Source organism: Paraburkholderia metrosideri (assembly GCF_904848625.1).
GTDB lineage: Bacteria > Pseudomonadota > Gammaproteobacteria > Burkholderiales > Burkholderiaceae > Paraburkholderia > Paraburkholderia metrosideri.
In genome coordinates this window covers 115344-172029 of sequence record NZ_CAJHCP010000011.1, presented here as the reverse complement: position 1 = coordinate 172029, position 56686 = coordinate 115344, and the positions used below count along the sequence as shown (strand labels likewise).

Here is a 56686-nt window from a genome sequence, read left to right as displayed (position 1 = left end):
CGGGTGCGCTCAGCCCAGCAGAAGCGCCCCCTTCCTCATCCCCGCCAAGACCGCCTTCATCGGCGGTCAACGCGCTCTCCACGTGCGCGGGAAAGTACGCCTTGTCGCCCAGATGCCGGCCTCCGCGCACCATCGCAAGATTCACGCAGACGCGGCCGCCCAGCGCGACTACCGCCAGAATATCGACGTCGCTATCGCTGCCCACTTCGATCGCCTGCTGGTGCAGCACCGTCGACAGCGAACTCATCTGATTGCGCACAGCCGCCGCCTGCTCGAACTTCAACTCGCTCGCGAATGCGTGCATCTTCTGTTCGAGCTCTTTCATCACCTCGCCCTGACGGCCGAGCAGAAAACGCGAAGCATTGGACACATCGCGCGCGTAATCTTCCTCATTAATCGCGGCGACGCACGGCGCGGTGCAGCGGCCAATCTGATGCAGCAGACACGGCCGCGTGCGATTGTTGAACACCGAGTCTTCGCACGTGCGCAACTGGAACACCCGCTGCAGGATCTGGATGCTCTCGCGTACTGCCCACGCGCTCGGAAACGGTCCAAAGTACTGATTCTTCCGATCCACCGAGCCGCGGTAATAGGCCATGCGAGGAAACTTGTGCCCCGTCAGCTTCAGATAGGGATAAGACTTGTCGTCGCGAAACAGGATGTTGTACCGCGGCGCGAGCGCCTTGATCAGATTATTCTCAAGCAGCAGCGCTTCGGCCTCGGAGCGCGTGACAGTCGTCTCAATTCGCGCAATGCGCGTCACCATCATCGCGATGCGCGGCGACAGTTGCGTCTTCGTGAAGTAACTGGAAACGCGCTTCTTGAGATCGCGCGCTTTGCCCACGTAGAGCACCGCGCCGTGCGTATCGTAGTAACGATAGACACCGGGCAGATGCGGCAGTTGGGCGAGCACTTTTTTGGGCTCGAAGGCGTCGATGGCTTCGGGTTCGGTCATGCAGGATCGGTTGGGTGGGAACAGTCTCGCGAGGCCGGGCCCTGCGTGCCGCGTGCCTGACTCTGGCTGGCGCGCGCAATCGCGGACGAGGCTTTAGAATCGCCAGTTTAGAACATTCTGCAGGCGTTCGAAGCCGGTGCCGCGTCGAATCGGGCGCGGCCGGCTGCTTAAGCGTTCAGCCTCTTCAGCCAGCCACGCTAACCTTATAGGCAGCCTCGACAGGGTCATTGCTCGACCGCATGCCTCGTTTATCGCCTCGACTCGCGTGAACCGTACCGTGCCGCGTCAACCACGGCCGCCCCTTCGTCAACCGTTCGATCCGCACCTCAGGCCACCATGTCCTCAGCCTCTTCTGTCACCGAACCCGCCGCCGGCCAACCCGCCACGCCACTTGCGGCAATCTCCTGTGACATCTTCTGCGCAGTCATCGACAATTTCGGCGATATCGGCGTGTGCTGGCGTCTCGCACGCCAACTTGCAGACGAACACGGCTGGCAGGTGCGGGTGTTCGTCGACGATCTGCACGCGTTCCAGAAACTGTGCCCATCGCTCGCACTCGACCGCGCGCGTCAGACGATCGGCGCAATCGTCGTCGAACACTGGCACGAGCCGTCGCATGCCGGCGACACGGTCGAAGTGGCCGATGTCGTGATCGAAGCATTCGCCTGCGAACTGCCGTCCATCTACGTTGCCGCGATGGCCCAGTGCGAGCGCACGCCGGTATGGCTCAACCTCGAATATCTGAGTGCCGAGGACTGGGTCGCGGACTTTCATCTGCGTCCGTCGCCGCATCCGCGTTATCCGCTGACCAAGACGTTCTTTTTCCCGGGACTGGGCCCCGGCACGGGCGGCGTTCTGAAGGAACGGCAACTCGACGCGGCCCGCGCGGCCTTCGAGGCATCGCCGGACGCGCGGCAAGCGTGGTGGCTCAACGCCACCGGCCAGCCACCGCCTCCTGCCGAGGTCACCGTAATCTCGCTGTTCGCGTACGAAAACCTTGCCGTCGACAGCCTGCTCGAACAATGGCGCGACAGCGCCACGCCGGTCGTCCTGCTGGTCCCGGAAGGACGTATATCCGGCGCGATAGCGCGTTTCTTTGGCTTACCGTCGTTTGCCGCGGGCTCGCACGCCACGCTCGGCAGCCTCAGCGCGCACGCCCTCGCTTTCACCGAACAACCCGGCTACGACGCGTTGCTGTGGGCGAGCGACGTCAATTTCGTGCGCGGCGAAGATTCGTTCGTGCGCGCCCAGTGGGCCGCGAAGCCCTTCATCTGGCATATCTACCCGCAAGCCGACGACGCCCATCTGCCGAAGCTCGACGCCGCGCTCGCCCACTACGCCCGCAGCCTGCCCGACGACACACGCGCAGCACTGGCGCGCTTCTGGCACGCGTGGAACGGCGCAGGCCGTCCCGACTGGACCGAATTCCAGCGCCACTACCCGGCGCTAAAACTACGCGCAGCCGAATGGGCCGGCGAACTCACGCAAGTCGGCGACCTCGCGGGAAATCTGGCCTTGTTCGCAAAAACTCAGTTAAAATAAGCGGTTATCCAACGGCCGACGACGCAAGCGCGGCCCGATTGCAACAACGAACCTCCTCCCCGCGTGGTCAACGTCATTGGGTCGGGAGCATCGAAAAAGATGCCCTCCTGCCACCCACCGTCGAGGCCGTGGCGGAAATGTCAAAAAAGGGACGTATGGTGTGGATCGGCGCCACTCGCGATCACGCCCGCACCGGGTAAAAAGCAGGTAACGGATTGTCGAAGATCGGTGGGAATCACGAGGCTACGGCCCCGCCGCCGGTCATCGCAGCAACCGGCCACGCTTCTCACGCACTGGTATCAAACCGCACCGCAAACGGCGCGGCATCCAGTGAAAGAAGCGCCGAAGCCGCTTGCGCCGTATGCCGTTGAGCAAAAGTTGAAGCTACTCATTTCGTACAGGACAGTTTTTTATGAAGACCGCACAGGAACTCCGCACCGGCAACGTCGTGATGATCGGCGCTGACGCAATGGTCGTGCAAAAGGCCGAATACAACAAATCGGGCCGCAACTCCGCCGTCGTCAAGATGAAGTTCAAGAACCTGCTGACCGGCGCAGGCATGGAAAGCGTGTACAAGGCAGACGACAAGTTCGACGTCGTCGTGCTGGAACGCAAGGAAGTCACGTACTCGTACTTCGCTGACCCGATGTACGTGTTCATGGACGCTGACTACAACCAGTTCGAAGTCGAAGGCGAAATGATGGGCGACGCCCTTCACTACCTCGAAGACGGCATGGCTTGCGAAGTCGTGTTCTACAACGAGAAGGCGATCTCGGTCGAACTGCCGACCACGCTGGTTCGCGAAATCATTTACACGGAACCGGCTGTCAAGGGCGACACGTCGTCGGGTAAGGTTCTGAAGAACGCGAAGCTGAACACCGGTTTCGAACTGCAAGTGCCGCTCTTCTGCAGCATCGGCGACAAGATCGAAATCGACACGCGTACCCACGAGTACCGCAGCCGCGCATAATTTGCGCGTCAAAGCCCGCCAGATGAATCCAGCTTCCGCGCAACGCCGGAGCTGAGAAAGAAATCGGAAAAAAAGCGCCCAATTTGGGCGCTTTTTCTTTTCTGCGTCGCCGTGTATGGTGGAGGAAAACTTTACCGGCGCCTGTCTCGAATTTGCCCACCCATGTTCTCAAACTTCCCGTGACTCATCCGACAAACCCTTGATAACCCATAGCAAATCGCATTGGCACGATTCATGCTTGAATTGAAGAAACGCCGTATGGATTATTTTCTTCAACTTGGGAGAGAGAACCATGAATAACGACATCGCGGAAGGCAAGTGGAAACAGATGGTCGGTAAAGCGAAAACCGCATGGGGTGAGTTGACTGACGACGAGCTCACCAAGGCGGAAGGCCGCGCGGACAAACTCGCCGGATTGATCCAGGAACGATACGGCAAGAGCCGCGAAGAGGCGGAACTGGAAGTTCGCCGCTTTTTCGACAGTAACCGGGATTTCTGACAGACCGACTGAAGGAACTACCGAGGCGCGCCCATTCGACAGAAGATGTCGTATGAGAATTACAACATAGGCGCGCAGCTGTTAAACCCAGAAACCCAAGGACCAGAACTACGTGAGTCGAATCGCCATCGTCGCACCCGGCATGCTGCCTGCATGCCTGACGCCGTGCTTCCGCCTGCCGCCCAGCCATTGCCGGGTAGCTCGGGCAAACGCCGGCTCGCGACCCAGTGCCCGACCACACCGGCCAGCTATCGCACCCGGTTGCACGCCAGTCAGTAGAACGGCACTCCGGGTACTCCATCCATCTAGAAAATAGCGCTCGCCATGCCACACGCCCTGATTGTTGAAGACGATCCCAATAGCCTGTCAGGCCTGTCCGCCATCCTCGCGGCCGACGGGTTTTCCGTCGATACCGCGACCACGATTGCCGAGGCCCGCGCGGCGCTGACGCGATTTATCCCCGATGTCGTGCTGGTCGACTTGAATCTGCCGGACGGCAGCGGACTCGATCTGTTGCAGCACCTCCCCGCCCATCCGCCGGGCGGCGCATTGCCGGTGATCGTGATGACCGGCAATGCAACAGTCGAAAGCGCCATTGAAGGCCTGCGACACGGCATCTGGGACTACCTGCTCAAGCCGGTCAACATTCCTCGCCTGCGCAGCCTGCTTGCACGCATTCCGCGGCCGTACGAGTTGACCGAGGAAGTGCAGACCCTGCGCGCATCGCTGCGCCAGCTCGGCCGGTTCGGGTCCATGCTTGGCCGTAGCGGCACGATCCAGCACGTGTACGACACGATCGAACATATCGCGCCGACCGAGGCAGCCGTGCTGATTTCCGGCGAACCCGGCACCGGCAAGCAGATAGCAGCGCGCACGCTGCACGACATGAGCCGCCGCCGCAAAGGACCTTTCGTCACGCTGGATAGCCGTGGCGCGTCCAATGGCGGCGCGCAGCGTTCGCTCGAGAGTCTGTTGCTCGGCCACGAACGCGGCGCGTTCAACGGCGCCGAACATCGCGAACCCGGCCTGTTCGAACAGGCCAGCGGCGGCACGTTGTTTATCGACGAGATCGCCGAGTTGCCGCACGCGCAGCAGGAGGCGCTGCTGCGCGCGCTCGATTCGCAGACCTTCATGCGAGTCGGCGGCACCAACCAGGTGGCAACGGATTTCCGCCTCATCGCGTCGACCCGCAAGACGCCGCGCGCCGCCGTGGCGGACGGCAGTCTGATCGAAGATCTCGCGTTACGTCTCGAAGCGGCGGCCGTGACCTTGCCGCCGCTGCGTGAACGCGGCGAAGATCCGGCGCTGATCGCCCAGGCCGTGGTCGACGAATTGAATCGCGAAGCCGCCGCGCGTGGTGCGTCCGAGGGCGCGAAGCAGGTGGGACCCAACTTCCTGCGCGAATGTCTCGCGTACGAATGGCCAGGGAACGTGCGCGAATTGCAGGAACGTGTACGCCGTGCGTATCACGCTTCAGGTGACGTGCTGGAGTCGCTACGCGCCGACGACACCGGCTCGGCAAACGGTCGTGATCTGAACGGCAGCCGCGTGCAGGTCACGGTCGGCACCCCGCTCGCGGATGTCGAGGAAATGCTGATTCGTGCCACGCTCGATGCGGTTGGCGGCACGCGTCACCGGGCGGCGTCGCTGCTGGGGATCAGTCCGAAGACGCTGTACAACAAACTTCAACGGATGCGGCTGAACTGAGGTTGGGGTTCTGTTACTGAACAACTGAGCATCAACAAAAAAACGGCGCCTTGATCGAATCAAGGTGCCGTTTTTTTTGCTTCCCGACCATCCGAGTCAAACGTGCCTGCGCGTGCCTGCGCCTAAGCAAACACGCTGCGCAACAAGGACTGCGCTTCCAGATACTGCGGATCGGCAACCAGCTTGCTCCACTTCAATGCCTTGCTGCGTGGCCTCATCCGCTCGATGCGCCGCCGCGATTCCTTCGACTGCGTAAAGCGCAATGCCTCCAGCACCTTCTCCGCTTCGTCCGGCTGGTTGCAGATCAGCACCATGTCGCAACCTGCCTGCAGCGCGGCCGTCGCGCCTTCGGTCAGGGTGCCGCCCTGGCGGGCGGCTTCCATCGACAGATCGTCGCTGAAAATCGCGCCTTCGAAGCGCAGTTTCTTGCGCAGAATGTCCTGCAGCCAGATGCGCGAGAAGCCCGCCGGTTTCGAATCGACCTGCGGATAAACCACGTGCGCGGGCAGCACCGATCCCAGCGACAACCCGAGCCAGTCATACGGCGCCACGTCGTCGCGCAGGATCTCGTCGAGCGAGCGGTCGTCGACGGGCATGGCGACGTGCGAATCTGCGTGAGCGAAACCGTGCCCCGGGAAGTGCTTGCCGCAATTGCTCATGCCGGCCAGCGCGAGTCCGTGATTGAGGCTCTTTGCCAGCAAGGTCACCACGCGCGGATCGCGGTGAAACGACCGGTCTCCGATCACCTGCGATTGTCCGTAATTCAGATCGAGCACTGGCGTGAAGCTCATGTCGATCCCACACGCGCGCAATTCGGTCGCGAGGATATAGCCGACCGCCGTCGTCACCTTCGTCGCGTGCAGAACGTCGCGGTCCCACAGTGCGCCGAGCTTGCCCATCGACGGCAGCACCGTGAAGCCGTCGGTGCGAAAGCGTTGCACGCGGCCACCTTCATGATCGACGGCGATTAGCAGATCGTCGCGAATCGCGCGGATCGAATCGGTCAACGCGACCAGTTGCTCGCGGCTCTCGTAATGGCGCGCGAACAGGATCACACCACCGGTCATCGGATGGGCTAGGCGGCGCCTGTCGTCGTCGTTCAGCGTTTTGCCGACCACGTCGAGCATCACCGGTCCGGGAAAGGTTTTCATCGGATTCCGCTAGAAAAAAGCTCAGGACAAGAAGAGACGCGGCCAGCATGGGCCGCGTTCGGGGAATGTTTATTCGATGGCAGCAGAGGTGCCTGAAGCGTTCGGCAGATTCGGCGTTTCAGCGTCAGCGGCGGCCTGCCCGGTCTCCGTGATCACGAACGACACCGCGTAATCGCGCTCGTCGCTGATCGTCACGCGCGCTGTGATGCCGCGTGCGTCGAGCCATTCGGCCAGTTCGCCGGACGCGACCACCATCGGCTCGCCGCTCGGCTTGTTCAGCGTTTGCAGCGCACGCCAGGTCATCGGCCAATGCATGCCGAGGCCGATCGCTTTCGAAAACGCTTCTTTCGCCGAGAACCGCGTGGCGAGGAACGCGAGACCGCGCGCGGCGGAACGGGCCGTGCGCGCGTGATAGACACGCAGTTCGTCCGGACCGAGCACTTTCTCGGCGAAGCGGCCGTTGGTGCGCGTCATCACAGCGGCCACGCGGCTGACCTGAACGATGTCGGTACCGATGCCGTAGATCGCCATAAGAAGGGCGCCGGCTTACGCGCGTGCGCCGAGACGCGCGGCGACCATGATCGCCTTCATCTCGCGCACGGCGTTTTCCCAACCCGCGAAGATCGCATGTGCGACGATCGCATGGCCGATGTTCAATTCGACGATGCCTTCGATCGCGGCGATCTGCTGCACGTTGGTGTAGTGCAGGCCATGGCCCGCATTGACCTTGACGCCGAGCGTCGCGCCGAATTCGACCGCGCGCACGACGCGCTCGAATTCGCGTTGCTGCTCGGCGGGATCGTGGGCTTCCGCGTAACGGCCGGTGTGCAACTCGACCACCGGCGCACCGGCTTCGTGCGCGGCGCGGATCTGCGTCTCTTCCGGGTCGATGAACAGCGACACGCGCGAGTTGGCTTCGGCAAGCTGCTTGCAGGCGGCACGCACAGCTTCGAACTGGCCCGCGACGTCGAGGCCGCCTTCAGTGGTCAACTCCTGACGCTTTTCCGGCACGAGGCAAACATCGTGCGGCCGCACTTCACACGCAATGTCGAGCATCTCCTGCGTCACCGCGCATTCGAGGTTCATGCGCGTCTTCAGCAGCGGACGCAGCTTGCGCACGTCAGCGTCGACGATATGACGGCGGTCTTCACGCAGATGCAGCGTGATGACGTCCGCGCCGGCCTCTTCGGCCATCAAGGCTGCACGGATCGGATCGGGATAGGAGGTGCCGCGCGCGTTACGCAGCGTAGCGACGTGATCGATGTTCACGCCCAGGTCAATCACAGTCGGCGACGTAAGAAAGAAGCTCATAAGTTCTGCAAGTCGATCAGGATCTGGCGCGTCGCGAGCGGCGTGCCGCCAAGGTAGGTGTTGAGCAGAAAGCGCATCAGCGTTTTGCTTTGCGCCACGGTCTGCGCTCGATGGTAATCGTCCTGCTCCATATCGAGCAAGGTTTGTCCTGAGATCACCGGCCATTGCAACGGCCATTCGTCAGACGCTTCGCGCACGCCGCGCTCCGGATCGAACACGTAGCGGCCTTCGGCCACGACCGCTTTACGCGCGACGGTGCGATTGAGCGCCATCGCGTAGCCGGTTTCGCGCAGCAACACGCGCTCGAATGAACGCAGTACCTGCACGGGCGGTTCGTCGTGCGCGAGACGCGTCATCGTGACGACGTAGTGGTGAAAGAGTTGCGGATGCGGGTCTTCGCGCGCGCAGAACTTGACCAGCAGTTCGTTGACGTAGAAGCCGCAGAGCAGCGCGCCGCCAGTCAGAGGCAACATGCCGCCGACCCATTCGGCGCCCGTCAGCGTGCGCATTTCGGACTTGCCCGACCACGACAACGCGAGCGGCTGGAAGGTCTGCAACACGCCGCGCAGTGCGGAGTGCGGACGCTTCGCGCCCTTTGCGACGAGCGCTATACGGCCGTGATCGCGCGAGAGCACGTCGATGATCAGACTGGTCTCGCGATACGGATAGCTATGCAGAACGAACGCGGGTTGTTCCGCGATCCTGTACTCGGAAGCGGACGTGCGTGGCGCACGGCGCGTGGGTGATTTGCGCGCCTCGCCTTCGGCGGCGGGCGCGCTTTTGCTGGAAGTTTTTTTGGTGCTACGAACGGTTTTGGACGACGGCTCGCGAGCCGGCGCGGCCGGCTCCTGGTCGTCCGGGCTTGCGTCGGAATTCAGCGTCATCCACGCGTCATTCGTACCCATACGCACGGAGTCCGGCTTCGTTGTCGGCCCAACCGCTCTTCACCTTGATGAAGGTTTCCAGATACACGGGGCCGTCGAACAACCTTTCCATATCGAGACGCGCTTCGGTGCTGATCTGCTTCAACTTCGCGCCCTTCTGGCCGATGATCATCGCCTTGTGCGTGTCGCGTTCGACCATGATGGTCGCGAAAATGCGGCGCAGGCGGCCTTCGGTTTCGAACTTGTCGATCAGCACGGTACTCGTGTACGGCAGTTCGTCGCCAGTCCAGCGGAACACTTTCTCACGCAGGATTTCAGCGGCAAGGAAGCGCTCGCTGCGATCGGTCAGGTCGTCTTCGCCGTAGATCGGCGAGCCTTCCGGCAGGAACGGCTTGACGGTCGCCATCAGACGCTTGATGTCGTCGACATTTTTCGCCGACAGCGGCACGATTTCGCTGAACTTGTGCAGCGAACTGACCTGCTGCATGAACGGGAACAACGAAGCTTTATCCGACACGCGATCGAGCTTGTTGGCGATCAGCAGCGTCGGCACCGACGGCGGGATCAGGTCGAGCACTTTCTGATCGTCCGCGCCGAAACGGCCGGCTTCGATCACGAACAGGATCGCATCCACCGACGTCAGCGTAGACGTGACCGCGCGATTGAGCGAACGGTTCAGCGCGCCGCTGTGCTTGGTCTGGAAACCGGGGGTGTCGACGAAAATGTACTGCGCGTCTTCCAGCGTATGAATGCCGGTGATGCGGTGGCGCGTGGTCTGCGCCTTGCGCGACGTAATGCTGACTTTCTGGCCGACCAGCGCGTTCATCAGCGTGGACTTGCCGACGTTAGGGCGGCCGACGATCGCGACCATGCCGCAGCGAAAATCAGTGGGAGTGGGAGCGTTCATATTCGGGCTACGGCAAGTTCAGATCGACGCGCGGAAATGGCGCGCCGAGGGCAATCAATGGCCCGCGTCGGCGACGCGCGTTTGCACCGCGTCGGCTACGCCGGGTTCGTGTTCGGTAGGCGCCGGTGCGCCCGGCGTGGATACGGTTGCACCGGATATTGTGGCTTCGCGGCCACGCGGCTTGTCTGCGCCGCGTAACGACGCGGTTTCTGTCTTGCTCTCGGCCTTGGCTTCAACGGCCTTGTCGCCCGCGTGAGCGCTTGCCTTGTCCGCCTTGTCAGCTTTGTCGCCTTTCTCAGCTTTGTCCTGCCCGCTATATTCGACATGCGCGGCACGGATGACGGCCAATGGCGCGCCGGTGACAGTCAACGTGGGACGCTCGGCTGCACCGTCCTGGGTGGCGGCGGCACGCGGTTCACCACGCGTTGCGCTACGCTCACCGCGCTCGCTTTTGCGGTCGGGGGTGCGCAAATCCAGCGCTGCCTGCACGCCGGTGACGCCGGGTACGATCTCGGGTTCAGCATTCTTCGCTGCTCGGGCGCTCTTCGAGCGCTTCGGCTTGCCGACCAACGCGGGCGCCGCGGCCATCACGTCGTCGAGTGCCTTCTTCGCGGCGGCCTGCTCCGCCGCGCGGCGGCTTGCGCCCGAACCGGACACTTTCACGTCCAGCTTCGGCACCGTGCATTCGACTTCGAACTGTTGATTGTGCGCCGCACCATGGGTGGCGACCACCGTATAAGTTGGCAGCGCGATCTTGTGCCCTTGCAGATATTCCTGCAGCAAGGTCTTGGCGTCCTTGCCGAGCGTACGCGGGTCGATATGATCGAGAATCGGCACGTAGAGGCGCTTGATGACCGTCTGCGCGGCATCGAAGCCGCCGTCGAGGAACACCGCGCCCAGTACGGCTTCGAGCGTATCGGCGAGGATCGACGGCCGACGGAAACCGCCGCTGCGTAATTCGCCCTCACCCAGCCGCAAGCCTTCGGAAATATTGAGGGCCTGAGCGATTTCGTAAAGCGATTGCTGTTTGACCAGATTGGCACGGACGCGCGACAGGTCGCCTTCATCCAGTTTGCCGAAACGTTGGAACAAAAGCGCAGCCACCGCGCAATTAAGAACGGAATCGCCGAGGAACTCGAGCCGTTCGTTATGCGTGGAACTATGACTGCGGTGCGTTAAAGCCTGGCGCAACAATTCCGCATTGCGAAATTCGTAGCGCAAACGGCTTTCCAACGGAGATAGGGGCATGGGCAGAGTATAACGCGGGCGCCTGATCGGGCGAAAACGCCGGGCGGCTAGCGGAAAAAGCGTAGTGAAACGACGTTACCGCGAATTTTTAAAGTAGCGTGATAACACGCCGCGACTGACGAGACCGATGCTAGGGTCACCGCGCGGCGTGTGATGCAATGAATGCGCGACGACTCAGTGGAATGTGCCGATGCGCTTCAGATCGCTAAAGTTCATCCAGATGAAAAACGCGCGGCCGACGATATTGCGGTCCGGCGCAAAACCCCAGTAACGACTGTCCGCGCTGTTGTCGCGGTTGTCGCCCATCATGAAGTAATTGCCCGGCGGCACTTTGCAGATCACACCGCGTGCGTTGTACGTGCAGTTATCGCGATACGGATAATCTTCGGCGCCCACGATGAATGGCGGCACTGCAGGATTATTCAGAATGGCGTTCTTGCGGCCGTCGAGATCTTCCTCGAACTGCTTCGCATAGCCCATGCGTTCGTCGTCGAGATAATCGGGCAGCGGCGTTTCAGGTACCGGCTTGCCATTGATCGTGAGCTGCTTGTCCTGATACGCGACGACGTCACCCGGCAAACCGATCACGCGCTTGATGTAGTCGACCGATTCGTCTTTCGGGTAACGGAACACCACCACGTCGCCACGTTTGAGCGGGCTGCCTTCGGTGATCTTCGTATTCGTGATCGGCAGACGAATGCCGTATTCGAATTTATTGACGAGGATGAAGTCGCCCACCAGCAGCGTCGGCACCATCGAACCCGACGGAATCTTGAACGGCTCGACCACGAACGAACGCACCCCGAACACCACCAGGATCACCGGGAAAAAGCTCGCCGAATACTCGAGCCACCACGGTTGGCGCAGCTTGTCGTCACGCAGACGAGCCCGCGTTTGCGCTGCGTTTTCGTCGGCGAAACGCTCGCCGATACGTGCTTGCTGACGATCGAACTCGGCGACTGCGGCTTCCGCCGCGCGGCGCCGTTTAGGCAGGAAAACCAGTTTGTCCGCGACCCATGCGACGCCCGTCAAAATGACGAGCACAAAAAGAATCAGCGCAAAATTCATAGGGTTCCGTTATTCAACTTTTATTTGTCTTCGACACGCAGAATTGCGAGGAAAGCTTCTTGCGGAATCTCGACCGAGCCCACCTGCTTCATTCGCTTCTTGCCTGCCTTTTGCTTTTCCAGCAGCTTTTTCTTACGTGAAATATCGCCGCCGTAGCATTTTGCCAGCACGTTCTTACGCAACGCTTTAATGTTCTCGCGCGCGATAATGTTTGCACCGATGGTGGCCTGAATCGCGACGTCGTACATTTGCCGCGGAATCAGTTCGCGCATTTTCGCCGCCACTTCGCGGCCGCGATACTGGCTTTGCGAACGGTGCACGATGACCGACAGCGCGTCGACCTTGTCGCCGTTGATCAGCATGTCGACCTTCACGACATCGGCTGCGCGATATTCCTTGAACTCGTAATCCATCGACGCATAGCCACGCGAGATCGACTTCAGACGATCGAAGAAATCGAGCACGACTTCGCCCATCGGAATTTCGTACGTCAGTTGCACCTGACGGCCGTGATACTGCATGTTGATCTGGTTGCCGCGTTTTTGCGTACACAGCGTGATCACCGAGCCGACATAATCTTGCGGCATGTACAGATTCACGGTGACGATCGGCTCGCGCACTTCTTCAATCTTCGACGGCTCCGGCATCTTGGCCGGATTCTCGACCATCAGGATCGTACCGTCGCGTTGCAGGACTTCGTACACCACGGTCGGCGCCGTGGTGATCAGGTCCATGTCGAACTCGCGTTCGAGACGTTCCTGCACGATCTCCATGTGCAGCAGGCCAAGGAAGCCGCAACGGAAACCAAAGCCGAGCGCTTGCGAAACTTCCGGCTCGTATTGCAGCGATGCGTCGTTCAGCTTCAGCTTTTCCAGCGAGTCACGCAGCGCGTCGTACTGGTTGGCTTCAACTGGATAGAGACCGGCGAACACCTGCGGCTTCACTTCCTTGAAGCCAGGCAGCGGCTCCGTAGCCGGCCGATTGACCAACGTGACGGTGTCGCCCACCTTCGCGGCGGCCAATTCCTTGATGCCGGCGATGATGAAACCCACCTGCCCCGCCGACAACGACTCGAGATTCTTCGACTTTGGCGTGAACACGCCAACGTGCTCGACCGGATACTGAGCACCGGTCGCCATCATGCGGATCTTGTCTTTCGGACGCAGCGTGCCGTTGACGATACGCACGAGCATGACCACGCCGACATAATTGTCGAACCACGAGTCGATGATCAGCGCCTGCAACGGCGCTTCCGGATCGCCCTTCGGCGCCGGCACCTTCGCGATCAGCGCCTCGAGCACGTCTTCAACGCCAAGACCGGTCTTCGCGCTGCAATGTGTTGCGTCGGTGGCGTCGATGCCGATCACGTCTTCGATTTCGGCAATCGCGTTTTCGGGGTTTGCAGCCGGCAGGTCGATCTTGTTGAGCACCGGAATCACGTCGACGCCGAGTTCGATCGCCGTGTAGCAGTTGGCGACGGTTTGCGCCTCCACACCCTGACTCGCGTCGACGACCAGCAGCGCGCCTTCGCACGCGGACAGCGAGCGGCTGACTTCGTACGAGAAGTCGACGTGGCCCGGCGTGTCGATCATGTTCAGGTTGTAGACCTGCCCGTCACGGGCGCGATACGTCAATGCGGCGGTTTGTGCCTTGATGGTGATGCCGCGCTCGCGCTCGAGATCCATCGAGTCGAGCACCTGGGCTTCCATCTCGCGGTCGGACAAGCCACCGCAAATCTGGATGATGCGATCGGCGAGCGTCGACTTGCCATGGTCGATGTGCGCGATGATCGAGAAGTTACGAATATGATCCATTCAGTGCCGATCAAGCAAAAAAGGCGCGCTCGGACAATAGCGGAGCACGCCTTGTAAGTAGGTGAAAAACCTATCTATTTTAGCCGAAAAGGCCATCGCCCGGCGCATCTTGCGAAGACCGGGCGGAAAAGACGGCTCAGGAGAGGCGTGAAACCTGGTAAGAACGGCCGCGCTTGGGGGCCATCTGAAGCCCTGAGCAATCTCAGGGAGCCGCTGCAACTCGCGCGGCCAGTGCGCTGCGAACCCGCGCGACGTCGAGATGATAGTGACACAGTTCGACGCCATCGCAGACCAGAACCGGCACCAGTTCGTTGTAACGGGCTTCCAGCAATGGATCTGCGTCGACGTCGACCATTATCACCTGTGCGCCGAATTCGACCAGTAACGGTTCGAGCGCGGCGCGCATGTCTTCGCAGAGGTGGCACCACGCGCGCCGATAGAGCGTGAGCGGTGCCGTTTCTATCATTTCTGCGCGCTACGCGGACGGATTGGCACAAACTGCGTGTTATCGCCACGACGAACCAGCAGCGCAACCATCTTCTGCGGATCGAGATGCGAACTCAGCTCGTCGAACTGTTTCGCGCTCGTGATGTCCGTATCGCCCACTCGAAGAATGATGTCGCCCTTTTGCAGCCCGACGCGTGCTGCCTGACCGTCTGCTGCATCAATCTGCACGCCATTGTGGAGCTTCAGTGCTTTCATCTGATCGGCCGGGATGTCGCTGACCGCCACACCCAGCACGTTCGTCGCACGCTGCTTCGGTGCCTGCGGCTTCTGCTGATCTGCCTTGGCCGTCTTGTCCGGTTGCATTTCGGCGATCGTTACCGGCAAGTCGCGCGTCTGACCTTTACGCCAGATCGTGATCGTCGATTTCGTGCCCGGCTTCGTATCGCCGACCATGCGCGGCAGGTCCGTCGCCGTATCGACCGAATGGCCGTTGAACTTCAGGATGATGTCGCCGGGTTGCACGCCGGCCTTGTCCGCCGGCCCGCCCGGTTCGACGCTGCTGACCAGCGCGCCCTGCGCCTTCGGCAGACCGAGCGAATCGGCCACGTCTTTCGTGACTTCGCCGATCGCTACCGCGATGCGGCCACGCACGACCTTGCCCGAACTCTTCAGCTGATCGGCCACGCGCATAGCTTCGTCGATTGGAATCGCGAACGAAATGCCCATGAAACCGCCGGTCCGGCTGTAGATCTGCGAGTTGATGCCGATCACTTCACCCTGCATGTTAATCAGCGGACCGCCTGAATTGCCCGGATTAACCGCCACGTCAGTCTGAATAAACGGCAGATAGTCGCCCGTATCGCGCCCCTTCGCGCTGACGATACCGGCCGTCACCGTGTTCTCAAGCCCGAACGGCGAACCGATCGCGACGACCCACTCGCCGACGCGAACCTTATTGGAATCGCCAATCGTGATGGTCGGCAGATTGGCCGCGCTGATCTTCACCACGGCAACGTCAGTGCGGTCGTCCACGCCGATCAGCTTCGCCTTGAACTCGCGCTTGTCGGTCAGCGTGACGTAGATCGTGTCGGCGTCATCGACAACGTGTGCGTTGGTCATCACGTAACCGTCCGCCGACAGGATGAAGCCGGAGCCGACGCCACTGTTCTGTTCAGGATCACTGTTGTCCGGCGCGTCCTGGCTGCCGCCACTGCCGCCGTTGTCGCCATTGTCCCCGCCATGCGGCGCGCCGGGAGATTGCGGCGACTGCGGCAACGGAATGCCGAAGAAACGCCGGAAAAACTCGGACATATCGCCGTCGTCCATGCCCGGCGGCAAGCCGCCACGGGTCGTGCCGCTCGACACACGGGTGGTCGTGCGAATGTTGACGACGGCGGGGCCGACCTTGTCGACGAGGTCAGTGAAGTCAGGCAGGTTGGCAGCGGAAGCCGCCGACGCCGTATGCGGCACGAGCGGCAAACACGCCGCTACCATGGCGGTCGCGAGGAATTTGCGCACCGAGAAAGTCGTCATATCGTAGCGAGCCGAGGGATTCAGGATTCGGAGGGGTTACTTCGGAGCTTTGTATTCTATGGCAGACGCAAATTGCTGCAATGTGCTCTGGGGCACTTCACCCAGCAGAGTAATCCAGAAGTCGCCTTGACGCTTGACCAGCACGTGCGTGGCACCGCTGCTGCCCGCGCCTTCCTTGCGCGAATTGTTTTCGACCGGCTCGACGAATACAGAAATCGCCGCGAGACCGTCAGAAAATACCGCCTGGTCCACCGGAATGGTCGGCTGCCCGGCTTCCCGTGCGGCCATTGGACGGCGCAACTGACGAATCATGTGAAAGCCCGGAACCGTGGGATTGATCTGCCACCCTTGTGCGGCCATGTCGACCGGCTCGATTGGGGGGCGCACCACGGTCCACCCTGCTGTATTACGAATACCGTTGACGATACCTGCCTTGTCGACCGGCACGCCAATGCGGATTTGCGAAAACGATAATTGTTCGAGCACTTGCCCGTCGGTGTCGAGGGTCTGCGAGCGTAGCAGCAGGCCAGTCTTCTTGTCTGCCCAAAGCTTATGAGCAAAACGATAACCGTCTTTCGGATCGAGCTCGATCACCTGACTGTCGACGCCCGCCACGCGGTCGTCACCCAGCAGTTTGGGCTCGTAGACAGAAAGAACCTGTTCGCCGCTGACCGCCAGCAGTGCCGGGAACGAATCTTTGTTCTGACGCTTCTCGACGACAAGTAAATGCCGCTCTGGCACGAAGGTGTAGAGATCGTCGTTATGGCGCAGCATTTTGCGCGGCTTCCCGTCGAGACTTTCGAGCTGCTCGAATTCGCCGTCGGAATGCGTCGTGTAGTGCGCGATCCGCGACGTCTGGACGAAATTACCGCGTTGATAGACGAACGCGCCCTCGTAGTTTTGCTGCTGCGCGGCCTGATGAATCCGATCTAGCAAATCAGCGGCCGTACGGCGGGCGACGAGAGGATCGTCGGTTTGTGCAAAGACCCGCGGTGTTGCGGACAACAATACGGCTGCGCAGAACAGAAATGCCGGCAGCCGCCCCCAAATAGTCGTTTTATTCAACCGCGGAGTCTGCATCAAACTATTGGCCTTGCGTAGAAACAGAGGCAGCGCGAATCATCGGCATCGAGCCCGGCATGACCGGCTGTTGCGCGAATTGCTGGTGAGCTTCCAGATATTGATCAAGACTCGCATCACGAATGATATTGGCGTCTTGTGCGACCGGCTGGACAGCCGCCGTGGGCACCATTGCCACACGTTGCACAGAATCGCCGTGCGACTGGATCGAAGCGATCTGCGAGCCCGGTACTCCCGGCACGCCTTGCAGTTGCGGCACGACGATCCACGTCAATGTGGCGGCGGCAGCGGCAACTGCAAACGCCGGCACGACGCGGCGGCGCAGCGCCAACAACCGGCCAGCAACCGGCATGGCGGCGGGCGCCAGCACATGCGGCTCGCTCTCGAGACGGGCGGCAAAACCCGTCAGGAATGCGTTGCTCGCCTCGGTCCTGATTGCCAGATCGTCGGAACGCAATGCGTCGCCGATTAGGTGATAGGCCGACCAGGCGGTGCGATCTTCGCCGTCCAGCTCGGAAATAAACTTGTCCAGATTCAGATGCTCTTCGCCGAACAATTCACCGTCGACAAAAGCGGACAGACGCTCGCCGCGCGAGCTGACTTGCGATTGCATCGAGACCGACCCCATGATGCTCCCCATCTTACGAATACCCCGTAGTGACACCACTAATCCAGATATTGCACCCGCGCCCCGTCTGGCCGGCTGGCGGTTACCAGCGCTTGCCCTCAGGTGTGTCAAGCAACGGACGCAATTTTGCCGCAATGGCTTCGCGAGCGCGGAAAATTCGTGATCTGACTGTGCCAATTGGGCAACCCATCATTTCGGCGATTTCCTCGTAGCTCAAACCCTCAATTTCACGAAGAGTAATGGCGGTGCGCAATTCTTCCGGTAAAACCGCCATCGCAGCATTGACCGTCTCAGCGATCTGCTTGCTCATCAACATCGACTCAGGCGTGTTGATATCCCTTAGTTGGTCGGCGTCCGAGAAAGTTTCAGCTTCTTCAGCATCTGCTTCGGTCGAGGTCGGCGCGCGACGCCCCTGGGTTGCAAGGTAATTCTTTGCCGTGTTGACCGCAATCCGGTACAACCACGTATAAAATGCCGATTCCCCGCGAAACTGCGGTAACGCACGGTACGCCTTGATAAAGGCGTCTTGCGCGACGTCTTCCACTTCCGCTGGATCGCGAACGAGACGCGAGATCAGCCGGAGAATCTTGCGGTGGTATTTGGAGACCAGAAGCTCGAACGCGGCCTTGTCACCTTTCTGAACGCGTTCGACCAGCACCTGGTCAATTTCTTTTTCGCTCACCTGATAAATCCGTTAACTATAGGCCGCATGGCGGGGGACCATTGTAGCGTCCCCATCATTTGGGCACGTTACTCCGGTAACAGCGGTTACAGTCGTTACAGTCAGGCGCCTGCGCCGCGACGGCCCAGCACCGAAAGCTCCCGGAACACGCTAGCCGGCAACGCGTCAGCGGTGAGTAGCAGCGAGCGCTTCCGACCATCTTCCTGCACTAAAGCCAGAATCAGCAGACGGTTGCTCCACTGGGCACAGCCCGCAATACGGCCCTGTATCCGCAATGCGCCCGCCCGATCCCACGCGGTCAATCCTTCCCGGCCTATTTTCAACGCGACGGGCTGCGCGCGCTCATGGCGTGTCGCGCAAAGCGTGAGCAACGCCGCCACGGCGAGCGTCGGAGGAACGGCCGGCCACGCGCCCAGGCGCGACGCGAGGACGGCGTAGACGGCCCACATCGCAGTCAAAACGAATACGCCCAATGCGGCGCGCATGGCAAAAGAGCGGCGCAGCGCGATCCGCTGCGCCGCTCCTTCGAACGATGCCGATTCGGGGGAAAGCGCCGGCAAAGCCGGCGCCGTCGGCTGACGTGTCACCCAGTGGCAGGCGATCAGGCGCGCTTGAACACCAGGGTGCCGTTCGTGCCGCCGAACCCGAACGAGTTCTTCAGCGCGACGTCGATCTTCATCTCCCGCGCGGTGTTCGCGCAGTAATCGAGATCGCAGGCCGGATCCTGATTGAAGATGTTGATGGTCGGCGGCGACACCTGATTGTGCACGGCCAGCACGGTGAATACCGACTCCAGCCCACCAGCGCCGCCCAGCAGGTGACCGGTCATCGACTTGGTCGAATTCACGACCATGTCTTTGGCGTGATCGCCGAACGCACGCTTGATGCCGGTCGTTTCAGCCAAGTCGCCGAGCGGAGTGGACGTGCCATGCGCGTTCAGGTAGTTCACCTGATCCGCATTGATGCCCGCGTTTTTCAACGCAGCCAGCATGCAGCGGCGCGCACCGTCGCCGTCTTCCAACGGCGCGGTCATGTGATAGGCGTCGCCGCTCATCCCATAGCCGCTGACTTCGGCGTAAATCTTCGCGCCACGTGCCTTCGCGTGCTCGTACTCTTCGAGCACCATGACGCCTGCGCCCTCGCCCAGCACGAAACCGTCGCGGTCCTTGTCCCACGGACGGCTCGCAGTGGCCGGATCGTCATTGCGTTGCGACAGCGCGCGCGCCGCCGCAAAGCCGCCAATGCCGAGAGGCGACACGGTGGATTCCGCACCGCCGGCGATCATCACGTCGGCGTCACCATATTCAATCAGGCGCGAAGCCTCGCCGATGCAATGCAGACCCGTGGTACATGCAGTCACGATGGCGAGATTCGGACCCTTGATGCCAAACTTGATGGACAGGTGGCCGGAGATCATGTTGATGATCGATGCCGGCACGAAGAACGGCGAAATACGGCGCGGGCCGCGGTTGAGCAGTTCGGTTTGCGTCACTTCGATCATTGGCAGGCCGCCAATGCCCGAACCGACGATCACGCCGATACGCTCCGAATTCTCGTCGGTGACTTCAAGGCCGCTGTCCTGCATCGCCTGGATGCCTGCAGCCACGCCGTAATGGATGAACGTATCCATATGGCGCGCTTCCTTACCGGGGATGTAGTCCTCGATATTGAAGCCCTTCACCTCGCCGGCGAAACGAGTCGAGAAGTTCGACGCATCGAACTTCGTGATATTGGCAATACCCGACTTGCCGGCGACCAGATTGGCCCAGCCGTCGGCAACATTATTGCCAACAGGCGAAATCAGCCCCAGGCCTGTAACAACAACACGACGGCGGCTCACGGTAACCCCTTTTTCATAGATGACAAAAGCAAAAGCCACAGCGGCCACAGGAATTTGCCCTGTATGCCCTGTGGCTGTTAAGTCGGCAATCGCGCGAAAAGTTGCGCTGTCAACATCGCAGGCTCCTGCACGGCAAAAAGCGCCAACCCTGCTGGCGTCGGCAAGCGACACGGCAGGGCGTCATACGCCAACAACGCAGAAACGCGGGTGCGAATGACCTTAGGCCTTGACGTTCGCGCGAGCGTAGTCGATCGCTTGCTGAACGGTGGTGATCTTCTCGGCTTCTTCATCCGGAATTTCCATGCCGAATTCGTCTTCGAGGGCCATCACGAGCTCAACGGTGTCGAGCGAGTCGGCGCCGAGGTCGTTCACGAACGAAGCTTCGTTCTTGATCTCAGCTTCTGCAACGCCCAGTTGTTCTGCGACGATCTTCTTGACGCGCTGTTCGATATTGTCCATTAACCCCTCCAAGGGAAAAGAAGTTCAAAAATACAGGTGCGCGCATTTTATCAGGTTTGACCCGGCAAAAAAGCGGCGCATCGGGTTCCTGTCAAGGCATGCGCCTTACGCTTTTGCAAACGCATCAAGGCGCGGATAGTAACCGAAATTGGTTACTACATGTACATTCCGCCGTTCACATGCAGCGTAGTGCCGGTGATATAGCCCGCTTGCGGCGATGCGAGGAATGCGACGGCGTGCGCGATATCGTCCGGGCTGCCGAGGCGGCCCAGCGGAATCTGCGTCTTCAAAGCGGTTTGTTGCTCTTCCGGCAGGCCTTTGGTCATGTCGGTATCGATAAAGCCCGGCGCGACGCAATTCACGGTGATGCCACGGCTGCCAATCTCGCGAGCCAGCGCGCGCGTCATACCTGCAACGCCCGCTTTGGCCGCAGCGTAGTTGATCTGACCAGGGTTGCCGGACGAGCCGACCACCGACGTGATGTTGATGATGCGGCCGCCCTTCGCCTTCATCATCGGACGAAGCACGGCGCGCGACAGACGGAACACCGAGCGCAGGTTGGTGTCGATCACCGCGTCCCAGTCGTCGTCCTTCATGCGCATGGCGAGCTGATCCTGCGTGATCCCAGCGTTGTTCACCAGCACGTTCAGCGCGCCAAATTCCTTAACTGTGCCGTCGATCAGCGCGTCTACCGCCGCTGCCTCGTTCACGTTGAGCACCGCGCCGCGACCATTCACGCCGGCTGCGCTAAATGCTTCGGTGATGGCGGCCGCGCCGCTTTCGCTGGTCGCCGTGCCGATCACCGTCGCGCCCTGGCGCGCCAATTCCATCGCGATCGCACGGCCAATGCCGCGCGATGCGCCGGTCACGATTGCGATCTGCTTGTCGAGAGTCTTTTCCATCTGTCAGTCCGAGTGCCCCTTCGGAGGGCTGATTGATTCCTGATGCCGCACGGGATGTCGCTTCACAACGCCAGTCACCTGGCGCCGTCAGCGATCCGGTCTTCAGCCTGCGGTCACGAGCTTGAGCGTTTCTTCGAGCGAAGCCGGATCGAATACCGACGCACCGACCAGATTGCCGTCGATCCGCTTGGTCAAACCCGCAAGGACCTTGCCCGGGCCGCACTCGATCACATGCGTCACGCCCTGTCCTGCCATTACCTGAACGCTTTCGACCCAGCGCACCGCACCGGCCGCCTGGCGCACCAGCGCGTCCTTGATACCGGCCGGTTCGTTGACGATCGCGACGTCGACGTTATTGATGACGGGAATAGCCGGCACCTGCACATTGACGTTCGCCAGATACTCGCGCAGTTGATCCGATGCCGGCTTGAGCAGCGACGAGTGGAACGGTGCCGATACCGGCAACGGCAGCGCGCGCTTGGCGCCCTTTGCCTTGGCGACTTCACACGCCTTTTCAACCGCGGCCTTGTGACCCGCGATCACAACTTGCGCCGGCGCATTGAAATTCACTGCTTCGACAACACCCGCCACCGACGCCTCGGCGCACACTGCGCGCACGGTATCGTCGTCGAGACCGAGAATCGCAGCCATGCCGCCCTCGCCAACCGGCACTGCCGTTTGCATTGCCTGTGCGCGAAAACGCACCAGCGGCACAGCGTCGCGGAACGCCAGCGCACCAGCCGCGACCAACGCGGTGTACTCGCCCAGGCTATGGCCCGCAACGATCGCCGGCTTCGGGCCGCCAGCCTTCTCCCACGCGCGATAAATCGCGTAAGCGGCGGTCAGCATGACGGGCTGGGTGTTGGTTGTGAGATTCAGATCTTCGGCCGGACCTTCGGCGATCAGTTTGCCGAGGTCCTGATTGAGCGCGTCGGACGCTTCCTGAACCGTCTCGCGCACGATCGCGTGATCGGCGAATGCGTTGAGCATGCCGACCGACTGCGAACCCTGCCCAGGAAAAACGAACGCAAATTTCATATCGTCCCCAAATCGAATTAGTCAGATGTGGTGCTGCACGGCGCGAACTCACGCCGGAGCGCAGGCGCTGCAAAGAGCGCCCGCCAATGCGTCGCCGCTATCAGAAGCGGATAACCGACGCGCCCCACGTGAAGCCGCCGCCGACGCCTTCGATCAGCACGTTCTGGCCGCGCTTGATGCGGCCGTCGCGCACCGCGACGTCAAATGCGAGCGGAATGGACGCAGCCGACGTATTGCCGTGCTCGCCCACTGTGACGACCATGCGTTCCTGCGGCAAGCCGAGCTTGCGGCAAGTGCTTTGCATGATGCGGATATTGGCTTGATGCGGAATCAGCCAGTCGATCTGCTCCGCAGTCAGATTGGCCTTCTCCAGCGCCTCGACGGCGACTTTTTCGAGCACGTTGACGGCGAGCTTGAACACCGCCTGACCGTCCATATGCAGAAACGCGCTGCCGGCGACCACGCCGCCGTTCACGTTACCCGGCGTGCAGAGAATGTTTGAATGGCTGCCGTCGGCGTGCAATGCGCTGGCCAGTACGCCCGGTTCCTCGGACGCTTGCAGGATCACCGCGCCAGCGCCATCGCCAAACAGCACACAGGTGGTGCGGTCGTTGAAGTCGAGAATGCGCGAGAAGGTTTCCGCGCCGATCACGAGCGCCGTGCGATGCTGGCCGCTGCGAATGAAGCTGTCCGCCGTCGCCACCGCGTACGCAAACCCCGAACAGACGGCTTGTACGTCGAAGGCGGCGCCGTGGTTCTTGATGCCCAGCTTGTTCTGCAACAGACACGCCGTGCTCGGGAACACGAAGTCCGGTGTGGAAGTGGCGACGATGATCAGATCGATGGATTGCGGATCGATGTCCGCTGCTTCGATCGCCCGCTGCGACGCGATCAGAGCGAGGTCGCTCGTCGTGACATCGGGGTCGGCGAAGTGGCGCGAATGGATACCGGTGCGGGCAACGATCCATTCGTCGCTCGTCTCGACGCCTTGCCTGGCGAGACGTTCAGCCAGATCCTGATTGGTGACGCGATTGGGCGGCAGATAACTGCCGGTGCCCAGCACGCGGGAATAAATTGTGGATTGAGCCATTATGCCTTCGAGGATTGCGCAGCGTAGGGCTCGGCAGGCTGGCCGGCAATCGGGCTTGCGTTGCCCGCGCCGCTTGCGTTGCGCGCGGCCTGTTCGAGAGAACCCGCGTTCTCTTCCATTGCACGCGCAAGGCGCTCCAGCACGCCGTTTTTGACGGCATCATACCCGCGTTTGATAGCCCACTCAAACCCGTAGGCATCAGCGGAGCCGTGGCTTTTGATCACCAGTCCACGCAGACCGAGCAGCGCGGCGCCGTTGTATTGCCGATGATCGACGCGTTTCTTGAAGCGCATCAATACAGGCAATGCGAGCACCGCCATCACCTTGGTGAGCCACGACCGGCCGAACTCTTCCTTGATGATGTTGGACAGCATCTGCGCAAGACCTTCCGACGTCTTCAGCGCGACGTTGCCGACAAAACCATCGCAGACGATGACGTCGACCGTACCTTTGAAGATGTCATTACCTTCAACGTTGCCGTGAAAGTTAAGTGTACTCGCGCGCAGCAGTTCGCCGGCACGTTTGATGGTGTCGTTACCCTTGATGACTTCTTCGCCGATGTTGAGCAGCCCGATGGTGGGCCGCTCTTTGCCTTCGATCGCGGACACGAGCGCATGCCCCATCTCGGCGAACTGCAGCAGATGCTGCGGCTCGCAGTCGACGTTGGCGCCCAGGTCGAGCATCGTGGTATAGCCAATGGGATTGGGCATGGCGAACGCGATGGCCGGGCGTTCAATGCCCGACAGCGTTTTCAGCACATAACGTGAGACCGCCATCAGCGCGCCGGTATTGCCGGCGGAAATGCAGGCTTCAGCCTCGCCTTCCTTGACGCGGTTCAGCGCCACGCGCATGGACGAATCTTTTTTCTTGCGCAGCGCGACCTCGACCGGATCGTCCATGGCGACGATCTCGGAAGCGGGTACGACGGTCAGCGCTGGCAGGTCCTGCGCCTTTAACTTCTTTAACTGCGCACGAATCGCACTTTCAATGCCGACGAGCAGCAATTGTGCGTCGGGATGCGAACGCACGAAGTTAACGGCTGCGGGAACGGTCACGGACGGGCCGTGGTCGCCTCCCATGCAATCTATCGTGAGCTTTACTGTCATGGAGTGCGACGAATTTCAGGCGCCCTGAATGGGATCGCGACGAACGCCAAAGCGCCAATTGCGATCGACACAAAAAAGCGGCAATTGAATGCCGCCTTTTTGCCGAGCCGGGAAAATGTCAAGCGAGCCGATCGCCACGCGAAACGCCAAAGGGCGCAACGCAGTGAAACGATTAGTCGTTCTTCGTCTTGACGACTTTCTTACCGCGATAGTAGCCGTTCGGGCTAACGTGGTGACGCAGATGCACTTCACCCGTGCTCGGCTCCACGGCCAGCGGCGCTGCCGTCAGGAAATCGTGCGAACGGTGCATGCCGCGCTTGGACGGCGACTTCTTGTTTTGCTGAACTGCCATGACTAACTCCTAAAAATTTTCCGAATTCTAACACAGCCCGATACGGTGTCCGCCATAGGCCGAATGGCCAATGCGCCCGCCTCGCGCTTCCCTGCAACTGTTCAATGCTTCTTGTCGCCCGGTTCACCGCGCTTGAGACTTTCGAGCGCCGCGAACGGATTGGGCCGTTTGGGCTCATCACCCTCATCAGCTTCGTCCAGCGCGGCTTCGTCACCCTCACCTTCCGCACCGGCCACACCAGAGACCAGGCTCTCGTGCACTTCGGGGCAGACCTCGTGTTTTGGCACGAGTGGCAAGGAAAGCAGCAACTCTTCTTCGATCAAGTCGATGAGATCGAACTGGCGCGAGCCCACGATCACTTCGACTTCATCCTCGTCGAGCGGAAACTCTTCGGCTTCCGCCTCAGTGTTGACGACCCGGTAGGTTGCATCGACGTTGAACGGCTGCGAATACGGCGTCATACACCGTTGACATTCGAGCCATGCCGCGCCGTGAATCGCCAATCTCAAATAAGGCTGGGGACCCTCGGTGCCGTCATCCTGCAATTCCGGTTGCGTCGCTCCTTCGGCTTGCCAGGTGAACGCGGTATCGCGCTCTGGCGCTTCTGCCGGGACTTCGTTTAACATGCGCGGCAGTTGCGAGACGCGCACGACACCCGCGGCCTGACGTCCACTCCGCGCAAATTCGAACAGATCGATTTCATGCGGGTCGGACAGACCAGCAGGGTTGCCAGGATGTTGAGTCATGTGCGCTCCTGCGTCGGCGAGAATTTCGCCGGGGCTAAACCGCGATAAGCCGCGAGGTAAAACCGGTTTGCCAGCTTCTGCGCAAAGTCGCGGCAGTGGGTTCCTCAAGCCTTAACAAAGCCTGATTGAACACGCCAAGACCCGCCTAAACGCAAGCATACCGATGAAAAGCCCAAAATCATATCCGTTTTGTCTTTTCGAGTCAAACACTTAAGCCCGTACGCGTGTGCATTCCGCACACGCCCGTATGCCCCGTCTTTCTAGCCGTTGGTTGATCATGCCAGATTCCCCCAATCGCCCGCCGCGCCTGATTCTGGCGTCGAGTTCACCGTATCGCCGCGAGTTGCTCGAACGCCTGCGCGTCCCGTTCGACGTCGTCGTTCCCGCGATCGACGAGACACCGCAAGCCGGCGAAACGCCGGAAGCGACAGCATTGCGGCTTGCCGAAGCCAAAGCGCGCAAAGTAGCGAGCGAACTCGGTGCAAATCAAGCCGCGCTCGTGATCGGCTCTGATCAGGTCGCTACTTATGACGGCCTGCAGATCGGCAAACCGGGCACGCACGAAAACGCACTCGCCCAGTTGCAGGCAATGCGTGGCCGCGAAGTGCTATTTCATAGTGCGCTATGCCTGTTCGATAGCGCATCGAACCTCGCGCAAACCGCCGACGTGATTACCCGCGTACGATTCCGCCACCTGCCGGACGCTGCGCTGGAGGCGTATCTTCAGGCCGAAACGCCTTACGACGTCGCGGGCAGCGCGAAATCCGAGGGTCTCGGCATCGTATTGCTAGAGGCCATCCACTCCGACGATCCCACCGCGCTCGTCGGTTTACCGCTGATCGCACTGTCGAGCATGCTGCTCGCAGCCGGCTATCCACTTCTGGGGGCGCAATGAGCGGCACGTTATATTTAATTCCAAACACGCTTGGCGACGGCGACAGCGATGCACTCGACGCCGTTCTGCCCGCGCCGGTACGCGCATGCGCGGCATCACTTCACTATTACATAGGCGAAAACGCGAAAACCACCCGAGCATTCCTGAAAAAAGTTGGCACAGAGCGGCCAATTCAGGAAATCGAAATTCGCGAACTGAACGTCAACACGCCAGCGGGAGAGGTCGACAGGTTGTTGGCGCCCGTTCTAGCCGGCACCGACGCCGGCCTCGTTTCCGAAGCCGGCTGCCCGGCGGTCGCGGACCCGGGCGCGTTGCTGGTACGTCGCGCGCACGAGCGCGGCGTGAAGGTGGTGCCGTTTGTCGGACCTAGTTCGATTTTGCTCGCACTGATGGCTTCCGGGCTCAACGGGCAGAGTTTCGCGTTTCACGGCTACCTGCCGGTCGATGCGACCGAACGCGCGAAGCGTCTGCGCGACCTGGAGCAACAATCGCGCAAAAGCAGGCAAACGCAGATTTTCATCGAAACCCCCTATCGGAATCGCGCGCTGCTCGACACGCTACTCGCGACGTGCGCGCCGTCCACGCTGGTGTGTGTCGCAGTCGATTTAACGCTCGAAAGCGAAACTATCGCTAGCCGCACTGTGACCGACTGGAAGAAGAAACCTGCGATTGATCTGCATAAACGACCAGCCATTTTTCTGATCCTGGCAGTTTGATCGGCCCAGCATCCGGCACGAACGACGCAGAATCGAAGCAGAATCGAAGCAGATAGCAAAAAGCCCCGCGCAACCAGCAACAGTTGCGCGGGGCTTTTCAATAACAGGCAATCAATGCAGGCTCAGCTTCCCGCCCAGTGCCATGGCATGAACTGCGCCATTACCCACGGCCGCGCCAAACTTCCGCGCCACGCGGTCGGTGATGCTCTCTTTCACCGTGTAGTCGACGATATCGGGCGCCTTGAAAAGTTCACGCGCCACATAATCGGCGTCGCCAAAACCATCGGCCAGACCTAACTCCACGCTCTTTTGCCCGGTCCAGAAGAGACCGGAGAACATGTCGGGTGTTTCGTGCAAGCGCTTGCCGCGACCCTGGCGCACCGCGTCGATAAACTGCGCATGAATCTGGTCCAGCATATCTTGTGCATGTGCATCCATCTTCGGCGTTTCTGGCGAGAACGGATCGAAAAAGCCCTTGTTCTCACCCGACGTATGCAGGCGACGCTCGACGCCCAGCTTATCCATCAGACCCGTAAAGCCAAAGCTGTCCATCAACACGCCAATCGATCCGACGATGCTCGCCTTGTCGACGTAAATCTTGTCGGCCGCGGCGGCGGCGTAGTAGCCACCCGATGCGCACATATCACCAACCACCACGTAAAGCGGAATTGACGGGTATTTGGCCCGCAATCGCCGAATTTCGCTATAGATGATGCCTGCTTGCACCGGGCTACCACCTGGACTATTACAGCTCAGGATTACGCCGGCGGTGCCTGCGTCATCAAATGCACTTTGCAGCGCTGTGTTGATATCTTCAGCGTTTGCGTTCGTATCGGCGGAGATTTCGCCGTCAAGTGACACCATCGCCGTATGACGACCGGTGGCAGCCACCCTGTCGCCGGAGAATGCAATTCCACCCCATACGGCCAACACCAGCACAATCAGAAACACAAACCGGAAGAAAATCTTCCAGCGACGCGCAGCACGTTGCTCATTGATTGCCGCCATTGCAATGCGCTCGAGCGCGGCCCGTTCCCAGCCGGGTTCGTCGGCGGGCGTGCGGGAGCGACCTGTTGGGGACAGATCTTTTGGATCGGGAGTCAGGTTGTCGGACATGCGGAGCAGTGGAAGATCGTAAAGGGGAAATTCAGGACGCGGCGGGACGCAATTCGCCGTCGGGCAACCAGAAAACGGCGCGACCCTCCGGTGTATCCCGCTCCTCGACGAGGACCGGGCGCAACTTCCCGCCACGGCACGGACCACCAACGCATTTGCCGGTATCAGGCGCGTAAATCGCGCCATGAGTCGCGCACATCAAGTATAAGCCTGACGATTCGAAGAACTGCCCTTCCGCCCAGTCGAGTTCCATGGGCACGTGGGCGCAGCGGTTCAGATAGCCATACGCGCGACCATCATAGCGAACAAAAAACACTACGGCGTCGCCGCCGCCGAACCTGGCCTGGCGCCGCACTCCTGCTCCGCCGTCGACCAGTTCGTCCGCCGCGCAGATACGCACGGCATCCGCTTCGTTCGCCGGGGTGCTCATGCGTTTTCCCGCAACCAACCGGACAGATCACTCACGCTCGACGCGACGAATTTCGGCGACATCGCGTTCAACGAGTTAGCCGGATGGGCGCCATACGTCACACCAATGCCCGCCACGCCTGCGTTGATTGCCATTTGCAGATCGTGCGTCGTGTCGCCCACCATCACCGTGCGCGCGGGATCCTGCCCCAGTTCGCGCGTCAACTCGTGCAACATGGCCGGATGAGGCTTCGAGAACGTTTCGTCGGCACAACGCGTGCCGTCGAACAGGCTGGTCAAACGTGACTGGTCGAGCGCGCGGTTCAGGCCGACCCGGCTTTTGCCGGTCGCCACAGCCAGCAGATACCCCTGATCGCGCAACGCCTGCAGCATCTCCCGCACGCCGGCAAACAGCTCCGTGGTCTGATCTTTCACCAGATAGTGGAAACGATAACGTTCGGCCAAACGCGGATATTCGGACGGATCAAGCGTTGGAGCGGCGATCTGCAGCGCTTCGCGCAAGCCGAGGCCGATCACATAACTTGCGGCTTCGTGAGCGGGCACCGGCAAGCCGAGGTCGCGGCACGCCGCCTGAATGCTGCGCGCGATGTGCGCGGTCGAATCCATCAGCGTTCCGTCCCAATCGAATACGATCAGATCAAATTGCTCTCTAGCCATGCGATGTCGTCTCCGGGTTTGACCCATTTCGTAATTCGTTGAGCTGCGCGACGAAGCTGCGGCATTCAGCCGGCAGCGGCGCCTCGAACTGGAGCGGCGCGCCGGTGGCCGGGTGCGCGAGCTTCAGCCGGTAAGCGTGCAGGAACATGCGTTTCAGGCCCGGCCGGGCATTGGTACGAGCCAGTTCCTTGTTCAGCGCGAAGTCGCCGTATTTTGCATCGCCGACGATCGGCAACTCCAGATGCTGCAAATGAACGCGAATCTGATGCGTGCGGCCGGTCTTGAGTTCCGCTTCCAGCAACGCGTACTCAGGCCAGCGGTCGATCAGATTAAATACGGTGTGGGACGCCAGACCGTCCGGCTGCACGCGAACCCGCCGCTCGCCGTCCGCGGTCAGATACTTGTGCAGCGGCGCCTTGACCGCACGCCGACGGCCCCAATCGGCTGCCCACTCGCCATGAACGCACGCATAGTAGCGCTTGTCCATTTGGTTCTCGCGGATCTGCTCGTGCAGGTTGACCAGCGCCGTTCGCTTCTTGGCCAGCATCAGGATGCCGGACGTTTCGCGATCCAGCCGATGCACCAACTCAAGAAATTTTGCCTGCGGCCGCGCTTCGCGCATTTGTTCGATCACGCCGAATGCGACCCCGCTGCCCCCGTGCACCGCCACGCCGGCCGGTTTGTCGATGACGAGCATGTGGTCATCTTCAAAAATGATCTTGAAGTCGGCGCTCGGCACATGGGCATGCGCGGCAGATTCACTGGGCTGCGCGACGCGAATGGGCGGCACACGCACCAGATCGCCTAGCTCCAGGCGATACTGCGCATCGATCCGCCCCTTATTCACGCGGACCTCTCCACTACGCAAAATGCGATAAATATGGCTTTTGGGCACGCCTTTACAGACGCGCAAAAGGAAGTTGTCGATGCGCTGTCCGGCCGCGCTGTCGTCGATCTCGATGATGGAGACCTGGTCGCTTGCGACCGATTTCTGGGATATTTTGCCTAACTCTTTCATTCTGAATATAATTTGCCCAGCAGTCTGCGGCGGCCGGCGCAGTGACCGGATTTCGGGCAGGCTGCGCAGGTGCAAGCGATAAACCGTTATTTTACTTGCGCCGGGGTCTGGTTGCTCACCCTCAAATGAGATGCAACAAGTTGCACGCACGAAGTCAGTGCCCGGCAGGGACGGCGCCCACAGGCGCGTTCGGTCAAGGTCAGCTTCGACGGTAACGGAATTTTGGTCAAAAAGAATTTAACTTTCAGCTTCGGTATCCGGCGGTATGACGCCAAGTTGTAGAAGCTGCAAGTTGCGAAAATACGGCGTGCGCCCGAGGCGTCTTGTAGAAAGTACAAGACATGGCGACGTCAAAATGAGGCGAGACACCCCCAGCAGGAAAAGACGCGCCGCCTGCGCGAACTTCCCGCTGCGGCATGACCGCAGCCTCCGACCCTCCGGTCACGCGCCCAGTTGGCGCACCGGCGCGAGTGGACGAAGGCTTATGAAGGTCTGCTGGCAGAACCCGCGGCGTGTCGGGTCATTATTTGAAGCCGTGTTCGCATGTGCCCTGCGGCACCGCGCCCATTTTTTAATGGGGCGGGCCCTCTCAGGCAATTCTCCCGCCATTTTTCCCGCTCCAGCGTGCTTGTGAAAACACAATAAGGCGCGGCATGCCGCTGCCCTCATGGCTCTCGCGACTGACAACCGCGCAGCCGGAGGCAGGCTAAGCCGCTCTGGAGCCGTTCAATGAAACGAATGTTGTTCAACGCGACGCAGCAGGAAGAACTGCGCGTCGCCATCGTCGATGGGCAAAAACTCATCGATATCGACATCGAAACCGCCGGTCGCGAACAGCGCAAAGGCAATATTTACAAAGGCATCATTACCCGCATCGAGCCGTCGCTCGAAGCGTGTTTCGTCAACTACGGCGAAGACCGTCATGGTTTTCTCCCGTTCAAGGAAGTCGCCCGCCAGTATTTCCGTGACGGCGTCGACATGCGTTCCGCCCGTATCCAGGACGCCCTGAAAGAAGGTCAGGAACTGATCGTCCAGGTCGAAAAGGAAGAACGCGGCAACAAGGGCGCGGCTCTCACCACGTTCATCTCGCTGGCCGGCCGGTATCTGGTTCTGATGCCGAATAACCCGCGTGGCGGCGGCGTGTCGCGCCGTATTGAAGGCGACGACCGTCAGGAACTGCGCGAAACCATGGCGCAGCTGCAATTGCCGGAAGGCATGAGCATCATCGCGCGCACGGCCGGCATTGGCCGCAGCGCCGAAGAGCTGCAGTGGGACCTGAACTACCTGATGCAACTGTGGCGCGCCATTGAAGCCGCGTCGCAGAGCGGTTCGAACGGTCAGCCGATGCTGATTTATCTCGAATCGAGCCTCGTGATTCGCGCGATCCGCGACTATTTCCAGCCGGATATCGGCGAAATCCTGATCGACACCACTGAAATCCATGACCAGGCCCGTGCCTTCATGGATATCGTGATGCCGGACAATGTCAGCAAGGTGAAGCGGTATCACGACGACGTGCCGCTTTTCTCGCGCTTCCAGATCGAACACCAGATCGAAACGGCGTATTCGCGCACGGTGCCGCTGCCCTCGGGCGGCGCGATCGTGATCGACCACACCGAAGCACTGGTCGCGATCGACGTGAACTCGGCCCGCGCCACCAAGGGCGCCGACATCGAGGAAACGGCTGCACGCACCAACCTCGAAGCCGCCGACGAAGTGGCCCGCCAGTTGCGTTTGCGCGACCTGGGCGGCCTGATCGTGATCGACTTCATCGACATGGAATCGGCCAAGAGCCAGCGTGAAGTCGAGCAACGCCTGAAAGACGCGCTCAAGCACGACCGTGCACGCGTCCAGATGGGCAAGATCTCGCGTTTCGGCCTGATGGAACTGTCGCGTCAACGTCTGCGTCCGGCGCTGTCGGAAGGCAGCCACGTGACCTGCCCGCGCTGTAACGGCACGGGTCATATCCGCGATACCGAATCGTCCGCGCTGCAAGTGCTGCGGATCATTCAGGAAGAAGCGATGAAGGAAAACACCGCGGCAATTCATTGCCAGGTGCCGGTCGAAGTAACCGCCTTCCTGTTGAACGAAAAGCGCGCCGAAATCAACAAGATCGAGTCGCGTTTCAAGGTCAATGTCGTCCTGATTCCGAACAAGCATCTCGACACGCCGCATTACAAGCTCGAACGCCTGCGTCACGACGATGCACGCCTCGACGATCCGCGCGCTTCGTGGAAGATGGCTGAAGAAGCGGCGCGCGAACTGGAATCGGAAACCGGTTACAGCAAGCGCACCGAAGAAGTGAAGCCGAAGCAGGAAGCGGCAGTCAAGGGCATCACGCCCGAGAAGCCGGCTCCGAGCGCGCCGGTTCGTCCCGCAGTAACGCCGGCACCGGTCGCAGTGGCCCCCGCTACGGGCGGCTTCATCGGCTGGTTGAAGAATCTGTTTGGCGTGCAGTCGGCCGCTCCGGCACCCGTTGCACCGGCTACGACCGACAAGCAGGCACGTCCGCAGCGCGGCGAGCGCACGGAGCGCGGTGAGCGCGGCGGCGATCGCAACCGCAATCGCCGTAGCGGCGCAGCGGGCCGCGATGCGGCAGGCCGCACCGAAGGTACGACGGGTGGTCGTCCGGCTCAAGGTCAACAACCGTCGCAGCGGCGCGAAGAGCGCGAACCGCGTGAAGGTCGTGAGACCCGCGAAGGCCGTGAACCGCGCGAAGCACGCGAGCCGCGTGGCAATCGTGAGCCGCGTGAAGCACGTGAGCCGCGCGAGCAACGCGAACCGCGTGAGGTCCGCGAAGGCCGCGAACCGCGCGAGGCTCGTGAGCCGCGTGAGGGTCGTGAAAATCGCGATCGCGACAACCGTGGTGGCGATCGTGCGGAAACCGTCGAAGGCGCACCGCGTGCCGAGCGCGGTGAACGTCAGGAACGCGGCGAGCGCCGTGACCGTGGCGAGCGTGCTGAACGTGGCGAACGCCGCAAGCCGCAAGCGGAGACCACTGACGCGCTGACGCAAACCGACGCGCAAGCAGCGGACGAACTGGCGCGCAACCAGGCCGCAGTTGGCGAAAACGGTGCCCCGCTCGATCAGGAAGCCGTGGCGCGTGAGGGTGAAGAGCGTCGTCGTCGTCGCCGTGGCCGTCGTGGTGGCCGTCGTGAGCGCGAAGAGGACGTGAACGGCAACCTCGCAGCGGACGTTGCGGAAGCCGAAGGCGACTCGTCTAACGTCAACGACGAAGCACCGGTGCGCACGGCTCATCAGCCGGTCGAGCACAAGGCCGAGGTCGTCGGGTCGAACGAAAAAGCGCACGAAGCCACGCCGGTCGAAGTGGTGGTTGCCGCTGTCGCGACCGAAACCGCTGTCGTGACCGAATTGCACGCCGCGACCGAAACGCCGGCTCTGGCTGTCGAGAAGGCTGCGAAGTCGGAAACGGTTGTGCCGGTCGAGCAAGCTCCGGCTGCTCCGGTTGTGGCTGAACCCGTAGCGGTTGAGCCGGTGGCGCAAGCCGCCGCGCCGGTCGAAACGGCGCAGGCCGCACCGGCCGCGAGCGAAACGGTTTCGCCTGTTGAACCGGTCGCACATGTCGAAGCGCCGGTTCAGGCACCGGTCGAAATCGAAGCGCCTGTCGCGGCTCCGGCTGTCGAGGTGCAAGCCGAATCGGCTCCCGCAGTTGAAGCGCAACCCGCACCGGCTCCGGCTGACGTGGTCGAAGTACCGGCGGTTGCGCCCGCACCGCAAGCTGAAATCGTCGAACCGCAGCCGGTCGTCGCTGCAGAACCTGTCGCGGCGGTCGCAGTTGCCCCGGCAGCAGAACCGGCGGTGGTCGAGCCGGCCCCTGTCGCCGCTGTGTCACAGACAGCGCAGGCGCCCCGTGGCGCTGGCGTGTCGGCAGACGCCCTGAAGCCCGTGCTCGAACAAGCCGGCCTCGTCTGGGTGAATACCGACACCGACAAGCTGCGTGCTGCGCAGGAAGCGGCTGCACAGACCGCCAAGCCGGCCCGTGTGGTTCGTGAGCGCAAGCCGTTGCCGGCGCTCGATAGCGCGCCGATGCAACAAGTGGAAACGGGCAAGCATCCACAGTAAGCTGCCCTCGCCTCCAACAAGAAGCCCGCCCTCACCGGCGGGCTTTTTGCTTTTTTGGGCAGGAATCGAAGATACGAGTACGCCGTGACATGCCGATCCCCGTATACCCGACGCGTCCCAGAGGCGGCCTGCCATCGGATGCATTTCCGATAGAATGAATAATTGGCTGTCTATTCAAGCGCGCAGAGCAAGTACCAAACGAAGCCATTCATGTCCCGACGCATCATCCCAGTTGCCGATTTCAGTGCGGCGCCGATTGTCTCCGGCCGAATGCAGGCGCCCAGCGGCGTACTGCACGACACGCTGTCGCGTCCGCTGCGGGATCTGCGCATTTCGGTAACCGACCGCTGCAATTTTCGCTGCGTGTATTGCATGCCGCGCGCGGTGTTCGACAAGGACTACGCGTTCCTGCCGCACAGCGCGCTGCTGAGTTTCGAGGAAATCGAACGACTGGCTCGGCTCTTCGTCGCGCATGGCGTCGAGAAAATCCGGCTGACGGGTGGCGAACCGCTGCTGCGCAAGAATCTCGAATTTCTGATCGAACGGCTCGCGCAACTGACCACCCCAACCGGTCGCCCTCTCGATCTGACATTGACCACCAACGGCTCGCTGCTGGAGCGCAAGGCGCGCAGCCTGAGAGACGCCGGCTTGACCCGCGTCACGGTGAGTCTCGACGCGCTCGACGACACCCTGTTTCGCCGGATGAACGACGCCGACTTCTCCGTCGCCGACGTGGTGAACGGCATCGCGGCAGCACAGGCGGCGGGACTCGCGCCCGTCAAGGTCAACATGGTGGTGAAACACGGCACCAACGACGGCGAAATCGTCCCGATGGCACGCCATTTCAAAGGCTCGGGCGCGGTGCTGCGCTTTATCGAATATATGGACGTGGGCACGTCGAACGGCTGGAACATGACGGAAGTGTTGCCGTCTGCCGACGTCATCACCCGCATTGCCGAGCATTTCCCGCTTGCCCCGCTCGAAGCGCACAGTCCCGCCGAAACCGCCCAGCGCTGGGGTTACGTGGACGGCAGCGGCGAGATCGGCGTGATTTCGAGCGTCACGCGCGCGTTTTGCGGCGACTGCACGCGGGCTCGCCTGTCGACCGAAGGAAAGCTGTATTTGTGCCTGTTTGCGTCGTCCGGACACGATTTGCGCGCGTTACTGCGCAGCAGCGCAAGCGACGCCGAGATCGCCACCGCCGTCGCGGAAATCTGGCAAGGCCGCAGCGACCGCTATTCGCAATTGCGCGGCAGCCAGGCGGCCGAAGCGCGCGAAAAGTCGGGACGCCGGGTCGAAATGTCGTATATCGGCGGCTGATCTGAGCGGCCCGCGCATGGAAACGACCCGCGCCCAGATCACTGGCCTGCTGCTCGCCGGTGGGCGCGGTATGCGGATGGGCGGCGTCGACAAAGGGCTCCAGATGCTGCGCGGCGCGCCCCTCGCAGCGCACGTGCTGACGCGCCTCGCACCGCAAACCGGCGCGCTGCTGATCAGCGCCAATCGTCATCCCGACGCTTACGTTGCACTTGGCGCACCGTTCGGCGCCACCGTCGTAGCCGATACGCTGCCCGGATTTCCCGGACCGCTGGCCGGCTTGCTTGCCGGGCTGCGCGCAGCCGGCACCACGCACGTGCTGAGCGCGCCCTGCGACTCCCCGTGGCTGCCCGCCGACCTCGCCACCCGTCTCACCGTTGCATTGGACGCGGCTCAGGCCGACATCGCGACCGTAACGACCGTCGACGCCCTGGGCCAGAAGTCGCTACATCCCGTCTTCGCGTTGCTGCGCACGGCGCTGGCCGACGACCTTTCGGCATTTCTCGACGCTGGCGAACGGAAGGTCCGCGCGTGGTACGCACGCCACAGGGCGGTGGAAGTCGTCTTTACCGACGAGCGCGCGTTTTACAATATCAATTCGCTACAAGAACTCGCCGACCTCGAATGTGACTGAGGCCCCGGTTGACAATCCCGCTCGGGCCACACGGCAATTGCTGCTCCCGCCGCCGGTCGCGCCGTCCAGCTCTTCATGACCACGTTTATCGAATCTTCCCGCTGCATCGCGCAGTACGATCCTCATGCGCTACCCGTTTCGGCCGCTCAGGCGATTGTTCGCCAGTGGGTTTCCCCGGTCATGGCCGTCGAGCGCGTACCGTTGCGCGACGCGCTCGACCGGGTGCTGGCAGCCGATATCGTTTCGCCAATCAACGTGCCGTCGCACGACAATTCCGCGATGGACGGCTACGCGTTCAAACGCGCGGCTCTCGCAACCAGCGAGTCCGCAGTCCAGTTGACGGTTATCGGCAAGGCGCTGGCGGGGCATCCGTTCACAGGCGGCATCGACACGCATCAATGCGTGCGCGTGATGACCGGCGCCTGCATGCCGGTTGATTGCGACACGGTGGTGCCGCAGGAACTGGTCGAGCGCAGTGCCGGCGTCGACACCACGTCGATACGTTTTGCGGCCGATGCAGTCGCAGCGGGCGCGAACCGGCGTCTGGCCGGTGAAGATCTCGCGCGCGGCCATGTCGCGCTGCGGGCCGGCCGCATCATGCGTGCGTCGGACCTCGGCTTGCTGGCGTCGCTCGGAATTGGCGAAGTTAGCGTGCGGCGGCGTCTGCGCGTGGCGTTCTTCTCGACCGGCGACGAATTGCGCTCGCTCGGCGAACCGCTCGACCCAGGCTCCGTGTACGACAGCAATCGCTATACGTTGTTTGCCATGCTGCGCCGGCTGAACGTCGACACACTCGACCTCGGCGTCGTGCGCGACGAACCCGCCGCACTCGAAGCCGCTCTGCGCAGCGCCGCCGCCAGCGCGGACGTCGTGTTGACTTCGGGCGGTGTATCGGTCGGCGAAGCGGATTTCACCAAACAATTGCTGCGCACCTTCGGCGATGTCGCGTTCTGGAGCATGGCAATGCGTCCGGGCCGCCCACTCGCGTTTGGCCGCATCTGGTCCGGCGAGCGGCCGGGCGTTGGACTGCCTGCGCTATTCTTCGGCTTGCCCGGCAATCCGGTCGCCGTGATGGTGACGTTCTATCAAATCGTGCGTGAAGCATTGTTGCTGATGTCCGGCGCCACGCCGCCACCACTGCCGGTGATCCACGCGAAAAGCCGTCAGGTCATTCGCAAACGCATCGGCCGCACCGAATTCCAGCGTGGCGTCGCCGAACAGGACGCGCAGGGGCAATGGCATGTCGCGCCAACCGGTTCACAAAGCTCGGGCGTGCTGAGTTCGATGAGCGAAGCTAACTGCTTCATCGTCCTCGGGCATGACGAAGGTGAGATCGACGAAGGAGAACGCGTGGACATCATGCTGTTCGACGGGCTTATCTGACCGACCCGCAGGCAGCGCACGGCACCTTGGCTGCACTCCCGGCTTTAGCCGGCCTTATCCGGCTTCACTCCGCATTACCCGCCTCACCATTACCACTACGACACACGGGTTTGACTCACATGAAAAAACAGATTTCGTTCATTGCACCAGGACAGACGGCCAAAGCACTTATCCTCGTGTACCTGACGTTCTCGGTGCCGATTGTGCTGCTGGGGGTGCTGGTTGCATTCTTCCGTTACGGCTCGGTGGAATTGAGCACGGTGTTCAGCGCACTGCTGCTGAACGCGATTCTGGGTTTCGTCTTGCTGTGGATTGCTTGCCACGCATACAACTGGGTGGCATCACGCTTTGGCGGCATTGAGATTCACCTGGCCGACGCGCCGGAAGAAGCGTAAATGCCCGCGACGATCCGCGCCGCCACGCCCGCGGACACTGCCGCGATCTTTGCGCTGACGTACGAACTGGCCGAATTCGAGCAGCTCACGCATCTCTTTGCCGCGACGCAAGACGATCTGCACGATGCGCTGTTTGGCTCGCGCCCGTCGATCGAAGCGTTAGTGGCAGAGAGCGAAGAACGCCTCGTTGGCTATGCGCTGTTCTTCCACAATTATTCGAGCTTCGTCGGCAAGCGCGGGCTGTATCTCGAAGACGTCTACGTGCAACCGTCACAACGCGGCAGCGGGCTGGGCACCGCGTTTTTGCAGCGCCTCGCGGCGCTTGCGGTGGAACGCCGCTGCGGACGATTCGAGTGGACCGTGCTGGACTGGAATCAGCCGGCCATCAGTTTCTACGAGAAGATGGGCGCGACCGTGTTGCCGGATTGGCGCGTGGTGCGCGTCACGGGCAATGCGCTTGAGCAGTTGGCGGCAGGCGCCTGAAACTGCGTTGCCTGAACGGCAAAACTCAGCGCGCAGCCTACTGCTCGTCAGGATCGACGCCTGATAACACATCGCCGAGTAACCCACTCGCCTCGTCACCCGGCAACGCTTCGACGTCACGCAGCTTGCGGTTCATCATGCGAGTGCGTGTCTCCGCGGCTTCAATCGACCGCGTGACCGTTTCCAGCTGTGCTTTGGTTTTCGCGAGCACGTCGCCGAACTTGCCGAACTCCGTTTTCACCGCGCCGAGCACCTGCCACACTTCGCTCGACCGCTTTTCAATGGCAAGCGTGCGGAAACCCATCTGCAAACTGTTGAGCAAGGCAGTGAGCGTCGTCGGTCCTGCGATCGTCACGCGATAGTCGCGTTGCAGCAAGTCGCTCAAGCCCGGCCTGCGCAGCACTTCGGCATAGAGGCCTTCGGTCGGCAGGAATAGCAGCGCGAAGTCGGTAGTGTGCGGCGGCGATACATACTTCTCCGCGATCGCGCGCGCCTCGGCGCGAATCCGCGCTTCGAGCGAGCGCGACGCTTCTTCCACCGCGACCGGATCGGCGCGCTCCTGCGCGTCGATCAGGCGTTCGTAGTCCTCGCGTGGAAACTTCGCGTCGATCGGCAACCAGACCGGCGTGGCTGCGCTTCCCTGCTCCGCCCGTCCCGGCAGTTTGATCGCGAACTCGACGCGATCCGAGCTCTTTGGCACCGTCGCGACGTTTTTCGCGTATTGGTCGGCGGTGAGCAATTGTTCGAGCAACGCTTCCAGTTGCACTTCGCCCCACGTGCCGCGCGTCTTGACGTTGGTAAGCACTTTCTTCAGATCACCGACACCCGCCGCAAGCGTCTGCATCTCGCCCAGGCCACGATGCACCTGCTCGAGCCTGTCGGACACCAGCTTGAACGACTCGCCCAGGCGCTGCTCAAGCGTGGCGTGCAGCTTTTCGTCGACGGTGCGGCGCATTTCCTCGAGCTTGGCCGAGTTGTTCGCCTCGATATCCTTCAGCCGCTGTTCAATGGTCGCGCGCACTTCAGCGAAGCGCCGGTCGTTCGCCTCGGTCAATTGGCCGAGTTGCTGGCCCAGTGTGTCGCCGAAATGTTTCAGGGAGCGGCCCTGTTCGTCGCGAGCCTGCTGCGCCTGCACCTGCAAACTCTGACGCACCGCGTCGAGTTGCTGCGCGAATCCGTCGATCTTGCCGCCCTGCACCGTCGTCATGCTGCTGAACTGCGCGGCCAGCGTCTGCTGAAAATGCGCGAAACCGCTGCTCTGCTCGGTACGCGATACCCGCGCCGCTTCGGTGATGTCGTTGCGCAGTTGCCGTTCGAGTCGCTCGTAAGCATGCGCCTGGGTGTCGGCGGCGACGTCGATACGTTGGTGCAGCAGTTCGAACTGCTCGTCCTCGTCAGCGCGTTTGGGACCGCGCATCAACAATGCCAGCGCGATGACCAGCGCGACCGCCAGCACCGCGACGGCGGCCACCAGAATCATGGTCATGAACGCGCCCGGCCGATAACGTCAGGGTTGATCGGATTCGGTGGACGGCCCGCCCGCGGACCTTCGCCTAATGCCGCGATCAGGTTATCCGCAGCGAGATTCGCCATTGCGCGGCGCGTGGCGTCGGTCGCGCTGGCAATATGCGGCGTCAGCACGATATTCGACACAGTCAGCAAATCCGGATTCAGATTCGGTTCGCCTTCGTAGACGTCGAGACCTGCCGCTGCAATCTGACCCGAGCGGAGCGCCTGAACGAGTGCCGCGTCGTCGACGATCCCGCCGCGCGCAATGTTGGTCAGCGTCGCTGTCGGCTTCATCAGCGCGAGTTCGGCCGCGCCGATCGTGTGATGATTCTCCTTCGTGTACGGCAGCACCAGCACGACATGATCGGCACGCCGCAACAGTTCTTCTTTCGACACATACGTCGCGCTCAACCCGGCTTCGATCTGCGGCGCCACGCGCGAACGATTGTGATAAATCACCTGCATATTGAAACCCTGTGCACGGCGCGCGAGCGCCTGGCCGATCCGGCCCATGCCGATCACGCCGAGCGTGGAGCCATACAGATCGCTGCCAAGGAATCCGTCGTACGTCCATTTCTGCCATTTACCCGCACGCAGCCAGTGCTCCGATTCAGCGATACGGCGTGCCGCCGCCATCATCAGCGCCCAACCGAAGTCAGCGGTGGATTCGTTCAGCACGTCCGGCGTATTGGTGCCGAGCACGTTCGCCGCGTTGAACGCGGCCATGTCGAAATTGTTGTAGCCCACTGCCATGTTCGACACCGCGCGCAGACGCGGCGCGGCTGCGAGAACGGCGGCGTCGATCGGCTCGCCCGCCGTCAGCGCACCGTCTTTATCCGCGAGACGGCGCTTCAGTTCGTCGGCGGGCAACACGTCGCCCTGATTCCAGTCGACCTCGAAATGTTGCTTGAGCCGCTCGATCACATCGGGAAAGATCGAACGGGCAACGAGGATTTTCTGCATTTCAATTCTCCATATGGCGCGTCGAGCGGAATTAACTCGGCGTCGAGATCGAAGTTAAATCGGATATCAAAAAAAGAGCCAGCCGGTCACAACGAAAAGCGGCAGCAAAACCGCGCCGGACCAGCCCATATATGCAAAAAAACTCGGCATGCGCACGCCGCGCGATTGCGCGATGGCCTTCACCATGAAGTTCGGTGCATTGCCGATATACGTGTTGGCGCCCATGAACACGGCGCCCGCCGAGATCGCGGCAAGCGTGGTCGCGCCAGCGGTCATCAAGTGCTGCGCGTCGCCGCCGGCGAGGTTGAAGAACACGAGGTACGTGGGTGCGTTGTCGAGAAACGACGACAACAGGCCGGTCGCCCAGAAATAACGAATGTCATACGGCTGGCCGGACGGGCCGTTGACCAGATGGACGATGCCCGCGAATGCGCCAGCCTCGCCAGCCCGCAGGATCGTGATGACCGGCACGATCGTCACGAAGATGCCGGCGAACAGTTTCGCCACTTCTTCGATCGGCGCCCAGTTGAAGTCATTACCCGCGCGAGCCGTACGCGGTGTCAATGCGAGCGACAGCAACGTGATGCCGACCAGTGCGATGTCGCGCACCGCGTTCTGCAGCGCCACGTGTGTGCCGAACGCGTCGAACGTGATCTGTGGGCGCCACAACCCGCTCATCAATACGAGTCCGATCACCACGGCCAGTAACAGAAAGTTGATCTTGCCGTCGATCCCGAACGGCAAACCGTCAGGCGTCGGATCGAAAAAACGCGAGCGCTCCTCTTCCCGCCGATGAAAGTAATACGAGTCGAGCGCATAGAACCCGATCAACAGGACGCCGCTGACGAACAGCATGGGCAGCATGAGATGCGTGGTGGTCCAGAAGAAGCTGACGCCTTCGAGGAAGCCGAGAAACAGCGGCGGGTCGCCCAACGGCGACAACGAGCCGCCGACGTTGGCCACCAGGAAGATGAAAAACACGACGACATGAACCACGTGCTGACGATTGTCATTCGCGCGCAGCAACGGACGGATCAGCAGCATGGCTGCGCCGGTGGTGCCCATCACGCTCGCGAGCAATGTGCCGAGCGCGAGAATTGCGGTGTTCAGTCGCGGCGTGCCATGGAGATTGCCGCGCACGCAGATGCCGCCGGCCACCGTGTAAAGCGCGGTGAGCAACACGATGAACGGAATGTACTCGTCGAGCATGGCATGCACCAGCGAAGCGAAGGCCACACCCGTGCCGAACTGCACCGCGAACGGCACAAGGAACACGAGCGCCCACGCTGCTGTAATTTTGCCGAAATGGTGATGCCAGAACGCTGGCGCAATCAGCGGAAATACTGCAATGGAAAGCAGCACGCCCGCGAACGGCAAGCCCCAGAGGGCCGACAGTTTTGCGCCATCGAGCGTCACGGCACAGGCGGGTTCAGACCACACTATCAGCATCAATGCAGCGGCAAGCAACATGACCGCCCGCTCGGCGTGCCCTTTCATAAGCGTGAAGTCCCTGTTATTGCGGGCGGCCAGGCGCGTGTCGGGATGCAGCCGCGCTGGCTGCTCAGGCACCCTGCACGACGATGACATGCACCCGGTAAGGGCCATGCGCACCCAGCACGATGGTCTGTTCGATATCGCCCGTGCGCGAAGGCCCGGAGACGAAATTGACGGCGCGCGGCAACTCGCCACGTTCGTCGCGAATCAGGCCGAACGCCTCTTCATGACCTGAGACGATGCGCGAGGCCGGCACGATGGCAATGTGCGTTTCCGGCAGCAGTCCAGCTGACGCGTAGGTCTCCGGACCCGACAACAACACGAGCGTGCCTGTTTCAGCCGTGGCGCAGAAGCAGCCGGTGAGGCCGACCAGGTCGCCATCTTCCGGTTTGCGGAATTCAACGTTCAAGCCGGCTTCGGCCCAGTGCAAATCTTGCAGCGTTTGCCACGCAATGGCCTGCAGCGGCAACGCATGTTGAGTGAGGTAGCGATGCGCGGCGGCCGGCACGTCGCTCAATGCCGGAACGGTCTCGACCGTGGTGGCCATCTTCTGCGCTTCTTCGATGAAGCGCGCGGCCAGATCAGCCGGCATCTCAGGACGCGGACCTGCGGGATGACGCGCCAGATAATCCGCGGCGGCTTCGCGTTCGGAAGTGGCCGGCTCGGGTTCACGCCCTTGCGCTGCGCGGATGCGCGCCAGGATGTTGCGGCGGGCAATCGATGTGTCCATATGCGAAATCCTCGTGTCGGCAACCGTGCGATATGACGAGAATTATACCGGCCGCCCTTCGCGCGAACACCCTGGCCTAACGGCCTGTTGCGCTGCATTCGACGCGCGGTGAAACTGACCACCGCGCTGATCGAAGCATGGGTAAAACAGTGTGAAGTACTGCAAGAGGTAACGCAGGCAACCACGTTACTTCGCAGCGTCCTCCTCAGGCTGTGCAATGCCGAACACCTGGCGCAAATACGCGAGATACGCTTTGTCTTCGCACATGTTCTTGCCCGGCGAATCCGACAGCTTCGCCACCGGCTGACCATTGCAGCGAACCATCTTGATGACGATCTGCAACGGGTTATAGCCGAGGTCGTTCGTCAGATTGGTACCCACGCCGAATGCGAGCTTGCAGCGTCCGCGGAAACGTTCGTAGAGTTGCAGCACTTTCGGAATGTCGAGCGCGTCGGAGAAAACCAGAATCTTCGTGCGCGGGTCGCAGCGGTTCGCCTCATAGTGCTTGAGCAGGCGTTCGCCCCAGTCGAACGGATCGCCCGAGTCGTGACGCGCGCCGTCGAACAGCTTGCAGAAGTACATGTCGAAGTCGCGCAGGAATGCCTGCATGCCGTATACGTCGGAAAGCGCAATACCCAGGTCGCCGCGATATTCCTTCGCCCACATTTCGAAGCCGAAGGTTTGCGAGTCGCGCAGGCGCGGGCCGAGCGCCTGACACGCCTGCAGGTATTCATGCGCCATCGTGCCGAGCGGCGTGAGGCTGTGCTTCATTGCGTAGAAGACGTTGCTGGTGCCGGCGAACTGCTCGCCCAGGCCGTCTTTCAGCGTGAGAATCACTTCCTCGTGCCATTGCTTCGAGAAGCGGCGACGCGTGCCGTAGTCGGCGATCTTGCAGTCGGCGAATTCCGGACGTGCGCCCAGCAACTGGATCTTTTCGACCAGCCTGCCGCGCCCTTCGCTGTAGTCGGGCTGCTGCTGCGTGTTGCGGAAATAGACCTCGTTGACGATTGCGAGCATCGGAATCTCGAACAGGATCGTATGCAGCCACGGCCCTTTGATCTCGATGTCGATTTCGCCATTGCCCTTCGGCGACGGTTCGATCGAAATGTATTTCTCGCTCAGATGAAACAGCGCGAGAAACTCGATGAAGTCGCCCTTGATGAAGCGCATGCGACGCAGATAGTCGAGCTCGTCGTCGGTGAAGCGCAGCTCGCAGAGCTTGCGGACTTCATCGCGAATCTCGCTGATATACGGCACGAGATCGACATTCGGCGTGCGGCAGCGGAAGCGATATTCCACATTCGCAGCGGGAAAATGATGCAACACCACTTGCATCATTGTGAACTTGTACAGATCGGTATCGAGCAGCGAAGTAATAATCATGATGGTGCGAACTGACCGCTTGAAAAACGGAAGGCCTGACTCAACCCATGCGCTTGCGGCACGCCCCGTGCGCGCCGAATTGACGCATGTTACCCGAATGCGCTTGACTTCAGCGCGGTAGCAGGCTGCCGCACTACTCACCTCGCGAAAGCCCCTCTGGCCGACGCCATAAACTAATCACGAAAACATATAAAAGGCGTCGTCCGATGCTACATGCGCCTCTTGACGTTACGTTACAATAGCGCTTTTGGCGTTTTCGCCTCCCCTGATTCTGCATGCAGGAGCTGCCTGAATGACTCACGTTGTGACCGAAAGCTGCATCAAGTGCCGCTATACCGACTGCGTCGATGTGTGCCCGGTGGACTGCTTTCGCGAAGGTCCCAACTTCCTCGCGATCGACCCCGATGAATGCATCGACTGCGCTGTGTGCGTGGCCGAATGCCCGGTGAATGCCATTTATGCCGAAGAAGACGTGCCGGGCGACCAGCAGAACTTCATCGAGTTGAATGCCGATCTGGCGAAGAACTGGCCGAGCATCACCAAGACCAAGCCGCCACTTCCGGAAGCCGAAGAATTCAAGGACGTGAAGGACAAGCTCGAACTGCTCGCGCGTTGAGCGACTAGCCCGTCAAGTGCCCTGCGAAATTCAAATTTAAATAGAGTTCAACGCAGGGTATTGACAGGCGCTAAAGCTGCCCCTACAATTTCGCTTCTCTGCTGTTGTTGTTCTGTTCCTCGATAGCTCAGTCGGTAGAGCGCCGGACTGTTAATCCGTAGGTCCCTGGTTCGAGCCCAGGTCGAGGAGCCAAGAATTTCAAAAGCCCGTTAACCAAGACGGGCTTTTTAATGTAGATCAAGTTGTATTGCAGTTCCTCGATAGCTCAGTCGGTAGAGCGCCGGACTGTTAATCCGTAGGTCCCTGGTTCGAGCCCAGGTCGAGGAGCCAAAGTTTTGAAAGGCCCGCATCCGTGCGGGCCTTTTTGTTTTGGCGCGCCACTTTTGCTGCACCCTCTTTCGATTGATACCAGATCGTGGTCACGGTCGACACAAGCGTATTTTTCCCCCGCGTCTGCCCCTGCGTCAGAAGGCGTGGCGCGAGCATAGCGATACTTCGTCGTGCTTGCCCTGCTCTCTTCACGGACACGCCGTTATACGATGGCGACTTCCCGGCGCGAATCTCGCGCCCGACTTGCGTCCACCCACGCGCTCATTTCCGGCAATCTCATGAAACCCACCTTGTTGCGCATCGCGCTGGCCGCGGCCACTGCGCTTCTGTTGCCTTTAGCCCACAGCGAGGAAGTCGGTAGCGTCAATACCAACTTCCGCGTAACCGGTTCCGACCGCGTAGTCGTCGAGGCCTATGACGATCCCGTGGTTCAGGGTGTGACCTGCTACGTGTCGCGCGCGAGAACGGGCGGTGTCAAAGGAACGCTCGGCATCGCCGAGGATCCGACCGAAGCGTCGATTGCCTGCCGCCAGGTTGCCGAGATTCATTTCACCGGTCCGGTCAAGAAGCAGGCCGACGTGTTCTCAGTCAGCATGTCGCTAATCTTTAAATCGCTGCATGTGGTACGCGTCGTCGACACCAAACGTAACACTCTGGTCTACCTCACCTATAGCGACCGCGTCGTCAGCGGCAGCGCAAAAAACAGCGTGAGCGCCGTGCCGATGCCGGCCGGCACGACGATCCCTATCAAGTGATATCGGCCGATGGCACAACGTCTGCGCACGGGCGACGACGCGTGCGCCGCGAGCCGGCGCGACGCGCTACACTGATCGGTCCAGCACGATTTTCATCATGACCATCGCTCATCGTTTTCAGGATTCCGCCCGCTACTGGCGCACGCCGCTTCTGCCCGGCGCGGACCTGCTTACCGCCGAATATCACGATCACGAATTCGCGCCGCATTGGCACGATGCGTACACGATTCCGGTGATTGTCGCGGGCGCGGAGGGTTATCGGTATCGCGGTTCAGACTATGTTGCCGAAGCCGGAGGCATGCCGATCATCAACCCCGGCGAGTTGCACACGGGCTCGAAGGCGGTTGACGCGGGCTGGCGGTATCGCGTGATCTATGCACCGGTTGACTTCATCCAGGACCTCGCCAGGGAGCTGAGCGGCAAACCGCAGGCTCTACCGTGGTTTGCGTCTGGCGTAATCCGCGACGACGATCTGGCGACACGGCTCGCGCGCGCTCATTGCCTGTTGGAATCGGACAGCGATCCTCTCGCCGCCGAAGCCGCGATGCTCGACGCGTTGTCGACGCTGCTGGTTCGTTACGCGCAAACCCAGCCCGAGCCATCACGCATCGCCACTGACGATGCGCGCGTGGCAATCATGCAGGAACGGCTCACCGATAATCTCCTCGGGCCGGTTACGCTCGCTGAAGTGGCACAGGCCGCGGGATTATCGCCATTTCATGCGGCACGGCTGTTTACCCAGACGACGGGGCTGCCGCCCCACGCGTGGCGCAATCAGGTGCGCTTGCAGCGCTCGCTGGCACCGCTGCGGGCTGGCGTTTCCGTAACGAATGTCGCGGCCGCGAGTGGGTTTACCGATCAAAGTCACTTCACGCGGCATTTCCGGCGGATGTTTGGGGTACCGCCCGGGCGCTGGCAAGGGAATTAAGGCGGCGCTGATAGCGGCCGTTGCCGTTGCCGTTGCCGTTGCCGTTGCCGTTGATCGTTAACGAAAGCCAGCCGCCCCCACCGCAAGAACGTACAAGCCCCACCCGTTCGTCCCCCGCTAAGCTCCTGAAACCAAGGAGACCAGTTTGACCCACCCCACCACGAGCCTATCCTCCGGCCCAGGCCATCTAAAGGAATTCATCGCCGGCGCACGCGACATCATTCCGATGATGGTCGGGGCGGCCCCATTCGGTGTCATTTTCGGCACGCTCGTTGCATCCGGCCCGCTGCACCTATGGCACGGACAATTGATGTCCCTCGTCGTATTCGCCGGCTCCGCCCAGTTCATTGCGCTCGGTTTGATTGCCGGTCACGCGAGCTTCGCCGTGATCTGGGCCACTACGCTGGTCGTCAATCTGCGTCATGTGCTCTATAGCGCCACGCTCGCGCCGCACGTCGCGCATCTGTCAGCACGCTGGCGGTGGGCGCTCGGTGCACTGCTTACCGACGAAGTCTTCGCCGTCGCCTGGGAGCACTACCGGCATCGGGAGCCCGGCACGGTCGGCCCACACTATTTCTTCGGCGCGGGTCTGGCGATGTATCTCAACTGGCAGATCTGGACCATCGCCGGCCTGCTCTTCGGCGCAGCCTTTCCCGGCCTGCAATCGCTCGGACTCGATTTCGCGATGGTCGCCACCTTCATCGCGATCGTCGTGCCGCAGCTTGTCGCGCTGCGCTACATTGCGGCTGCCGCAACTGCGGGCACGCTGGCTTTTTTCTGGCAGGCGTGGCCGTACAAACTCGGTCTGCTGGGCGCTGTGTTCGCAGGCGTCGCGATTGGCGTGCTGTTATCCAACTCGCGCTCCAACCCGCGCGGCGCACGGAAAACCGCGGAGGCATCGCAATGAACTATGTCGTCCTGATCCTCGGCATGGCCGTCATCACGTGGGTAATCCGCGCCGCGGTGTTCGTCCTCGGTGACCGGCTGGTGTTCTCGCCGCTCGTGCGCACCGCGCTCGGTTTCGTCCCCGTCACCGTGCTGACGGCGATCATCGTGCCGATGGCCATTTCACCGCACGGCGCTAACGCCGAGTTGAGCTGGCGCAATCCGCAACTGGTCGGCGCACTCGCGGCCATTGCGGTCAGCGCGCTGACGCGGCGGCCGCTTCTGACCATCGCGGTTGGCCTGACGGTATTTTTTGTCTGGCAATGTGTCGTGCTTAAATAGACGGCAAGCGTCGGCCTCCTGATCGTCGTGCAGATGCCGATGCCGATGCCGATGCCGATGCCGATGCCGATGCCGATGCCGATGCCGACATGTAGGTTGCCGTTGCCGCGTCATCGACATTGACGTTGGCTCCGCACCTGCGTCATCGCTGACGTCTCCCCGCCACAGTCGTCGGAGCGCCCCGCGCGCCCGCACGCCCGCGCGCCGACACATTCCTCTAAAGCGGTCGCTCACCGGCCGCCTGCCCTCAAGTTTCCAGCGAATCCGCCGATATGCAGTCGAGGTCCGCGTATCGGCATCGGGTCCGTCCCGCTGCTCCCGCGGCAACTGCAGGAATCAACCGCGCCGGCATCCGGCGTCGTGTCGCCCGGAGTCCGCGTGCGGCCGATGACACGCCGATGCCGCGCGGCAGTACCAAACGGGATAACACATGGGTCAAATCACCCTCAAGCTCAAAGACGAGACCCTTGCGTCACTACGCAAGGATTTCGACGCTTTTCTGCGAGTATCGCTAAAGCTCGATCCGCAGTTCGCGACGCCGTCGTTTGAGGACTTTTTGCGCGCCAAGCTGCTCGACAACATGGTTCCGCTGACCGAACACGCGGTTCAGCGAATGCTTCAAGGTGGTCAATACGCGTGGGCCAAACGCACGCTGGACAAAGAATTCCCGGACGTCGTGGCGATTTTGATGCGGCAGGCGAGCGAGTTCGGCTTTGGCTTTGCGGCGCGTTCCGAATGGACGCCGGAAGAACTCGCCAAGCAATGTCGCGACTGGGCCGCCGCGATCGTCAAGGAAGCAGAAGGCGACGCGACTCTGGTCGATCCGCTCGCGGCGCAGATCAAAAGCGCGGCACAGGACATCCAGGCACTCGAGGAAGCCATGCAGACCCCCGCATGGCGGCTGGTGGAGTCGTTGCGTCAGCGCGTCTACGAGGCAAAGGTGGCGTGCGAAATGAGCGTGGGCAGCACTGCGCGCGAAAAGCTCGGCGAATTGCGCGGTCTGCTGCGCCTGGGTATCTCGCACGGCTCTTTCCAGAAGCAGGAAGCGCAGCAGATCATGGAATATTTGCGCCTGCTCAAGCCCGAGATTTTTGCCGAAGAACCGTACGACGTGTTTTCGCGGATGGCGGCATGGCTGCGCAATTTCTTTACGCCGCCGAGGCCGGTGGCGCAGCAACAGCAGCAGCGGTCGCGGTAGTTGTCACGGACTTGAGACGGCATCTATCCGGATACGGATGGTTGCCCAGCGAGCAGCGGCAATAGCGCAGGTCGAGCGAAGTTTCCGGTCTGATGGGCGAAGCTCAATCCCACATTTTTCTCAGTTTCGCCGCAATCACGATCTTCGCCTGCGCCGCCGCAGCCAGCCCTGCAGCCGTGGGTGCGCTCGGCACCGGCACGCGCGGCCACGCATAAGCGTCGAACAACGGCATCAGGTGCGCGGGAATAAAGCGCGTACGCGACGCCCACACGTGACGGTCCCCCATATGCGTCTGGTTGTGCACATAAAAACGCTGCGGCACGACGATATGCAGATCCTCTTTTGCGCGCGTCATCGCGACGTATAACAGCCGGCGCTCCTCGTCGATTTCCTCTTCGCTCCCCGTTCCGAGATCGGACGGAATGCAGCCGTCGACGCCATTCAGCACGAACACGTTGCGCCACTCCTGCCCCTTCGCCGAATGGATCGTGGACAGGATCAGGTAGTCCTCGTCGATCAGCGGCACGCCTGATTCGCCGCTGGTGGCGTCAGGCGGATCGAGCGTCAACTCGGTCAAAAAACGCTCGCGCGATGGGTACGTCGCCGCAATGCTTTCCATCTGCAACACGTCCGCATGACGGATCGCGGCGTCTTCGTGATTGCGTTCCAGATGCGGCTCGTACCAGCGTCGCACCATCTCGAACTCGGCGGGCCACGGTGTCTGGCGCCCGTACACGCTCGACATCAGGCAAACGAACGGATGCCAGTCCGCCTGTGCGCGAGCGGGGGCGGTGAAAGCGGCGAGCGCGCCGCCGGCTGTCTGGACGGGATCGCCGCTTTCACCGTCCCCGCCCGCGCGCGCTGCGATCTCGTCGAGCACTTTTGCCGCAGTCGCCGGCCCGACGCCCGGCAGCAACTGCACGACACGAAAACCCGCGACGCGATCGCGCGGATTTTCCGCCCAGCGCAGCACGGCCAACACGTCCTTGACGTGCACCGAATCGAGAAATTTGAGGCCGCCGAATTTGACGAACGGAATGTTGCGCCGGGTCAGTTCGACCTCCAGCGCGGCGCTGTGCTGCGCGGTACGGAACAACACCGCTTGCGACTTGAGCGTCATGCCCTGCTCGCGTGCTTCGAGCACCTGCTCGACGATGTAGCGGGCCTGATCGGCCTCATCGGCGACCGTGACAACACGCGGACGTTGCGCCGACGCCGTGTCGGTCCAGAGATTCTTCGTGTAGCGCTCGCTGGCCAGTTCGATCACCGCGTTGGACGCCGCCAGAATCGGTGCGGTCGACCGGTAGTTGCGTTCGAGCGTGACCTGTTTCGCGGGCGGATCGAAATGCGCCGGGAAATCAAGAATGTTGCGAATGGTGGCGCCGCGAAACGAGTAGATGGACTGCGCGTCGTCGCCGACGACCGTCAGGCCGCGCCCATCCGGTTTCAGTGCGAGCAGGATCGACGCCTGCAGCCGGTTGGTGTCCTGATACTCATCGACCAGCACGTGATCGAAGCGCGCCGACAGATCGGCTGCAATGGTGGGTTCAGCGGCCATATGCGACCAGTACAGCAGCAGGTCGTCATAGTCGAGCACGCTCTGCTTCTGCTTCGCGTCGACGTAAGCGGCGAACAGCATCCGCAGATCGGCCTCCCATTCGCGGCACCATGGGAACGCATTGTCGAGCACGTGGCCAAGCGGCGCGCCCGTATTCACGACGCGTGAATAAATGGCAAAGCACGTGCCCTTGGCCGGAAAGCGCCGCTCCTTCGCGGACAAACCGAGTTCGTGGCGCACGAGATTCATCAGGTCGGCGGAATCCTCGCGGTCGTTGATCGTGAAGGCGGGGGCCAGGCCGATCAGCTCGGCATATTCGCGCAACAGCCGCGCACCCACACTGTGAAATGTGCCGGACCACGTCAGCCCTTGCACGAGCGCGGCCCGCGTACCGAGCGCCGCTCCGGCAATGCGTGTGACGCGGCGCGTCATTTCGAGCGCGGCTCGACGCGAAAAGGTCAGCAGCAGGATGCGGCGTGGATCAGCGCCCTTCACCACCAGATTCGCGACCCGATGCGCGAGGGTATTGGTCTTGCCGGAACCCGCCCCGGCGATAACCAGCAACGCACCTGGCGGCGCATTGGGCGTGTCGGCGCCATATTCGACGGCCTCGCGTTGCGCGACATTGAGCTTCGCCAGCCAGGCGGCGCTATCGAACGATGAGGACGGCGGCGGGGATTCGGCGACGGAGAGCACAGTGGATTTGGGCGTTGAATGGAATCAGGATGGCGACGCATACTGTATATCCATACAACCGCCGCCGACAAGCGACCCTTTTTTTGGTCGCTCGTTGACTGTGGTTTTTAGGGACCGGGGCACCGCGCGGAGCGCGCAGCAGAACACGCAGAACGGTTTTCAGCACACGCTCAGTTTCGCGCTCGAGAACGCGAGCGCGGGGGCAGGCGCAGGCGCAGAAACAACTTGCCTGACGGCGTGCCAAGAAAAAGAAACGGCCCGCACAAGCTCCAACGCGCCGCGCTTATCCAACCGACTTATTGCTTCTTCGCGTCCTTCAGACTGGCGTCGGCATTTGCCTTGTCGGCATCGGTTTGGGCATCGGTCTTTTTCTTGTCAGCCTTGGCCTGCGCGACCGACGCCTTCTTGTCTGCCTTCGACTGTTCCTTCGCGGCCTTCTTGTCCGCGTGGGTGACGGGTGCGGCAGCCGGGTCGCTGGCCTGAGCGAACGCTACCGACGACAGACAGCCGGCAATCAACGCGGCATAAATCTGATTTCTCGTCGAATTGGTGATTTTCATGCGGTACCTCCATAGGACTTTCGATGCAGAAGCCACTCGCTTCTGTCGCGCGTGCCGCAGGGCCGTGGCGTGAGCGTCAGAACGGCATAAGGCCGTTAGCCAACAGACCGTATGGCTACTCTGTGTAGCCGCTCTAAAACGTGGCGCCGAATGTCGAATGACGTATTCGTCACCCGGCGCCACGCGTCAGCCGTCCGGCGTCGCATCGCTTAGTGCTTCGTGTCGGCGCCATCCGTCTGCGCCGACGTCTGACCTTGCATGTTCATCTTCATTTCGTTGTCGGCGGCCTGCTTATCGGCCTTTTTATTGACCTTCGCGTCGCGCACCTGCTCCTTGTATTGCGCCTTCGCCGCCTTCTGCTGATCCTTCAGGTCAGCCTTCGACGCCTTCTTCGACGCCCGATATTCGGCGTTGGCCTGCGCATTGGCATCGCGCTTTTGCACCAGCGGATCGGTCGAGCCCGACGCTGTCAGGCGCGTCGGCGCCGGCGTGGCCGGCTGCATGCCCGGTGCAGCGGGAGCCGCGTCCGCGCCCTGTTGCATCTGGGCCTGCGGCTGGTCGCCCATCCCTGCGGCCGGCTGCGCGGTTTGCGCTACGGCGGCCGTGGCGGCGAAAGCACTCAGGGCGGTACCGATCAGAATCGAACGAATCTGGGTCATGACTATTCCTCTCTAAAGTTGTTGTGACACGGGCGAACCATCGAGCTACGAAGGGAGATGAAAAGCCGTTTCCCCACGTGCGTCACCCGGTCTTCTCGCTACTGAAAATTCAGCAGCCTTTGCTACATGAGTTCACTTTACGAGTGAAATCGATGACGTACTACCTACGTTACGGAAGGTTTCACTTTCTGACAATCTCATAACAACTGCTTGCCACGGTCCGTACAAGGGCGGCGGCCACCTTGGGCTTCATCCAGGGCAAGCTTGTGCTTTATGATGCGAACCCTTTGCCTGAAGGTGCAAACGCCATGCCCAACCTCGATTTCACGCTCACCGGCGACTACGTCGAACTGCACAATCTGCTGAAGATTACGGGCCTTGCGGACAGCGGCGGGTCGGCAAAAATGATGGTTGCCGACGGCGCAGTGACGGTCGACGGCCGGGTCGAAACACGTAAAACCTGCAAAATCCGCGCGGGCCAGGTCGTCCTGCTGGGTGACACGCGGATTGCGGTGCACGAGGCCTGACGACGCCTGACGCTCGCGCAGGCCCGGCGCGCAGTCCGAAACCTGGGGGGAAAAGACGCACCAGAATCGTGCTTCGTCCATCGACAGCGCCGGGCGCAACCAATAAGCTATGGCTTTCGGCAGACAAACAGTTGGCTGAACCGAGCGGCTTACAGCACGGTTGCATGGGTCAAGGCGCGACCAGCAGCGACTGACACGCGCGATCACAGCAGGCAATATCCGCGGGCGACGGGCGCGAGTTTCCAGACCCGAACGTTTCGTCGAAGCCCTCGACTCGCCCGGCCCTACCTTTTCATCGAGGTTCAAAAGGTCCGCGCACGCGCCGCCAACGTGCAGTCACGCCGCCGACCCACTGTCGCCATTCCGCTACTTCCGCCGTCAGGCGCTTTCATGACTCAATCCGGCTTCTCCCGGGTGGCCGCCCGGCCGCCGACCCTGTCCCGCCACGCAGCCGATACGGCACGGCTCGCCGCGCCCCTTGCCATCGCGCAACTGTCGCAGATGGCGATGAGCGTCACCGATACGATCCTGCTAGGTTCGCTCGGGCCCGATGCGCTGGCCGCGGGCGGCCTCGGCGCCAACCTGTTTTTTGTCGTAGTCACGCTGCTGCAAGGCGTGCTGACCTCGGTGAGCGTGAGCGTGTCGCACGCGCGCGGCGCGCAGGACGAGGGCCGCGTGCCGGACATCTACTGGACCGGCTTCGTGCTGTCTCTGCTGCTGTCGGTGCCGGCATTCATCCTGTTGTCGTTCGCTTCGCAGATCCTGCTCGCGTTCGGCGAACCGGGGCTGCTTGCGCACAACGTCGGCGAGTACGCGGCAGTGTTGCGCTGGGGTGCGCCCGCGAGTCTGATCGGCGTCGGACTGATGCGCTCGTTCCTGCCGGCAATCGGCGCGGCCAAACGGCTGCTGTGGGTGTCGATCGCGAGCGTCGCGGTGAACGGGTTCCTGAATTACGGGCTGATTCACGGCGCTTATGGTCTGCCGCGACTCGGCTTTCTCGGCTCGGCGGCGGCGACGTCGATCACTGTCTGGCTGAGCGCAATCGTGCTGATGGCGCTGCTGCATCTGCGGCCGCGCTATCGCCATTTCGTTGTCGCGACACGGCTTAACGTCCCGTTGATGGGCGAACTGTTCGGCATTGGCTGGCCGGTCGCGATCACGTACGGCGTCGAATCGATGCTCTTTCTCGCCACCGGCCTGATGGTCGGCCTGCTCGGCGAGTCGCAACTGGCGGCGCATCAGATCGCGCTGAACGTGGCGTCGGTGGCGTTCATGGTGCCGCTCGCGATTGGCCAGGCGGCCAATGTGCGCGTCGGCTACTGGTCCGGCGCCGGACAGCCGCTGGCTGCGCGCCATGCGGGCTTTGTCGCACTCGCGCTGGGCGTCGGCTTCATGACGCTGTCGGGCGGCGTGCTGATCGCAGCGCCGCGCTGGATCGTCGGCCTCTACCTGCATCTCGACGATCCGGCCAACGCGGCCACGGTCGCGCTGGCCAGTTCGCTGCTTGGCGTGGCGGCTATTTTTCAGATCGTCGACGGCATGCAGACGGTCGGCTCAGGTTGCCTGCGCGGCTTGAAAGACACTCGTGTGCCGATGATCGCCGCCGCCTTCGGCTACTGGGTAATCGGCTTTCCAACCGGCTATACGCTGGCGTTTCACTTCGGTCTCGGCGCACGCGGGCTGTGGTGGGGACTCGCGGCGGGTCTGGCGAGCGTGGCCGTGCTGATGACGCTGCGCTTTCACAAGCTGAGTCTGCGGCACGTGCCGCGTGCGCCAGACGCGCCGCCGGTCGGGTCCGCTTGAACTGCGCGTGAATCGGCTTCGGTAGACGGACAGATTGATACGCGACGGGGCCGACATACAAGCGGCTCTGGTCATTCAGACAATCAACCCGGCTGATGAAAACCGGCGAGATTTTGGTCACGAAAAACTCGCCGCTACGCGTGACGATCTACGCGCGCACGGGCGCACCCACGCCGATCCGTACCACCCGAAACCGCTGCACGACCTGATCGACTAACGCGGATAAGTGCCTTGCGGAAAAGCGCGTCGCCGCATCGACACAACCGCCGCATCCGATCCGTGCGCTGCAAAAGGTAAAATGCCGGTCCCGGCGCGCTGGCGCGCACCCGCATCCACGCGTCGGAACGCGCTAGCGTGCCTCACAAAGGCCAGCGCCGCCGCAGGGTTCATCCACGCCCGCCGACTTGCCGTCTTGCCGTCTTGCCGTCTTGCCGTCTTGCCGTCTTGCCGTCTTGCCGTCTTGCCGTCTTGCCGCGTTGCCGCATTGCCGACTTGCCGCGGCAGACTTCGATAGCGCGCCGTCTTCCATGATGACCCGCTCGACAGACTCGCTCTAATCTCATTGTCTCGCGATAAAACATAACCAAGGACCACCTGTCATGCTTGCCCGCGTCACCCGTTTATTTCCGCTCTGGGCCGTGCTCGTTTCGGTCGCCGCGTATTTC

Annotated in this window: 56 protein-coding genes and 2 tRNA genes (2 of these 58 only partly in view); 23 read left to right on the top strand and 35 right to left on the bottom strand. The window is 61.6% G+C overall.

Going from position 1 to position 56686, the window contains the following annotated elements:
* Nucleotides 1-955 carry the 5' end (the start) of an excinuclease ABC subunit UvrC gene (uvrC, locus tag LMG28727_RS24460; protein ID WP_201644890.1) on the bottom strand. 1283 nt of this gene lie to the left of the window's left edge, so the window shows 955 of its 2238 coding nt (coding positions 1-955); it begins with the start codon at nt 953-955; its stop codon lies beyond the left edge, outside the window.
* A gap of 336 nt (nt 956-1291) precedes the next feature.
* Between uvrC and earP the strand changes: the two genes are divergently transcribed.
* From earP to LMG28727_RS24440, 4 genes are all read left to right on the top strand, one after another.
* A complete protein-coding gene (gene earP / locus LMG28727_RS24455) occupies nt 1292-2497 on the top strand; it encodes an elongation factor P maturation arginine rhamnosyltransferase EarP (protein ID WP_201644889.1) in 1206 nt (401 codons plus the stop codon).
* A 412-nt stretch (nt 2498-2909) separates the two neighbouring features.
* A complete protein-coding gene (gene efp, locus LMG28727_RS24450; protein WP_201644888.1) occupies nt 2910-3467 on the top strand; it encodes an elongation factor P in 558 nt (185 codons plus the stop codon).
* 292 nt (nt 3468-3759) lie between these two features.
* Nucleotides 3760-3966 (top strand): CsbD family protein, encoded by a 207-nt coding sequence (locus LMG28727_RS24445; protein ID WP_201644887.1) that lies wholly within the window; start codon nt 3760-3762, stop codon nt 3964-3966.
* A 324-nt stretch (nt 3967-4290) separates the two neighbouring features.
* On the top strand, nt 4291-5673 hold the full coding sequence (locus tag LMG28727_RS24440; protein WP_201644886.1) for a sigma-54-dependent transcriptional regulator: 1383 nt from the start codon (nt 4291-4293) through the stop codon (nt 5671-5673).
* 122 nt (nt 5674-5795) lie between these two features.
* Here the strand turns inward: LMG28727_RS24440 and nagZ are convergent, their stop codons facing one another.
* The 22 genes from nagZ to LMG28727_RS24330 all read right to left on the bottom strand — a co-directional run bounded on the left by nagZ (nt 5796) and on the right by LMG28727_RS24330 (nt 25959).
* Nucleotides 5796-6824 carry a beta-N-acetylhexosaminidase gene (gene nagZ, locus LMG28727_RS24435; protein WP_201644885.1) on the bottom strand — a complete coding sequence of 343 codons (1029 nt, stop codon included), beginning with the start codon at nt 6822-6824 and terminating at the stop codon, nt 5796-5798.
* Between the two features lie 69 nt (nt 6825-6893).
* Complete coding sequence (acpS, locus tag LMG28727_RS24430) at nt 6894-7355, bottom strand: holo-ACP synthase (RefSeq protein WP_201644884.1); 462 nt, start codon at nt 7353-7355, stop codon at nt 6894-6896.
* Nucleotides 7356-7370: 15 nt separating this feature from the next.
* Nucleotides 7371-8135: a pyridoxine 5'-phosphate synthase gene (pdxJ, locus tag LMG28727_RS24425; RefSeq protein ID WP_201644883.1), complete on the bottom strand. Its 765-nt coding sequence runs from the start codon at nt 8133-8135 to the stop codon at nt 7371-7373.
* Nucleotides 8132-9040: a DNA repair protein RecO gene (gene recO, locus LMG28727_RS24420; RefSeq protein ID WP_201644882.1), complete on the bottom strand. Its 909-nt coding sequence runs from the start codon at nt 9038-9040 to the stop codon at nt 8132-8134. The genes pdxJ and recO overlap by 4 nt, the downstream gene beginning before the upstream one ends.
* The gene (gene era, locus LMG28727_RS24415; protein WP_201644881.1) at nt 9027-9926 is read right to left on the bottom strand and encodes a GTPase Era; all 900 of its coding nucleotides are present in this window, start codon (nt 9924-9926) and stop codon (nt 9027-9029) included. Before era ends, recO begins: the two co-directional genes overlap by 14 nt.
* A gap of 54 nt (nt 9927-9980) precedes the next feature.
* Nucleotides 9981-11174: a ribonuclease III gene (gene rnc / locus LMG28727_RS24410; RefSeq protein ID WP_201644880.1), complete on the bottom strand. Its 1194-nt coding sequence runs from the start codon at nt 11172-11174 to the stop codon at nt 9981-9983.
* Between the two features lie 174 nt (nt 11175-11348).
* A complete protein-coding gene (gene lepB, locus LMG28727_RS24405) occupies nt 11349-12242 on the bottom strand; it encodes a signal peptidase I (protein WP_201644879.1) in 894 nt (297 codons plus the stop codon).
* A 20-nt stretch (nt 12243-12262) separates the two neighbouring features.
* Entirely contained in the window at nt 12263-14056 is a 1794-nt protein-coding gene (gene lepA / locus LMG28727_RS24400; protein ID WP_201644878.1) for a translation elongation factor 4, read from the bottom strand.
* Between the two features lie 202 nt (nt 14057-14258).
* Nucleotides 14259-14522 carry a glutaredoxin family protein gene (locus tag LMG28727_RS24395; protein ID WP_201644877.1) on the bottom strand — a complete coding sequence of 88 codons (264 nt, stop codon included), beginning with the start codon at nt 14520-14522 and terminating at the stop codon, nt 14259-14261.
* Nucleotides 14519-16036, bottom strand: coding sequence for a DegQ family serine endoprotease (locus tag LMG28727_RS24390; protein ID WP_201644876.1), 1518 nt, complete (start codon nt 16034-16036; stop codon nt 14519-14521). The genes LMG28727_RS24395 and LMG28727_RS24390 overlap by 4 nt, the downstream gene beginning before the upstream one ends.
* A gap of 36 nt (nt 16037-16072) precedes the next feature.
* Nucleotides 16073-17116 carry a MucB/RseB C-terminal domain-containing protein gene (locus tag LMG28727_RS24385; RefSeq protein ID WP_201644875.1) on the bottom strand — a complete coding sequence of 348 codons (1044 nt, stop codon included), beginning with the start codon at nt 17114-17116 and terminating at the stop codon, nt 16073-16075.
* Between the two features lie 4 nt (nt 17117-17120).
* The gene (locus LMG28727_RS24380) at nt 17121-17744 is read right to left on the bottom strand and encodes a sigma-E factor negative regulatory protein (protein ID WP_201644874.1); all 624 of its coding nucleotides are present in this window, start codon (nt 17742-17744) and stop codon (nt 17121-17123) included.
* 82 nt (nt 17745-17826) lie between these two features.
* Nucleotides 17827-18426: an RNA polymerase sigma factor RpoE gene (gene rpoE / locus LMG28727_RS24375; protein WP_006051939.1), complete on the bottom strand. Its 600-nt coding sequence runs from the start codon at nt 18424-18426 to the stop codon at nt 17827-17829.
* A gap of 101 nt (nt 18427-18527) precedes the next feature.
* Nucleotides 18528-18986, bottom strand: a complete 459-nt coding sequence (locus tag LMG28727_RS24370) for a protein YgfX (RefSeq protein WP_328811232.1) — start codon at nt 18984-18986, stop codon at nt 18528-18530.
* A 41-nt stretch (nt 18987-19027) separates the two neighbouring features.
* A complete protein-coding gene (gene fabF / locus LMG28727_RS24365) occupies nt 19028-20266 on the bottom strand; it encodes a beta-ketoacyl-ACP synthase II (RefSeq protein ID WP_074766510.1) in 1239 nt (412 codons plus the stop codon).
* 219 nt (nt 20267-20485) lie between these two features.
* Nucleotides 20486-20725: an acyl carrier protein gene (gene acpP / locus LMG28727_RS24360; protein ID WP_004197638.1), complete on the bottom strand. Its 240-nt coding sequence runs from the start codon at nt 20723-20725 to the stop codon at nt 20486-20488.
* Between the two features lie 155 nt (nt 20726-20880).
* Entirely contained in the window at nt 20881-21627 is a 747-nt protein-coding gene (gene fabG / locus LMG28727_RS24355; RefSeq protein ID WP_201644873.1) for a 3-oxoacyl-ACP reductase FabG, read from the bottom strand.
* Nucleotides 21628-21729: 102 nt separating this feature from the next.
* Nucleotides 21730-22665: an ACP S-malonyltransferase gene (fabD, locus tag LMG28727_RS24350; RefSeq protein ID WP_201644872.1), complete on the bottom strand. Its 936-nt coding sequence runs from the start codon at nt 22663-22665 to the stop codon at nt 21730-21732.
* Between the two features lie 100 nt (nt 22666-22765).
* Entirely contained in the window at nt 22766-23755 is a 990-nt protein-coding gene (locus LMG28727_RS24345) for a beta-ketoacyl-ACP synthase III (RefSeq protein ID WP_201644871.1), read from the bottom strand.
* A complete protein-coding gene (plsX, locus tag LMG28727_RS24340) occupies nt 23755-24861 on the bottom strand; it encodes a phosphate acyltransferase PlsX (protein WP_201644870.1) in 1107 nt (368 codons plus the stop codon). The genes LMG28727_RS24345 and plsX overlap by 1 nt, the downstream gene beginning before the upstream one ends.
* A gap of 172 nt (nt 24862-25033) precedes the next feature.
* Complete coding sequence (rpmF, locus tag LMG28727_RS24335) at nt 25034-25213, bottom strand: 50S ribosomal protein L32 (RefSeq protein WP_006051932.1); 180 nt, start codon at nt 25211-25213, stop codon at nt 25034-25036.
* Between the two features lie 101 nt (nt 25214-25314).
* Entirely contained in the window at nt 25315-25959 is a 645-nt protein-coding gene (locus LMG28727_RS24330) for a DUF177 domain-containing protein (RefSeq protein WP_201644869.1), read from the bottom strand.
* Nucleotides 25960-26236: 277 nt separating this feature from the next.
* On the opposite strand from LMG28727_RS24330, the gene LMG28727_RS24325 reads away from it, so the two are divergent.
* Both LMG28727_RS24325 and LMG28727_RS24320 read left to right on the top strand, forming a co-directional pair.
* Complete coding sequence (locus LMG28727_RS24325) at nt 26237-26854, top strand: Maf-like protein (protein WP_201644868.1); 618 nt, start codon at nt 26237-26239, stop codon at nt 26852-26854.
* Complete coding sequence (locus LMG28727_RS24320) at nt 26851-27570, top strand: SAM-dependent methyltransferase (protein ID WP_201644867.1); 720 nt, start codon at nt 26851-26853, stop codon at nt 27568-27570. The genes LMG28727_RS24325 and LMG28727_RS24320 overlap by 4 nt, the downstream gene beginning before the upstream one ends.
* A gap of 111 nt (nt 27571-27681) precedes the next feature.
* On the opposite strand, the gene LMG28727_RS24315 is transcribed toward LMG28727_RS24320, so the two are convergent.
* Genes LMG28727_RS24315 through LMG28727_RS24300 form a run of 4 tightly spaced genes read right to left on the bottom strand, consistent with a single transcriptional unit; the run spans nt 27682 to nt 30790 of the window.
* Nucleotides 27682-28686: a S49 family peptidase gene (locus LMG28727_RS24315; protein ID WP_201644866.1), complete on the bottom strand. Its 1005-nt coding sequence runs from the start codon at nt 28684-28686 to the stop codon at nt 27682-27684.
* A gap of 31 nt (nt 28687-28717) precedes the next feature.
* Nucleotides 28718-29116 (bottom strand): Rieske (2Fe-2S) protein, encoded by a 399-nt coding sequence (locus LMG28727_RS24310; RefSeq protein ID WP_201644865.1) that lies wholly within the window; start codon nt 29114-29116, stop codon nt 28718-28720.
* Nucleotides 29113-29772, bottom strand: a complete 660-nt coding sequence (locus LMG28727_RS24305) for an HAD-IIIA family hydrolase (RefSeq protein WP_201644864.1) — start codon at nt 29770-29772, stop codon at nt 29113-29115. Before LMG28727_RS24305 ends, LMG28727_RS24310 begins: the two co-directional genes overlap by 4 nt.
* A complete protein-coding gene (locus LMG28727_RS24300; RefSeq protein ID WP_201644973.1) occupies nt 29765-30790 on the bottom strand; it encodes an RluA family pseudouridine synthase in 1026 nt (341 codons plus the stop codon). Before LMG28727_RS24300 ends, LMG28727_RS24305 begins: the two co-directional genes overlap by 8 nt.
* A 729-nt stretch (nt 30791-31519) precedes the next feature.
* Here LMG28727_RS24300 and LMG28727_RS24295 point away from each other — a divergent pair.
* The 6 genes from LMG28727_RS24295 (at nt 31520) to LMG28727_RS24270 (ending at nt 39085) form a co-directional block, all read left to right on the top strand.
* On the top strand, nt 31520-34873 hold the full coding sequence (locus LMG28727_RS24295; RefSeq protein ID WP_201644863.1) for an Rne/Rng family ribonuclease: 3354 nt from the start codon (nt 31520-31522) through the stop codon (nt 34871-34873).
* A 210-nt stretch (nt 34874-35083) separates the two neighbouring features.
* A complete protein-coding gene (gene moaA / locus LMG28727_RS24290) occupies nt 35084-36193 on the top strand; it encodes a GTP 3',8-cyclase MoaA (RefSeq protein ID WP_201644862.1) in 1110 nt (369 codons plus the stop codon).
* Nucleotides 36194-36209: 16 nt separating this feature from the next.
* On the top strand, nt 36210-36824 hold the full coding sequence (gene mobA / locus LMG28727_RS24285; RefSeq protein ID WP_201644861.1) for a molybdenum cofactor guanylyltransferase MobA: 615 nt from the start codon (nt 36210-36212) through the stop codon (nt 36822-36824).
* A 75-nt stretch (nt 36825-36899) separates the two neighbouring features.
* On the top strand, nt 36900-38207 hold the full coding sequence (gene moeA, locus LMG28727_RS24280) for a molybdopterin molybdotransferase MoeA (RefSeq protein WP_201644860.1): 1308 nt from the start codon (nt 36900-36902) through the stop codon (nt 38205-38207).
* A gap of 119 nt (nt 38208-38326) precedes the next feature.
* Nucleotides 38327-38602: a hypothetical protein gene (locus LMG28727_RS24275; protein WP_201644859.1), complete on the top strand. Its 276-nt coding sequence runs from the start codon at nt 38327-38329 to the stop codon at nt 38600-38602.
* Entirely contained in the window at nt 38603-39085 is a 483-nt protein-coding gene (locus LMG28727_RS24270) for a GNAT family N-acetyltransferase (protein WP_201644858.1), read from the top strand.
* A gap of 37 nt (nt 39086-39122) precedes the next feature.
* Here LMG28727_RS24270 and LMG28727_RS24265 read toward each other — a convergent pair whose 3' ends face one another.
* The 5 genes from LMG28727_RS24265 to pncB all read right to left on the bottom strand — a co-directional run bounded on the left by LMG28727_RS24265 (nt 39123) and on the right by pncB (nt 45164).
* Nucleotides 39123-40571 (bottom strand): DNA recombination protein RmuC, encoded by a 1449-nt coding sequence (locus LMG28727_RS24265; RefSeq protein ID WP_201644857.1) that lies wholly within the window; start codon nt 40569-40571, stop codon nt 39123-39125.
* A complete protein-coding gene (locus tag LMG28727_RS24260) occupies nt 40568-41557 on the bottom strand; it encodes a 2-hydroxyacid dehydrogenase (RefSeq protein ID WP_201644856.1) in 990 nt (329 codons plus the stop codon). Before LMG28727_RS24260 ends, LMG28727_RS24265 begins: the two co-directional genes overlap by 4 nt.
* A gap of 66 nt (nt 41558-41623) precedes the next feature.
* On the bottom strand, nt 41624-43054 hold the full coding sequence (locus LMG28727_RS24255) for a sodium:proton antiporter (protein ID WP_201644855.1): 1431 nt from the start codon (nt 43052-43054) through the stop codon (nt 41624-41626).
* A gap of 64 nt (nt 43055-43118) precedes the next feature.
* Nucleotides 43119-43781, bottom strand: a complete 663-nt coding sequence (locus LMG28727_RS24250) for a LutC/YkgG family protein (protein WP_201644854.1) — start codon at nt 43779-43781, stop codon at nt 43119-43121.
* A gap of 186 nt (nt 43782-43967) precedes the next feature.
* Nucleotides 43968-45164, bottom strand: coding sequence for a nicotinate phosphoribosyltransferase (pncB, locus tag LMG28727_RS24245; protein WP_201644853.1), 1197 nt, complete (start codon nt 45162-45164; stop codon nt 43968-43970).
* A gap of 292 nt (nt 45165-45456) precedes the next feature.
* On the opposite strand from pncB, the gene fdxA reads away from it, so the two are divergent.
* The 8 genes from fdxA (at nt 45457) to LMG28727_RS24205 (ending at nt 50218) form a co-directional block, all read left to right on the top strand.
* Entirely contained in the window at nt 45457-45780 is a 324-nt protein-coding gene (fdxA, locus tag LMG28727_RS24240; RefSeq protein ID WP_074764973.1) for a ferredoxin FdxA, read from the top strand.
* Between the two features lie 116 nt (nt 45781-45896).
* Nucleotides 45897-45972: transfer RNA gene (locus LMG28727_RS24235), tRNA-Asn, on the top strand.
* Between the two features lie 62 nt (nt 45973-46034).
* Nucleotides 46035-46110 (top strand) — tRNA-Asn (locus LMG28727_RS24230).
* A 278-nt stretch (nt 46111-46388) separates the two neighbouring features.
* Nucleotides 46389-46865, top strand: coding sequence for a CreA family protein (locus LMG28727_RS24225; protein ID WP_201644972.1), 477 nt, complete (start codon nt 46389-46391; stop codon nt 46863-46865).
* A 97-nt stretch (nt 46866-46962) separates the two neighbouring features.
* On the top strand, nt 46963-47793 hold the full coding sequence (locus tag LMG28727_RS24220) for an AraC family transcriptional regulator (RefSeq protein ID WP_201644852.1): 831 nt from the start codon (nt 46963-46965) through the stop codon (nt 47791-47793).
* Between the two features lie 226 nt (nt 47794-48019).
* The gene (locus tag LMG28727_RS24215) at nt 48020-48700 is read left to right on the top strand and encodes an AzlC family ABC transporter permease (protein ID WP_236592327.1); all 681 of its coding nucleotides are present in this window, start codon (nt 48020-48022) and stop codon (nt 48698-48700) included.
* Nucleotides 48697-49020 carry an AzlD domain-containing protein gene (locus tag LMG28727_RS24210; protein ID WP_201644850.1) on the top strand — a complete coding sequence of 108 codons (324 nt, stop codon included), beginning with the start codon at nt 48697-48699 and terminating at the stop codon, nt 49018-49020. Before LMG28727_RS24215 ends, LMG28727_RS24210 begins: the two co-directional genes overlap by 4 nt.
* A 430-nt stretch (nt 49021-49450) precedes the next feature.
* Nucleotides 49451-50218, top strand: a complete 768-nt coding sequence (locus LMG28727_RS24205) for a DUF4088 family protein (protein WP_201644849.1) — start codon at nt 49451-49453, stop codon at nt 50216-50218.
* A 103-nt stretch (nt 50219-50321) separates the two neighbouring features.
* Here the strand turns inward: LMG28727_RS24205 and LMG28727_RS24200 are convergent, their stop codons facing one another.
* From LMG28727_RS24200 to LMG28727_RS24190, 3 genes are all read right to left on the bottom strand, one after another.
* The gene (locus LMG28727_RS24200; protein ID WP_201644848.1) at nt 50322-52472 is read right to left on the bottom strand and encodes an ATP-dependent helicase; all 2151 of its coding nucleotides are present in this window, start codon (nt 52470-52472) and stop codon (nt 50322-50324) included.
* A gap of 296 nt (nt 52473-52768) precedes the next feature.
* Nucleotides 52769-53032, bottom strand: coding sequence for a hypothetical protein (locus LMG28727_RS24195; RefSeq protein ID WP_201644847.1), 264 nt, complete (start codon nt 53030-53032; stop codon nt 52769-52771).
* Nucleotides 53033-53241: 209 nt separating this feature from the next.
* Complete coding sequence (locus tag LMG28727_RS24190) at nt 53242-53691, bottom strand: hypothetical protein (RefSeq protein WP_201644846.1); 450 nt, start codon at nt 53689-53691, stop codon at nt 53242-53244.
* A 308-nt stretch (nt 53692-53999) separates the two neighbouring features.
* Here LMG28727_RS24190 and LMG28727_RS24185 point away from each other — a divergent pair, with 308 nt between their 5' ends.
* The 3 genes from LMG28727_RS24185 to panS all read left to right on the top strand — a co-directional run.
* A complete protein-coding gene (locus LMG28727_RS24185) occupies nt 54000-54218 on the top strand; it encodes an RNA-binding S4 domain-containing protein (protein WP_011489423.1) in 219 nt (72 codons plus the stop codon).
* Between the two features lie 390 nt (nt 54219-54608).
* Nucleotides 54609-56021, top strand: a complete 1413-nt coding sequence (locus LMG28727_RS24180) for an MATE family efflux transporter (RefSeq protein ID WP_201644845.1) — start codon at nt 54609-54611, stop codon at nt 56019-56021.
* A gap of 599 nt (nt 56022-56620) precedes the next feature.
* On the top strand, nt 56621-56686 hold the 5' portion of the coding sequence (gene panS / locus LMG28727_RS24175) for a ketopantoate/pantoate/pantothenate transporter PanS (RefSeq protein WP_201644844.1). 894 nt of this gene lie beyond the right edge of the window; the window shows 66 of its 960 coding nt (coding positions 1-66); it begins with the start codon at nt 56621-56623; its stop codon lies off the right edge, out of view.

Bases quoted from the DNA above. Each gene is read 5' to 3' on its own strand.
- earP (WP_201644889.1), top strand. From the start codon at position 1,292: ATGTCCTCAGCCTCTTCTGTCACCGAACCCGCCGCCGGCCAACCCGCC.
- efp (WP_201644888.1), top strand. From the start codon at position 2,910: ATGAAGACCGCACAGGAACTCCGCACCGGCAACGTCGTGATGATCGGC.
- LMG28727_RS24445 (WP_201644887.1), top strand. From the start codon at position 3,760: ATGAATAACGACATCGCGGAAGGCAAGTGGAAACAGATGGTCGGTAAA.
- LMG28727_RS24440 (WP_201644886.1), top strand. From the start codon at position 4,291: ATGCCACACGCCCTGATTGTTGAAGACGATCCCAATAGCCTGTCAGGC.
- nagZ (WP_201644885.1), bottom strand. From the start codon at position 6,824: ATGAAAACCTTTCCCGGACCGGTGATGCTCGACGTGGTCGGCAAAACG.
- acpS (WP_201644884.1), bottom strand. From the start codon at position 7,355: ATGGCGATCTACGGCATCGGTACCGACATCGTTCAGGTCAGCCGCGTG.
- pdxJ (WP_201644883.1), bottom strand. From the start codon at position 8,135: ATGAGCTTCTTTCTTACGTCGCCGACTGTGATTGACCTGGGCGTGAAC.
- recO (WP_201644882.1), bottom strand. From the start codon at position 9,040: ATGGGTACGAATGACGCGTGGATGACGCTGAATTCCGACGCAAGCCCG.
- era (WP_201644881.1), bottom strand. From the start codon at position 9,926: ATGAACGCTCCCACTCCCACTGATTTTCGCTGCGGCATGGTCGCGATC.
- rnc (WP_201644880.1), bottom strand. From the start codon at position 11,174: ATGCCCCTATCTCCGTTGGAAAGCCGTTTGCGCTACGAATTTCGCAAT.
- lepB (WP_201644879.1), bottom strand. From the start codon at position 12,242: ATGAATTTTGCGCTGATTCTTTTTGTGCTCGTCATTTTGACGGGCGTC.
- lepA (WP_201644878.1), bottom strand. From the start codon at position 14,056: ATGGATCATATTCGTAACTTCTCGATCATCGCGCACATCGACCATGGC.
- LMG28727_RS24395 (WP_201644877.1), bottom strand. From the start codon at position 14,522: ATGATAGAAACGGCACCGCTCACGCTCTATCGGCGCGCGTGGTGCCAC.
- LMG28727_RS24390 (WP_201644876.1), bottom strand. From the start codon at position 16,036: ATGACGACTTTCTCGGTGCGCAAATTCCTCGCGACCGCCATGGTAGCG.
- LMG28727_RS24385 (WP_201644875.1), bottom strand. From the start codon at position 17,116: ATGCAGACTCCGCGGTTGAATAAAACGACTATTTGGGGGCGGCTGCCG.
- LMG28727_RS24380 (WP_201644874.1), bottom strand. From the start codon at position 17,744: ATGGGGTCGGTCTCGATGCAATCGCAAGTCAGCTCGCGCGGCGAGCGT.
- acpP (WP_004197638.1), bottom strand. From the start codon at position 20,725: ATGGACAATATCGAACAGCGCGTCAAGAAGATCGTCGCAGAACAACTG.
- fabG (WP_201644873.1), bottom strand. From the start codon at position 21,627: ATGGAAAAGACTCTCGACAAGCAGATCGCAATCGTGACCGGCGCATCG.
- fabD (WP_201644872.1), bottom strand. From the start codon at position 22,665: ATGAAATTTGCGTTCGTTTTTCCTGGGCAGGGTTCGCAGTCGGTCGGC.
- LMG28727_RS24345 (WP_201644871.1), bottom strand. From the start codon at position 23,755: ATGGCTCAATCCACAATTTATTCCCGCGTGCTGGGCACCGGCAGTTAT.
- plsX (WP_201644870.1), bottom strand. From the start codon at position 24,861: ATGACAGTAAAGCTCACGATAGATTGCATGGGAGGCGACCACGGCCCG.
- rpmF (WP_006051932.1), bottom strand. From the start codon at position 25,213: ATGGCAGTTCAGCAAAACAAGAAGTCGCCGTCCAAGCGCGGCATGCAC.
- LMG28727_RS24330 (WP_201644869.1), bottom strand. From the start codon at position 25,959: ATGACTCAACATCCTGGCAACCCTGCTGGTCTGTCCGACCCGCATGAA.
- LMG28727_RS24325 (WP_201644868.1), top strand. From the start codon at position 26,237: ATGCCAGATTCCCCCAATCGCCCGCCGCGCCTGATTCTGGCGTCGAGT.
- LMG28727_RS24320 (WP_201644867.1), top strand. From the start codon at position 26,851: ATGAGCGGCACGTTATATTTAATTCCAAACACGCTTGGCGACGGCGAC.
- LMG28727_RS24315 (WP_201644866.1), bottom strand. From the start codon at position 28,686: ATGTCCGACAACCTGACTCCCGATCCAAAAGATCTGTCCCCAACAGGT.
- LMG28727_RS24310 (WP_201644865.1), bottom strand. From the start codon at position 29,116: ATGAGCACCCCGGCGAACGAAGCGGATGCCGTGCGTATCTGCGCGGCG.
- LMG28727_RS24305 (WP_201644864.1), bottom strand. From the start codon at position 29,772: ATGGCTAGAGAGCAATTTGATCTGATCGTATTCGATTGGGACGGAACG.
- LMG28727_RS24300 (WP_201644973.1), bottom strand. From the start codon at position 30,790: ATGAAAGAGTTAGGCAAAATATCCCAGAAATCGGTCGCAAGCGACCAG.
- LMG28727_RS24295 (WP_201644863.1), top strand. From the start codon at position 31,520: ATGAAACGAATGTTGTTCAACGCGACGCAGCAGGAAGAACTGCGCGTC.
- moaA (WP_201644862.1), top strand. From the start codon at position 35,084: ATGTCCCGACGCATCATCCCAGTTGCCGATTTCAGTGCGGCGCCGATT.
- mobA (WP_201644861.1), top strand. From the start codon at position 36,210: ATGGAAACGACCCGCGCCCAGATCACTGGCCTGCTGCTCGCCGGTGGG.
- moeA (WP_201644860.1), top strand. From the start codon at position 36,900: ATGACCACGTTTATCGAATCTTCCCGCTGCATCGCGCAGTACGATCCT.
- LMG28727_RS24275 (WP_201644859.1), top strand. From the start codon at position 38,327: ATGAAAAAACAGATTTCGTTCATTGCACCAGGACAGACGGCCAAAGCA.
- LMG28727_RS24270 (WP_201644858.1), top strand. From the start codon at position 38,603: ATGCCCGCGACGATCCGCGCCGCCACGCCCGCGGACACTGCCGCGATC.
- LMG28727_RS24265 (WP_201644857.1), bottom strand. From the start codon at position 40,571: ATGACCATGATTCTGGTGGCCGCCGTCGCGGTGCTGGCGGTCGCGCTG.
- LMG28727_RS24260 (WP_201644856.1), bottom strand. From the start codon at position 41,557: ATGCAGAAAATCCTCGTTGCCCGTTCGATCTTTCCCGATGTGATCGAG.
- LMG28727_RS24255 (WP_201644855.1), bottom strand. From the start codon at position 43,054: ATGAAAGGGCACGCCGAGCGGGCGGTCATGTTGCTTGCCGCTGCATTG.
- LMG28727_RS24250 (WP_201644854.1), bottom strand. From the start codon at position 43,781: ATGGACACATCGATTGCCCGCCGCAACATCCTGGCGCGCATCCGCGCA.
- pncB (WP_201644853.1), bottom strand. From the start codon at position 45,164: ATGATTATTACTTCGCTGCTCGATACCGATCTGTACAAGTTCACAATG.
- fdxA (WP_074764973.1), top strand. From the start codon at position 45,457: ATGACTCACGTTGTGACCGAAAGCTGCATCAAGTGCCGCTATACCGAC.
- LMG28727_RS24225 (WP_201644972.1), top strand. From the start codon at position 46,389: ATGAAACCCACCTTGTTGCGCATCGCGCTGGCCGCGGCCACTGCGCTT.
- LMG28727_RS24220 (WP_201644852.1), top strand. From the start codon at position 46,963: ATGACCATCGCTCATCGTTTTCAGGATTCCGCCCGCTACTGGCGCACG.
- LMG28727_RS24215 (WP_236592327.1), top strand. From the start codon at position 48,020: ATGATGGTCGGGGCGGCCCCATTCGGTGTCATTTTCGGCACGCTCGTT.
- LMG28727_RS24210 (WP_201644850.1), top strand. From the start codon at position 48,697: ATGAACTATGTCGTCCTGATCCTCGGCATGGCCGTCATCACGTGGGTA.
- LMG28727_RS24205 (WP_201644849.1), top strand. From the start codon at position 49,451: ATGGGTCAAATCACCCTCAAGCTCAAAGACGAGACCCTTGCGTCACTA.
- LMG28727_RS24195 (WP_201644847.1), bottom strand. From the start codon at position 53,032: ATGAAAATCACCAATTCGACGAGAAATCAGATTTATGCCGCGTTGATT.
- LMG28727_RS24190 (WP_201644846.1), bottom strand. From the start codon at position 53,691: ATGACCCAGATTCGTTCGATTCTGATCGGTACCGCCCTGAGTGCTTTC.
- LMG28727_RS24185 (WP_011489423.1), top strand. From the start codon at position 54,000: ATGCCCAACCTCGATTTCACGCTCACCGGCGACTACGTCGAACTGCAC.
- LMG28727_RS24180 (WP_201644845.1), top strand. From the start codon at position 54,609: ATGACTCAATCCGGCTTCTCCCGGGTGGCCGCCCGGCCGCCGACCCTG.